Source organism: Flavobacterium sp. CG_9.1 (assembly GCF_015751645.1).
Lineage (GTDB): Bacteria > Bacteroidota > Bacteroidia > Flavobacteriales > Flavobacteriaceae > Flavobacterium > Flavobacterium xanthum.
The window spans coordinates 1-57,595 of the sequence record NZ_JADOVC010000023.1 but is presented as its reverse complement, the minus strand read 5'-3'; the positions used below and the strand labels follow the sequence as shown (position 1 = coordinate 57,595).

Here is a 57,595-nt window from a genome sequence, read left to right as displayed (position 1 = left end):
TCAATAAAAAAATGTAAATTTGAACAGAAATTAGCTCATTATTTTGTGGCACATCATGACCGGAATTAGTGGCACATCATGACTGGAATATACAATGAAAACTCAAGTACTCTTTAAAGAAGACTTCTCCTCTACTACTAGCTTCTTCAATAGATATTTGATTAAAAATACTATTTGCTAAATCAGTATCGAAAATTGTATTCAAATTCGAAATTACTGGAATCTGAGATTTTTTCATCAAATATAAAGCATCAAATTTTGAAATATAAATTCCAATATCTAAAGCGGTATTTTTCTCTATTATTGTCATTAAGTCAACTTTTAATTTGTTTTGGATTTCCTGATGTGGAATAATATTTAAATCAGTTTCAACACCAACCATTTCTGACAGTATTAAGAACAATTGTTGAGCAATTACTCTATTATTTATTAATCTATTTAAAACTTTTAATTCCCTCTCATATTTTAATATAATACGTTGTGCTACTGCGTTTTGATTTTTTAAATTAAACGTAGATCCACTAAGAGTTACCCTCTTTATAACACTACTATAAAGAGGGTCACCACTAACTCGTTTACGTGGTTTACGTTGATATCCTGTAACCAATAAATTAAATGTCCTAATCATGCTGTAAACAATAGTGTTATTAATTCTTTTACCTACAATTTCAATTTCATCCAAATAACCATAATCATTATTTCTAATGCGTTCTTCTAACAAATAAAAAAAGTCTTTCAAATTATTCATTGCATTTACAGTCCTTTCTGCCTCATTTCTTGCTGCAAGAAACTCAATTTTCTTTTTGAATATTAGATGTTTGGTAATCCCATAATTACGTTCTTTATAAAAAATATGTTTTGAATAAAACTGGAACTTTACAGCTCTAGAATATAGTGCTCTTACATTAAAAACATATTGACTATTTGCTCTAATAAATTTTAAAATACTATATAGATCATTAGATTTTGTAGCCTTACTGTTCAAATACCATAATCTGCTTAACATTTCTTCTAAACGAAGACATAAAGTATCATAGTTAATAGTGTAATCGTTTAAATTAAAATTAGCATTTAGATATTTGTATTTCTCTTTATAAAAAATAAATCCATTGGCTTGACCTTTAATTCCAGATTTAACGCCTTCATATTTTGAAACCATATTTAATCCTTGCGGAATACTAGAAATATAAGCATACGGCAAACGTTTATTAGATAGACCAAAACTTTCTAATAGTATAGGTCTATTAATTTCCGTGTATCCAAAGTCGCAATTTGGTGGCACTATTAAGATCTGAGGTTTTACACCACTGTCTATCAAATAAATTGCATCATGTAATCTAGTTCCACGATTTAAATCATTCATTACTATAAAATATTGAATTGCCAAACTCTCATGTTCTGTCATAAACGAATAAAACTTCGTTTTAGGATCATGAGTCATTTCAATAAGCTCGATACATTGTTTATTTGTGTAACCACATCCCAAAAAGAATTCTATTGTTTCTTCTTTACTTTTATACTGCCCACTGTTACAATATGTGTTATATAGAATTTTCGCCTCACCTCTTGTAATATTCTTTGAAACCATTAAATTATTATAAACATGATCTTTTAAACTTGATCCGACCTCAATATCTAAAAAAGTTGGAAAAGCACTCTTAATATCGCATTCAACGATTTTAAAAGGAGCTAAAATCCTTAATATTTTAGTGGTCTTTGTCCAAGGATTGAACTCTCTATTATCTTTGTCAACCACATTAAAATGAGTAATGGGAAGTTTAAGCTCTTTACATACCAAAAACAAAATACCATAGTACCAGTCCGAAACTAGTTTAAATTCATTAAGCGGAATGGAAGTATTTTTTTGTTTTTCTAATTCTTGATACTTTCCTTCTAAATGTATTTTATCAAATTTATAATTATCGATGGGCAGTTTATCGCCAGTCCTAATAAAATGATTGATATAATCAATATACTGATGGTGTCCAAAATACTCGGAATTAAAAAACCATGCTGATTGAATTATCAACCAACAATGTCTAAATAGAGGATCATCACAAAGCCTAAAAAACTCTACATCTATCTCATGAATTGCCGAGTAATTTGATTGATTATCTGCGTCTAGAAATCCCTTTACCATGTTTAAAGTAAAGTAGCGATCTAATATTTTATCCTTGAATATTTCCGAATAAAAATAAGCCATAGCCAAAAGTGTGATTTCTGAAAAAGATACACCGCCCCCATCCCTATTATCACCTTTTATGTGATTTAGAGCATTTATTAATTCAGTTTTAATTTTGGGTGATATACGATTTTGAATATCGCTTTTTAAATTAGAGTCATTGAAGAAATCTAACTTAATCCATTCAGGAATATACTTTTTGGCTACAGCTTTTTGGGCTGTAGAAACCAAAACCTATTAAAAGTTAATAGGTTTAACAGCTTCTAAAACTTGAGCTCTGGAATAAAAAACTCGATTGCCTATTCCTGAGCTATGTAATTTACCACTCTTAGTGTGTTTCCAAAGTGTAGAAAAATTAATGCTCAAAAGTTCGCAAACTTCCTTTCGAGTTAGGAGGTCATTTAGGGGTACTGGTTGTTCAACTTGTTTAAGCTGTAATAGTGGATAGAGTGCATCAACTAACTCTTGTAGTGTAATGCCGTTTAAATAAATCTGGTTCATTTGTAATTCTTTTAGAATGAATCACAATGATATCAAGTCATTAGGGTGGCAAAAAAGACAGCTAAAAGGGAAAAATTAGGGAAAAACTAGGGAAAATGTACCTAGTTAAACCATTTTCCGAAAATCCTGTTCAAAACTAAGTAAAAGTGGAGCTTCTTGATCTTCAAATTCAAATTCCGCAACCTTAAACGTTTTGAATTGAATTTCATAATTTGATGATATAAACAACTTGTAATGATCTATTGTATACTTAAACACATATACATTCTTATCAGTTTTATTCTTTAAGAAATAATAAATATTTATAAATTTCACCTTACCCTTCTTTTCATAATTGTCCACCAAAAAATTAAAAAGATTAAAACATTCTTGATTCCAATTGTTTCGATTAAAATTTGATTTTTCTATATCCTTTTTATCATCAATTCCGTTTCTTATTAATCCTGATTCAATATTGTCACCTAAGTATAAAATTTCATCTGTTTTTCTTTTATAAAATTCCTTTGCATCTTTTTTGAATCTATCAATAGACTCTGGTATTACTTTTGAAAACAATTTAATTTGCGATGGCAAAGAATACTGATCCATATATTGAACTGATTCTAAAAGATTTGTCATGCGTGCCATTCGTTCTGCATTGTTTATTTGCTCTACAGAATTTCCTTGATTTACAAAATCTTCCTTAATGATGTCATTCATTGACTTCTTTTCAATCATGGCTTTTATCGCCATTTTATATAGAAAGGGCTTCATCGGGAATTTATCGGACCCATCTACCTGAATTACCATTCCGCTTTTTAATTCGAGATCTTTCCCGTTCGATTTAATAGCCGATAATTTCAGATTTAAAATATTATTGCAATCCCAGCTAAACAATAAATCGGTATCAGAGAGTATTTCAGTAGACAATTCTAAGAATTCAAGATCCTTACTATTTTTAGCCCATTCATCTAATAAATCCATATTTATTAGAATTTCATACGTTAGATCAGTAACGTAGGTAGATTTCTGTTTTTTCATTATTTACGAATTAATTTGCTGATTTTTCGACAATATTTAAAACTGACTTTTTTGGTTTCGGTGGTAGTTTACTAAAATATTCCAACATCTGATATGCATTATCATACGAAGTCTTACCTATATAAGAGAGAAACATGCGCTCTGTTCCATGTGCAGTAATATTCATTAGAACAGGCGTTGGAATCCGACCATAAAAATTAGTTGCAAATGAGCGACGACAAACATGGGAACTTATAATTTCCCATTTAGGATAAACATCCTTCACAGTTGGTTCACCTTGTTTTAATTTTTTCCGACCTTTAGTAGGTTTAGTTAATTCAGCTGCCTGACAAATTTTCTTGATATATTCATTAAAACGAACTAACGATGTTTTATATGGTAGTCCATTCTGAACTATTTCAACTGCTTCAGGTAAAAGTGGGATTGCCACTAACTTGCCTGTTTTTTGTTGTTTTAGTTCAATTATTTTCATCCCGTTAAGGTCTTTTATGTTGTTCTCGGTGATGTTAAGCAAATCACCTCCTCGTTGCCCTATCAGACATCCTAACAACAACCATTTCCTTGCATTTATTAGCGCTAAACTAATCAACTTTGCATTTTTAATTGCTTCCTGCTCTTCTTCATTTAAGAATATAATGTCTTCGGGTTCTCTTTTTTCAGATAAACCTTTAATGTTTTTGATTTGCGATGATGTCTCTATATCATTCCTTGATGCATCCAGACAAATTGTTCTTATGTTAGCTATGTTTTTACCAACGTAATTAACAGAATAACCTTTACTGAATAACCACATTTTAAATCTTTCAACAAATTGTAAATTAATATCTTTTATTAAGATGCCTTTGTTTTTGAGAGCATCTGTTTCATAACGTAAAACAGTTGTTTTAAATAATTTCAAATTCTGAATACGACCATTACTTAGTCCAAGCTCTTTTTTTGCATTTTGTTTGTATGGAGATTCATCAATGTATTTTTGAATATATGTTGTTAGAACATCTAAATCAACATTAGGAGTTTTGTTATTAAACAAATCAATTTGAAGTTGCAGCCAATCTCCAGTAAATTCAATTCCTGAACTTATCGTGTGATTATGAGACTCAGTTATAAAAGTTGCTAATTTCTCTAATTTTGATTTCAGAGCCTTTAAATCTTCTCTTCCGATTTTAGGAAAAGAGCGATCTCCACTCCAGTCTTTAAAGTCTATTAGAAAACCTGTTTTCCGTTTTAAAACAATATTCCTATTAATAGAATACCGAACATAAATATTGGAATTGTCTTTTTTACTCTGAAGCAAAAACTTTATTGTGGCCATTTTTTGAATTTTTTGGATAATTCAAATGTAGGAAAAAATTTTAATCTAGTCAACCGTTAGTCAACCGACATCATATTTAATCATATTTAGTCATATTTAAATAGATTACAAAAAACATAACTACTTGAATAACACTGTATTTAAGTGTTTGTAGAAATATGCAAATAGGTGGGTAATGTCTCCACCGTGGTCACGAATAAATAGAAATGCTCATAAAATAATCAAGCTTGCTTGAAATTATTTTATGAGCATTTCTATTTTCAAAGCGGAGCTTTGTGGGAAAGACGTAGTCAATCCCAATTGTGTTCCCTGAACAAAAACAATTCAAAAAAATAATCCAGCTTGCTTGAAATTATTTTATGAGCATTTCTATTTTCAAAGCGGAGCTTTATGGGAAAGACGTAGTCAATTCCAATTGTGTTCCCTGAACAAAAACAATTCAAAAAAATAATCCAGCTTGCTTGAAATTATTTTATGAGCATTTCTATTTTCAAAGCGGAGCTTTGTGAGAAAGATGCATTCAATCCCAAAACACTATTCTTAAAGCCAAGTAATCTACAAAATAGTTATAAACCTGAAATAAATAAAAAACCAGTTTCAAAGAAACTGGCTTTTATACTAATCCACTATTATTTCCAACCTCCTCCAAGGTCACGATACACATGAACTACAGCATTAAGCTGGGCTTTTTTAGTTTCAATCAATTCGAGTTTCGACTCTAATGCGTCGCGCTGGGTCATTAAAACCTCAAAATAATCTACTCTTGCGGATTTAAACAAATCGCCTGCCACATCAATCGAACGGTTTAACGCAGCCACTTGTTGTGACTTTAGATCATAGCTCTTTTCTAAATTATTAATTTTAGAAAGTTGGCTAGAAACTTCTAAATACGCATTCAAGATGGTGCGTTCATAATTGTATAAGGCTTGGATTTGTCTGGCATTGGCTGAACTATATTCTGCCTTAAGCGCATTCCTGTTAATTAATGGCGCTACGAGATCTCCAGCTAACGAATACAACAAGGATTCCGGCATTCTAAACAAATAATTAGGTTTGAACGCATTTATTCCTACTGCCGCTGTAATAGCTAACGAGGGATAAAACTCTGCACGAGCTGTTTTTACATCAAGTTTAGCGGCCTCTAATTCTAATTCAGCTTGTTTGATGTCAGGACGATTGGCTAATAGTTGTGCGGGAACTCCAGATTGAACTATTGCTGGCAACAAAGCATCAAAAACAACACTGTCACGCTTGATCTCTTGCGGATATTGTCCTAGCAAAAAGTTTATAGTATTCTCTGTTTCTTTAATACTTTGGAGAATCGTAAATTCCATACTTTTTGAGGCCATGACCTCGGCTTGGAACTTTTGAACTGCTAACTCTGTGCTTCGAGCTGCTTGTTTCTGAAATTTTACAATTTCTAACGCATTCGATTGTAAAGCAATCGTCTGTTTTACAATAGCCAATTGATTGTCTAGTGCAACTAATTCATAATACGAATCAGCTACCTCAGCAATTAAGCTAGTGATTACAAAATTTTTACCTTCAACAGTAGCTAAATAGCGACTTACGGCTGCTTTTCTTGAATTGCGCAGTTTCTTCCAAATATCAACTTCCCAATGCGCATAAGCTGCTACTTTTAAATCACCAAGCGGATCTGGCATTTCCTTTCCAGGACTAATTTCAGTAGAAGCATCACCGGCACCTTGGCTGGTGTATCTTCCTACTTTTTCAATTCCTGCTCCTGCTCCCACGCTCACTTGCGGCAGCAAGGCTCCTTTCCGAACCCGAATATCATTTTTAGCAATCTCAATTTCTTGTAATGTAATCTGTAATTCCTGATTGTTTTTCAAGGCCGTGTCGATTAATTGTATCAAGTTTGGATCTTTAAAGTACGTTCTCCAAGGCGTTTCGGCTATTGTATTGGTATCAATACTCTTTTCAAAAGATTGCGGAATCATTTTGTTCGCTGCCAATGGCGCTAATGTTGGCGTACAACTCACCACCGCCAAGCACATGCCTAGCGGGATAAGATATTTATAAGGCTTAATTTTAAGCATGATTGTTATCAATTTCTTCAGTTAATGGATTTTCTTTTTCGTTTTTTACTAGTTTGTACTTTTCGGCAATTCGACCAAAAACATAGTACAATCCTGGGATAATAAACACCCCACATATGGTTCCTAACAGCATTCCTCCTGCTGCGGCTGTACCAATAGTTCGGTTACCAATTTTTCCTGGGCCACTAGCAAAAACTAGCGGAAGCAATCCTGCAATAAAAGCAAAAGACGTCATCAAAATAGGTCGGAATCTTGCTTTTGCACCTTCCATTGCAGATTCTAGTACTGTTTTACCAGCGGCGTGCCTTTGTATAGCAAATTCAACAATCAAAACCGCATTTTTACCCAGCAAACCAATCAGCATTACCATGGCTACTTGCGCATAAATGTTGTTCTCTAAACCCGTAAACTTGAGTAAAAGGAATGCCCCAAAAATACCTGCTGGCAATGATAAAATTACTGACAGCGGCAAAATGAAACTTTCGTATTGCGCTGCCAAGACCAAATACACAAAACCCAAACAAATTAGGAAAACCCAAATGGCTTGATTGCCCTGCGCCACCTCATCGGCAGAGATACCCGCCCAATCAATACCAAAACCGCGAGGCAATTTGGTTTCTGCCACTTCCTGAATTGCTTTAATAGCAGCACCACTACTATAGCCTGGCGCTGCTGATCCGCTAATTTCAGAAGAGTTATACATATTATGTCTTGTGATTTCTGAAAGCCCATACACCTTCTCTAATTTCATAAAAGCAGAATAGGGCACCATTTCATCCTTATTGTTTTTGACATATAATTTCAGAATATCCTCTGGTAAAGCACGGTATTCCGGAGCGGCTTGCACGATTACTTTATAATTGAAACCGTATTTGATAAAACTGATTTCGTAGTTACTTCCTACCAATGTAGATAATGTATTCATAGCATTTTCAATAGAAACTCCTTTTTGTTGCGCCAAATCATTATCGACTTTCAACATAAACTGCGGAAAACTAGCACTGTAAAAACTAAACACAGAGGCTAATTCGGGACGTTTGTTCAACTCCTTTACGAAATCATTATTGACCGTTTCCATTTTTTTATAATCGCCTGAACCTGCTTTGTCTAGTAAGCGAAGTTCAAACCCGCCTGCAGCTCCATAACCAGGTACTGCCGGTGGTTGAAAAAATTCAATATTGGCTCCGGGAATGTCTTTCGTTTTTTCTTCTAATTCGGTCATTATCTCTTGCACAGAATGTTTTCGCTCACTCCAGTCCTTTAAATTAATCAAACAGGTTCCTGCATTAGCACCGGTTCCTTCGGTCAGAATTTCATATCCTGCCAAAGCAGATACGGATTGCACTCCTTCGACCGTTTCAGCAATTTTCTGAAGCTTTTCAGCAACATTATCCGTTCTTTCTAGCGATGAACCCGGAGGTGTTTGGATAATGGCGTAGAACATCCCCTGATCCTCATTTGGAATAAAACCTGAAGGAACAGTGCTACTCACTAACCAAGTACCCAAACAAAAACCAATAAGTGCAATAAAAGTGATTACTCTCCTATTTACAATGCGGTTTAAAATCTTTTGATACTTCTCAGCTGTGTTGTTGAACGTAGCGTTAAAGCCATCTAGAAAGCGGTTTATAGGCGTTCTCTTTTTAGCTTTTCCGTGATTATTTTTTAACATAATAGCACAAAGTGCCGGTGTCAATGTTAAAGCTACAATTCCTGAAAGTATAATTGCAGTAGCCATCGTGATCGAAAACTGACGGTAAAAAATACCAACAGGCCCTGACATGAAAGCCACTGGAATAAATACCGCTGCCATCAAAAACGTGATGGCGATAATAGCTCCTGCAATCTCATGCATGGCTTTTTTGGTGGCCTTTAGCGGCGAAAGATGTTCTTCCTCCATTTTGGCGTGTACGGCTTCGATGACGACAATGGCATCATCGACGACGACTCCAATAGCTAATACCAAAGCAAAAAGAGTAATTAAGTTTAAGGTAATCCCAAACAACTGCATAAACATAAAAGTCCCAATAAGCGAAACTGGCACAGCAATGGCTGGAATGATCGTAGATCTCCAATCCCCAAGAAAAAGGAATACGACCAATCCTACTAGAATAAAGGCTTCGACTAGCGTATGAATTACTTTTTCTATCGAGGCATCCAAGAATTTAGAAACGTCATAACTGATTTCGTACTCCATTCCTTTTGGAAAAGAATTTTTCTTTATCTCAGCTAATTTCAATTTCACATCTTTAATTACCTGGCTGGCGTTACTTCCGTAGGACTGTTTCAGTACGATAGCCGCAGAAGGCTTACCGTTCAAATTAGAATAAATGTCATACATTGAACTACCAAATTCTACATTAGCCACATCTTTCAATCGTAAAATTTCGCCGTCAGAATTGGATCTTAAAATGACATTTCCATACTGCTCTTTGGTGGTAAATCGTCCTGAATATTTTAGTACATATTCAAAAGCTTGCGATCTTTTACCAGAGCTCTCTCCTGTTTTACCTGGTGAAGCTTCCAAACTTTGACTGGCCAAGGCTTCCATAATTTCATCTGTCGAAATTTTATACGCTAGCATTCTGTCGGGTTTCAGCCAAATTCGCATCGCATATTCACGAGTTCCCAAAACATCAGCAAATCCTACTCCATTTACCCTTTTCAACTCGGATAAAATATTAATTTCAGCGAAGTTGTACAAGAATTTTTGATCTGTATTTTTATCGGTGCTGTACAAGTTCACATACATCAACATACTAGATTCCTCACGCGTAATCTTCACTCCTTCTCGAACTACTAAGGGTGGTAATTTATTAACTACAGAGGCCACTCTATTCTGTACATTTATGGCTGCCTGATTGGGATCAGTACCTAAATTAAATACGACTTGAATACTCGCTTCTCCATCATTTCCAGCATCTGAAGTCATGTATTTCATTCCTGGAACACCATTCAAAGCTTTCTCTAGTGGAATAATTACTGATTTGATCATTAGTTCCCCATTTGAACCCGGAAAATCAGCGGTAACATTTACCCTTGGTGGCGAAATAGAGGGAAATTGAGTCACTGGCAAATTAGTTAAAGCCAATACTCCCAAAAAGACAATTATGAGCGATATCACTATCGACAACACGGGTCTTTGAATAAATTTATTAAACATTATCGGTATATTTTAATGATGAAACAATATTGGAAATTGTTCTGAATCGGTTAACATTTTCAGTTCATTATCAGCTAAGTACTGACGCAAAACTGTACTTATATTGAAACGAATCATCTGAACTTATTCTGCTTTTAAGCGCAAATGACTAATAACTTCTTTAGGCGATACATAGTCAAACTTGATCTTTTCATCGTCTTTTACCTTCTGAACACCTTCTAATAAAATTTTATCATTTTCAGTAATACCACTCGCAATCACATATAAATCTGGAATTTCTCCCGTAACTGTAATTTCTTTAGATTCTAATACATTCTTTTTATTGACCACAAAAACATATTTTTTATCTTGAATTTCATACGTTGCTTTTTGCGGAATAACGATTGCATTTTTAAGAGGAACTAGCATTTGTACGGAACCTGTTTCACCATGTTTTAATAATTTACTAGCATTAGGGAATCGGGCGCGAAAGGCAATATTCCCTGTTTCATTATTGAATTCACTTTCAATAACCTCTACATTTCCTTTGGATTCATAGAGCTCGTTATTGGCCAAGAGCAAACTAACATTAGTATTGGCGCGGTCTTTTACATTTGTTTGATAGTCTAAATATTCTGGTTCAGACACATTAAAATAGGCAAACATTTGACTGTTATCAGAAAGACTCGTCAACAATTCTCCTTCTTCAATCAAACTACCTAATTTTTTAGGAATACGATCAATTGTTCCGTCAAACGGCGCTCGGATTTCAGTAAATGATAAATGAAGTTGCGCCAATGCTACTTCGGCTCTGGCTTGTTCTAATTTGGCTTGCGCCAAAGCTTGTTCGTTTTTTGAAACGATATTCTTATCCGCTAACATTTTAGCGTTTTGCAGCTCAATTTCAGCGCCTTTCGCCTCTGCTTTTGCTTTGAGCAATTCCGCTTGATACATACCGGGCATAATTTTAAACAAAAGTTGTCCTTTCTTCACAAACTGCCCTTCATCTACGTAGATATTTTGTAGAAAACCTTTTTCTTGCGCTCTGATTTCAATGTTCCGCACGGATCGAATCTGAGAAACATATTGTTTGGTAAACGAAGTATCAATTTTTATTGGATTGGTAACAATAAAAGTATCGGCTTCTTCTTTTTCTTCTTTTTTTGAGGTACAGCTGGTAAGGCATATAACGGCAATTAAGCCCGTAAGTACGAGTAATTTATTCATGATGTAAGTTGGTAATTGAGCGATTAAATACTTGGAATCAAAAATTCCTAGGGACGTAAAAAGTCATCCGTTCCCACAATATTTTATATAGAATACCATTAATAAAAGCTTTACGCTTTTACATAAGTGGAATTCATCAAAAAATGGTAACGAACTATAGTATGAATCAAATTCTCAATACCTGCTGAACAATATAAATAGGATTGGACTGGCCACAAGATGGCGCGAAGATTTTAAAATTCTTAGAATAATGGTTTAAAATAGATTGGCAAGAAAAAGTGAGATACCAAACCTCTGACAAATGGTATTTCCCTGCAGCAATGGTAGCAGTTGTACTTTTGAAACTCTCGCTGCTCGATCCTTCTTCTTCAAGATCAAATTCAGCTGAAGTTATCGATAGGCTACCCGGAACACTCTGTAGTAATTTAACTTGATCCTTATTTAAAACAAAAGATTTTGGTACACTAGCAGTACCATTGTCATGCGAAGCCGCGTGAACAACATTTCCTCCGCCAAGCAGATGGAAAAATAGGTACAGAAAAAAAATAGTTACTCTCATTTCGAGGCCAAAAGTAATCAAAGTAGCGAGAGAAAAAAACAATTTAAATTTTGTTTAACAAGTATAAAGTATCGAAATCGTTTGCAATGTGATAACAAGGAAAATGAATTTCACATTTTACCTGCCTTAAGACGATCCATTACAGTGCGATTTTTTACTAAATTTAAAAATGGTTCTTTGGCACCTATTACGTTTTTTTTTTAAAACATTCATAATCAATGGATTTGTAAAAATAGGCAAGCGAAAATAAAAATGCTACCGAAGCAACCAAAACCCTTTTTTTGGCCAATACTTTGCTGAAGCAAACAACACATAAGATGAAATTGAGTTGAAAGAATCCTCAAAATAATGTTTATATCATTTGAAAAGATTTTTCAAGAATATTTGAAAGTAACAAAAATATCAAAACCCCAATAGAAACCGTTATCACCACCAATACAAAAGTGCCAATATATAAAAATGTTTTGTTGGTTCTCTCTACAAATTGTTCAACATTTTGTCCTTCTTGCGCTATATTTTTCATCTTTGCATCTGTATTAAAATGACGAATATTAAAATCTTATTTTTAGCAAAATTACAAGTATAAAAAAGCTTCCACAATACCAACTTTTAGTGATTTTTACTATTTGGACCACCTAATTTAAAATAAATTCTATTTCTGTTCGTTAAATAACTAGCTAAAAAAAAGATTGTACCTTTATCTAATGTTTAGCCCATTAATAATTAAAGAAATTACCCCAATATCAAACCTTAAATTTTATGAAGAAATTAGTCCTACTCGTATTATTATTAAGTTCCTTGGCTGGATGGAGTCAAAGTCCAATCGCTTATGATCTATTTGACAAAGCAATAAAAAAAGCAGAAGGCGGTAACACCAAAGGCGCTATCGACGACTACAGCAAAGCTATTCGGATTGATCCTTTATTTGCCTCAGCTTATTTAAACAGAGCGCTTTTGAAACAAAAATTAGGTGATATTAAAGGTGCTTTAAATGACGTTAACACCACAATAAAAATAGAACCTAAAAGAAGTGATGCTTACACCACAAGAGCTGATTTGAACTATAAAGCGAAGGATTACAAGAGCACTATTGAAGATTGCACCATGTCTATTAGTTTAAACGAAAAGGATTATATCGCGTATAACCTGAGAGGACTTTCTAATTTTCATGCACAAAACAAAAAAAATGCTTGTGCCGATTTTACCAAAGCAATTCAGTTAGGCAGTCAAAGTGCTGTTAAAAACAAAAAAATGTTTTGTAAATAATTCATTTTAAAAATACTAGAATTTACCAAAAAAAAAAGCGTCTTGAACTTAATCAAGACGCTTTACTTTTTGAACTAATAATTTATTTACTCATTAATTGTTGCAGCGGTTTCAGTTGCTCCAAATCAATATTAGATTGTTGCAACACCGTCATCATGGTCATCACACTAGTAGGGTTCATATCTTTACCTAAAATACGCACTACTGCAAAACCATTTTCTTTCTTATTGGCATAAAAAACAAATTCCTCAATATGTTCATCCGTTCCCACGAAACTTACTGAAGCACCTTCCTTTCCAGAACCAAATTTCATCAATTGCTGGTATTTTTTATCCTTCAAAATCAAGTCCACTTTGGCACGTTCCATTTCGAATTCCGCTTTGTTTTCATCATTTAATTTGAAAGCCAAAACATTCATTTTATCAAAAGATTTTAAAGCATCATTTTGAGCTGCAGATAATTTTGTTTTATCGACATTCAAAATATCAGGAGACACATCCAAAGCAATAAAATTTTTGTTCTCTGTATTTTCTACAAAATATTTTTGCAATGTGGGTTCTGAGTTGCAGCTGATCAAGAATAAACTGAACAACAGCGCCATTCCATACGTAGCTTTCATCTTATCTTTTACCTTTAGTTGCTTTTTTCAAATCATCACCTCCAGGAATTCTCATCTTATCAGTAAGAATCGAAATTTCATTTAAATCAAAGTTACCAGTCAAAGACATTAAAACGGTATCCTCATTTTTAGCGCCTTCAATAAACATCAACAACTCTCTGATTTGAGAATCTGTTGACCCTGATTTTACCAATATTTTGATGTTTCTGCCATTTTCATTTACGCGCATTAACTCTTCTAATCCGGCTGATTTGATATACTTTTCAGCCACTACTTTCATTTCACCTTCTACACGAGTACTTTTTGTGGTGAATACTTTTAAATTATCCAGCTTTTTGATCAACGCTAAATATTGTTGGGTTTCTTTATCTGAAGCGTCAACTTTTACTTTACTCATTAAGTCAAACATTTTTTTGTTGACAATAATAGAAGTTACGTCATCTTGTCCGTCAAATTTATCAAAAGCCGCTTGCGCAAAAATTGGACTCGCAATAAAAACTAACATTACGGTGATTAAAAACTTTTTAGCTGTACTTAAACGGCTTTTCTTTAGCATCTGATTTACTGGTGTGCAAAAACTTGAATTGGGATTGATTGATTTCATTTTTTTTAATTTATTTAGCATTATTTTAATTGATTGTAGCGTTTACGCCGTGATTATTGTTTTCTAAAAGCAATTAAATACCTCTAGATTTATTTTTAGTTTTGCGGAATACTTTATTTTTTGCTATTTGATATTCTTCAACATACTTTACACTTTCTATGCCAACATTTACATTTTTTGACAATAGTGAAAGCGCTTTTTGAGTTTCTTTAAAAGCTACTTCGGGATCATCATACGTTCCTAAATCTTTGCTGTTATTTACCGGTTCCGAATGATAGAAAACATACGTACCAATTCCCATCAAAACAACAACCGAAGCTGCGATGGACATCCATCCTAAATTCCGTTTTTTATTCCTATTTTCTTCCTTTTGAATTTCAAACATCGGCATTTCTTGTTCAAACTGTTGTTCTTTTGCCACAGCAAAATGATTAAATAATGCGGCATACTTTTCTAAATGTGGCGCAACCTGTTGAGTCGCAAAATAATCCTGTAATTCTTTCTCTTCCGCAATAGAAGTTTCACCTTCAAAGTATTTTTCAAGTACCCTTTCTACTTTATATAATTCCATAATTATGTGTTTTTGTCATGTATTCTCGTATCGTTTTTCGTGCTCTGGAAAGGGCTACTCTAATTGCACTCTCGGTCATATCAAGCATTTTGGCTATTTCTTCAAACTCATATTGTTCTATATCACGGAGCTGAATGATGATTCGCTGTTGTTCTGGCAATAAACTGATACTTCTTTCAACCCAATTCAAACTATCGCAATCTTCGAGTTTTTTATCTAATGTGGGTGCTGAATCTGTATAATTGGTATGAACAATTTTGAGATTTCCTGATCTCTTGGACTTTAACTGGTCTAAACAATAATTTTTTGTCATCGTCATGGCAAAAGCTTCAATGCTACTATAGCCCGCCAATGCTGTATTTTTGCTCCATAATTTCACCAAAACTTCCTGCGTGGCGTCTTCGGCTTCCTCTGTACTGACTAGCAAGCGCTTTGCTAATCTAAAGACTTTGTCTTTGAATGGAGCCACCATTAACACAAACTCATTTTGGTTCATAACAACTTCGATATTAAACGGGTTATACAATTAAGACGATTCAAAATTATTTTTGCTACATTAAACTTAAAATAAAACTAAAGTTAGTATTTTTACGTTACTATAGTATTAAACCAAATTTATGAGAACCTACTTCAAACTTACGCTTTTATTGTTCATTACGGCTTTTACTTTTCAAAGTTGCCAAGACAACGATGACATTCCGCCTCCCCCTAGTTTAGAAATCCAAGATTTTATATGGAAAGGAATGAATCAATATTATTTATGGCAAGCCGACGTGCCTAATTTAGCAGATGATCGTTTTGCTGACCAAACCGCATTAAATACTTTCTTAAGTGGCTACCCCGTTCCAGAAGATTTATTTGGAGCATTAAGAGTGAGTCCATCAATAGATAAATTCAGTTGGATTGTAGATGATTATTTAGAACTAGAAGGTAGTCTTCAAGGTACTACTAAAAACAACGGTGTCGATTTTGGATTAAGTTACAAACCAGGAAGTTCAACTGAACTATTTGGTTATGTACGTTATATTATTGCCAATTCAGATGCATCTACTAAAAACATTAAACGTGGGGATTTCTTTACAGCCGTAAATGGGACACCACTTACCCTAAGCAATTACCAATCGTTGTTATTTGGTTCCAATGAAAATTACACACTAAATCTTGCAGATTACAACGGAACTACTATTGTTGGAAATGGCAAATCAGTAGACTTAGCAAAAACAGTATTAACTGAAAATCCAATTTTAATCAATAAAGTAATCACCTCTGGTTCTCATAAAATTGGGTATTTAATGTACAATGGTTTTTATGCCAATTTTGATACTCAGTTAAACGAGGCTTTTGCGTCTCTAAAATCCCAGGGAGCTACCGAACTAGTTTTAGACTTACGGTATAATGGAGGAGGTTCTGTTCAAACTGCCACTCGATTGGCCAGTATGATTACTGGACAGTTCACCGGAAAAGTATTTGCTAAGCAACAATGGAATAAGAAAATCAATGATTACTTCGAAGCCGAAAGCCCAGAAGCTTTGTACAATTACTTTACAGATAAAATAGGAGCTACAGCAATTAATAGTTTAAACTTAACCAAAGTTTACATTCTTACCAGTGCTAGTTCCGCATCAGCCAGCGAACTTGTAATCAACGGGCTTGAACCACACATCAATGTAATCCAAATTGGGGATGTTACTGTTGGAAAAAATGTTGGATCTGTTACGTTATATGATTCCCCAACATTTGGATCCGAAAATAGAAATCCAAAACACCGATATGCCATGCAACCTATTGTGTTAAAAATTGTGAATTCTGTTGGTTTTGGCGATTATTTCAATGGATTGCAACCTGATTTTTTAGTAAAAGAAACATTGAGTACTTTAGGCGTTCTTGGAGATCCTTCAGAACCATTATTAAGTACCGCGATTGCAAAAATCACAGGAGCATCCCGAATGATGAGACAAAGTCCGGGTAAAGAATTTGACTTTTTTACCGATTCAAAATCCATATTAGGAATACAAAACCAAATGTATCTTGAGAAAGCTCCAGAAGGACTTTTGAGAGCTCTGGAATAATAGAACAACTATTTTCCATCTTACAGAACCATAGAACTGCAAGATTAATTATTGGAATACAGTACGAGTTTGCCACATTTTTGAAGAGTACCATCTTTGAATCTGTGGCAATCTTTTTTAATGATGGCCCTTTTTTGAACCTAAATTTTTATTATTACACGCTAAAAAATAAAAAAATTGAGACAATAAATATCTTTTTTGTAAGTTTATAGGGAATAACTTCCCAAACTGAAAACCCTATGAAAAAATCAATTCCGTTATTTTTAGCCTGTGCAGCTCTAGTTTCTTTTGCATTTGCAAAACCTGATACAAAAACAACCAAGCAAATCAATGTGGTTATTGATGCAGGGCACGGTGGCAGTGACTTTGGTGCGACATCAAGTTCTGGTATCGAAAAGCTAATTGTAGAAAAAATTACCAGTAAAATAAAATTCTTAAATAAAGATGAAAATGTAGTCGTTCATCTTACCAGAAAAGAAGACAGCTTCCTATCCTTATCCGATCGTGCTGCTATTATTAATACAATCAAACCAGACTTAGTTTTATCCTTACACGTCAATCAAAGTATTAATGTGGCTAAATCAGGAATGGAATTTTATGTTGCCAATGAATCTGCGGCTAGCGAAAAATCCATTTTGATTGCAAATGCCCTTCGTACTAAATTCACTCAAAACAATACGATCAAATCATCTGAAGTAAGAAAAGCGCCTTTTTTCATCTTAAAAAAATCAGTAGCACCTGCAGTATTGGTTGAATTGGGCTATCTTTCTAATTTATCTGATAGAGCCTATTTAATTGATGGCAAAGAACAAGATAAAATTGCAGCTACGATTATCTCGTTTATTTCAGAATTAAAATAATTTTCAATAGTATATTAAAAAAGGCGTTTTCAATGTTAGAAAACGCCTTTAGTATTTAATAACTACTAATTCTTAGTCATTGAAATAAAAACCGTTTGGTCCAACTCCAACAGCTAATTCTTTTTGAAGTGTTCCTGTCAATGAATAAACATACGCTTTGCCATTTGATGCGAAATCACCACCATCAGCAATATAAATTTTATCATTCTCCACGGCAAAACCATACATAACTCCATATTGAGAAGTTGAAGTGTATTTAAAAATAGGAGTTTCTGAAGGTTGAGTAGCCGTTACATCCATATTATATACTCCTGTACCTTTCGTAAAGTAAATTTTAGAGCCATAAATATCTAAATTTCCTGCACCTTTCAGGGCAACTGGGAATAAAACTTCAGTTACGGATTTATCAGATAATTTTACTTTTATAATTTTACTTGCGCCCCCATAAGGTGAAGCTAAAACATATAAAACACCATTTTTCACTTCCATAGTATTGGCACTTGAACCTACATTAATAGGTGTTTCTAACGTTTTTGTAATCGTATTTACAACTAAAACTTTTTCGCTATCGTAAGGCTCAGAAATATACAATTTATCTCCATCCATAACAATACGATTTGCTGTAGCATTCAAATTTATTTTTGACTCCACTTTATTGGTTGCTAAATCAATAACTGCTACAAAATCATCCGTATTTCCTGTTGCAGGATTAGCATAAGAATACGTATTTGCATTAGTCACATAAGCTTTACCATTTCTTGCCACTCCGTATCTTGGGGTGATTAAACCGGTTTCAATTTTGGCAATCAACTTGAATGTATACCGATTCACGACATTAATTACGTTAGATCCCCCCGCAATAATATACGCTTTGTCTCCGTCAAAAAAGATGTTTTGCATGTATTTTCCAAGAACATCGCCTGGATTTTCTGCTCCATATACATCCTGTTTGAAGGTAACCATATCATCACCTAAAAAAGAAACAGATCCTCCTGAAGAATTTCCTTCATTCAAAACAAACACTCCATTATCATAACTCCCCTTGGAAGCATTTTCGTTGTCATCATTAGTACATGACGACAAAAAAGCAATTGATAACGCTACAAATAAAACTCTAGTTAACTTCATTATATTAAAATTTAAAAATTAGATACAGGTTGTAATTTCGTCCAGGCATAATTCTATTTTCCAGACTTTCATATTTTTCACCCCAAAGATTAAGCACTTGAGCGCCAATTTTAGAATGAGCAAAAAAGGGAATATCATAATCAATACCTAAATGACCAACTAAGTAAGAAGGAACAACAGCGGTAGGATCATTATCTAACTGCGTGTAGACAAAACCATTAAAAAGCATTTGGTAATTAGCACTCCATTTTTTATAGGAAAGAGCCACGGCACTGGTTATTTTGTGAAAAGGCACAAAAAACAATTGCTTTCCGGTTGCCTCGTTTTTTGAAATCGTGTACGCATACGTACCGTTAACTTCGACAATACTTTTTCCCATTTCCCTTTTCCAAGAAAGCAAGGTTTCCGCTCCGTATGCCGCTACTCTATCCGTATTTTGAGGAGACCAAATACCACTATTTCCAGGCACCCAACGCAATAAATCTTTAATTTTATTGAAATAAGCGGTTTGGGTTAGTGTAACATTTTTATACTTGAAAACATTAGCTATTTCTGCCTGATAAGAACTTTCTGGTTTTAAATCTGGATTTCCGCCTTCTTCCCAATACAAATCATTATAGGTGGGAATTCTAAAGTTGTGAGAGGCATTGATTTTCAATTCATATCCTTTTGTAAGCTGTAGCGCACTTCCTAGCGAAAAAAGTAATGGCGATTTGTAGTTAGTAGTAAACTCTTTGCGAATCCCTAATTCATTTTGCCATTTTGACGATACCTCTTGCTTAATTAAAAGTGCCAAGCCAGTAATTTCCCGCTCATGATAGCCAAAACCAGAGCCTTCACCCGTTGTCTTATTATATTCCAAAATTGTATTAAACAAAAAAGCTTTGTTGGCTTGAAAACTCACATCTGCTTTGGACATCAGCATTTTTGTGCCGCCGTAACTAAATTGATTCACTGCATTATCTGGGAAATATTGGTAATTTTCAGTAATAAATGCCGTTTTAAAATTGGCTACCCACACTCCAAGTACATTATTGTACTCTAAAAGGGTACGGCTAAAATCATTCTTGTACTTTGTTCTGGACTCTGATGGCGAAAGCAGAGAAATATTTCTATCGGTGTTAGATGATTGGCTGTACAACTTCAATAATTGGTGGTCATCGATTTTAAATCCCACGTTGGCATTAAGTGTAACGACTTTGTATTCTCCATTTTCGTTAAACCGTTGCTTGCCTTTCCAATCAAAAGCACCCGGATAATCATAATCATTATCTGAATAGTTTCGTGAAAAGCCAATTTGAGCTGACCATTTTTTATCAGAAAAATGACTTTTATAACTAATACCCTGCGTATTAAAACTACCATAATCCAATCGCAATTGATTTGAAAAAGAAGTATCAAATTTCAAATCATTGTTCAAGTGCACAGTTCCTCCAATGGCGCCACTACCGTAAATAACACTTCCTCCACCGCCTTTTACTGCAATATTGCTGTAATCCATTCCCGAAAGGGTATTAAAATCGGTACTTCCATTCATTTGAGAATTAATGTTAATGCCATTCCAAATCACAGCCGTTTGCGAAGCAGTCGTACCGCGAAAAGCAACCGTAGAGAGCATTCCACGTCCGTATTCTTTGAAATAAATAACTGTATTGTAGTTAAGAAGATTGGTCAGCAAAGCACTATTTTTTGACAAAATAGAGTCGTTCAAAAGATGAATCGTTTGTGAACTGGAAAATTTGCGCAACTTAACATCAGATACAATTACTTCGTTCAAACGAGTAATAGTATCCTTCTTTTGAGCCAACAGGAATTGGCTTGCGAATAGGCAAAAACAAAAAAAATGTTTAAAATAAGTCATAATGTCCTGAACCTTTTTTCCCGAAAGTTCGATATTCGTTAATAAAAAAAGGCAGGTCTCCTGGCTTGCGTCTTGTTGTTTACCTTCTCATTCGCCGCGACGAACAATGGTTTTGTAGATAACAACAAGCTTGATAGCTTACAGTTGCGGGTACAGCTCAGGATTTTTGATTTAAGATTTAGGATTGTTGATTTAGGATTTAAACCCTGAAATCTGACAGCTAAAACTTGAAATCTATCACCTGATTCCCTTTTAATGCGATTTAAAAAAAATTAAACCACAACCTCAATACGGCGGCAAAGATAGAATTATATTAAGTTAATAAACAAAACAATTGCGAATTTTATAATTCAATTTTAATTACAGCTCCAAAATCTACTTTATTCTGAAAAGCATCCTTTAAGGGTAAATCCGAGATTTTACATAAAAAGCTGCGAATTACTCCAGCATGTGCGACAATGATTATCGGTTTGGAGTGAATGGTTTGAAGTTCATTTTGCACAAAATCACTTACGCGCAAGTGTAAGTCTGTAAATGATTCGCCATTTGGAACGCGAACATTTACAAAATCAGACATCCAAGGATTTAGGTCCTCAGGTTCAATTACATCCCAATTTTTCATTTCCCAATCTCCAAAATTCATTTCCAACAGACGGGAATCTTGATGCATAGTATCAATTTCTAAATTATCTTTGATATACCTAGCCAAAGCAACGCAACGGCGTAAAGGACTCGAATACAACTTGGCATCTTTTGGCAATTGATTCAAAACAGACTGGAAAACAGTGTCATAAGGCTCTAATATTTCCACATCCGATTGCCCATAACAAATTCCTTTTTCACAAACTGTTTCTGTGTGACGAACTAAATAAACTTCCATATTGCAATACTTGAGATATAAAAAACGACTTCACAAACTTGTTGGGTAGCACCTAAACAATCGCCGGTATAGCCGTCAATCCATTTCTGGAAGTATCTTGCTAAAAAAAATCGAGCGGTAAAAACTGGCAATATGACTAAGAGCAATTGCCATTCAAAACAAGACAAAACAAGTAGCGGAAGTAATCCAAAAAAGAAGGCGCCCAACACTTCTCGCCAAGAGTAACTTTGCGCAATGGGTTTGCTTTTACTGGAAGCATCCTCCCGAGAATATTCATGCGTGAAAACTATCGAAATTGCAGCTAACCTACTAAGGGAATGGCCAGTAACAAATAGCAAAAAAAGGAATAAATAGGAATTAGTAACTATGTCAATTAGCTGTGTTAGCCCCTGAAATTTGAGTAACAATAACAATATTAAACCAATTGCGCCATACGCACCGATAGCACTATCTTTCATGATGATTAGGATTTTTTCTTTGGTCCAACCGCCACCAAAACCATCACAAACATCCGCAAAACCATCTTCGTGAAAAGCACCTGTTAGTAAAACTGAAGCAATCATTGAAAGGATTATTGCAATCTCAGGGGCTACTAGAAAATTAAAAAGATAGAAGACTACAAAAGCAATTCCGCCTACAATCCATCCGATTAAGGGGAAATAACGAGAGGCTTTATTCAGATAATCCGGATTATGATCAATGGTTGCAGGACAGGGAATCCTAGTGTAAAACATCAAAGCAGTAAAAAAAATATGAAGTTCTTTTTTCATTTTTATAATTTTTTGGCCAAAGCCAATTGAATCGTATTCGTTGCGCTAAAATTAGATTTCCTTGGTATTTACTCCGGCACTTTCAAAACTTGCCATATCGTTCAAGAATGCCACAGCAGACTGAATTATCGGAAAAGCAATTGCGCATCCCGTACCTTCGCCCAAGCGTAAATCGAGTTGTAATACCGAACGAACGTCAAGATAATCAAGTATTTTTTGATGTCCTTGCTCCGCAGAAGAATGACAAAAAATAGCATTTTTAAGAATGAAAGGGTTCTTTTTGAAGGCAATTAAAAAAGCTACACTACCTATAAAACCGTCCACAAGAATAAGCATACTTTGCTCTTTCGCTTGAAGCATTCCGCCTACCATTTGCATGATTTCAAACCCTCCGAAGTAGGCCAACTTACTATCTAAATCAGCTGCACCTTCATAATTATCAAGACATCTATTGAGAATATTGATTTTTTGAATGAGTTTTTCGTCATCAATACCAGTGCCTCTACCTACGCAATCTTCAATAGGCAATGCTAAAATAATACTCATTAATACCGAAGCAGTTGCGGTATTCCCAATTCCCATTTCACCAAAACCAATACAATTACTGCCTGTTTTTGCGATGCTAGCAACAATTTTGCTTCCTTTGCTATAACACAATTGCAATTCGGTTCTGCTCATCGCAGCGCTGTATAAAAAAGATTGCGTTCCTTTCCCTATTTTGGCCGAAATCAAATTCGTATTCGTAGGAAAATCGTAATTCACGCCTGCATCTATAATTAAAAGTTGGATGGAATGTTGCTTGCAAAACACGTTTATTGCTGCACCACCATCGAGAAAGTTAGTAACCATCTGCCTAGTAACATCCTGTGGATAGGCACTTACGCAATGATTTGCAATTCCGTGATCAGCAGCAAAGACAACAATATGTGGTTGCACTATTTTTGGTTCCAACTTTTGAAACACTATACCAATTTGTTTAGCAAGTAGTTCTAAGACTCCTAAGGAACCTGTTGGCTTGGTTTTTTGATCGATTTTGTGTTGTAATGCTTTTGCAAAAAGAGCACTCTCAACTTCATTTTTAACCTTAAAAGTGGTAGTTTTAACCCTACTTTGATGAAAAACGGTAATTTCCTCTACCACTGGATTTTCTTGTTTTTGTTTCCAATTAAGTTGCTGCAACATGGGCTGCTTATCATAATCGGTTGCTGGTTTGCCTACGCAGAAATAACCCAATGGCTCTATGTTTTCAGGCAATCCTAACAATTGCTTAAACTGATAATAATTTAAAATAGAAACCCATCCCATTGAATATCCTTGCTCTGTTAAGGAAAGCCAAATGTTTTGTGCCGCACAAACGGAACTGAACTTGATCGCTTCAGAACTCCCAACGGTACCAATAGTAAAATTATCCAAAACAGAACGATCGTAACAAATGACTAATCCCAGAGGCGCTTCCTCAATTGCTTCTAGTTTCAGCGCCTTGTAGTCTCGTTTTTGCTGCTGATTATCTGTCAAGGCAATTGCTTTTTCATCATAGTCCAAGAATAAATTCTTGATGGCTTTTTTCAGCACCGCTGATTTGATAGTATAATATTTAGTAGCATCAGTCAGCCCAACAGAAGGCGCCCAATGTCCCGCTTGAAGTGCTTTTTCAAGAACTTCATCAGGTACGACATCCTGGGTAAAATGACGTGTGTCCCGACGGGATTTTAAAATATCATCTAAATTAGTCATGCGTTAGCTTTTGATTTTCACTGGAATTCCGGAAACCATTAATACGACGGTATCGGCTTTCTGAGCAATGTATTGATTCATCCAACCTTGAAGCGCTGTAAATTTTCTTCCAATTGCAGTATCAGCATGAAGTCCCATTCCAATTTCATTGGTAACAATGATTATTATCGCATTCTCTTGATTGGCAATTGCATCAATTTCGGCTTTCGCTTGTTCCAAGCATAAAGGAACGTTGTTTTTAGTATCAACAAAAAAATTAGTCAACCAGAGTGTAACACAATCCACAACGGCCACTTTAGCCATGAAATCAATTTCGCTTAAATGCTTTTCTTTTTCTATGTTAATCCAGCTTTCGTCTCGATCGCTTTGATGGCGGTCAATTCTCTTTTGGAATTCAGCATCCCATTTTCTGGCAGTCGCCACATACATGGGTTTATCTGATAATTCTTTTGCTAAATTCTCGGCATAACTACTTTTGCCTGAGCGTTCTCCTCCAGTAATTAAATGTATCATTGTAATTGTTGCGTTTTATAAGGACAATGTCGGCATCCATTCGTGCAGCAATATCCTCTTTTTAAATGAAACCAAGCCTTGAAAACATAATTTCCATTCTCGATATAATAGTCAATTCCTTCTATGAGTTGCTTGGTTTTAGGTAAATCTTTAGCTATGCTATTTAGCGCTGTTTCAGCAGTAACCGTTGCAACATATTCCTTAATTTTAGTTGAGCAAACCGTTGTAAAGCAAGAGGAGCAAAGACAGTCTATCACTTTAGAGGGTTTAAAAATAGGCGGGAAATTGTTGCACCAGCATTTATTTCCGTCCGCAGTATCTCCGCAATTAAAAGGAGTTCCGCAAGCAGAACATTTTTTTTCTTGAATAGTAGTAAGATGGGAATTAGACATTATTTTACTTTCTCATTAGTATGAAAAGAAAGGTATTTATGTTCTAATTTCATTGGGATTTCAAATAAATCGGGATGAAACAATGCGGCAAGTAACTCAATTCCGTCTACAACAGTTGTACTGGGTTCCGTAAATAAATCGGCATCAGCCAGAAAAACTGCATTATTCTGAACTGCCTTTAGGGTATCCCAACCTTCTAATTTTGTCAATGCCTCTAATTCCTGACTGGATCGACTTATATCGAAGCCACAAGGTGCAACCACCAATACTTCAGGATTATATAACAATATTCGTTCCCATGCGGTAACAATAGAATATCCAGAAGGATTCCCAAGCATGTCTACACCGCCAGCTTGTGCGATTTGGTATGGGATCCAATGTCCACAGTTGTATATGGGATCGAGCCATTCCAAAACCATCACTCGTTTAAGCGGAGCGTTATTTTTACGGAGCGTATCCAGAATAAAATCAATTCTTTTTTTGAGTTTTGCTAATAATTCGTAGGCGCGTTCTTCTTTATTAAAAGCTTTGGCAATAGTAATTACATTTTGATAAATATCGTCTAAATTTCTTGGAATAAGCGGAATCAATTCTGGCTCTTTGGATAATTTATAAACGGAACGAGCCACATGACTCGTATCTATCTGGCAAACATCACATACATCTTGAGTAAAAATAATATCGGGAGATAGAGATTCTAACAAAGCGTCGTCTATGTAGTATAAACTTTTACCTTGCGCTTTAGATTGAGATACAATCTGGTCGATTTCATTACTTGAGTGATGAGTTCCTTCAAGGTAGGAACGTACCACTTTCGGTTTGTCAGAATGGCATTCAAAAGTAACACCAACCAATTGATTTTCTAATCCCATGTCGTAAATCATAGAAGTGGCTGCGGGTAAGAAAGAGCAAATTTTAATCATCTTAAAAGTATTTAAATCCTGGTGTTAATGTAAAATAGTTTTTCAATAAAAATGAGGAGAACGTGATAAACAATCATTTTACAAAATCAGCGAAAACTACATTCTTTTAGTTAGCTTCTATCGGTTTTTATTTTAAACAAAACAGACAAGAATCTAAATACAAATATAACCGTATGAATGTAACTATTGGTAAAAATCGTGTTTTATGTTTTGGGTCGGATCCTACGCTACCAAATAATTTAAAAAATTTGTCACTGATTATGAAAAATTTATAATTTATATTTGCCTTTAAATTCGTAAAAAAATTATGAACCTAAATTGTATTAAATTTTCTTTTCTTGTTTTGCTTTTACTGCTAATCGGATGTAAAAAAAGCGAACAATCAACCAATAAGATTTCTGATGTTACTGGAAATACGATACTTTACGCTAAAAGTTTAGCTGTTTTTAAATATGCAGGCTATTCCATTGTAAAGGTTTCAAATCCTTGGCCTGAAGCCAATAAAAACTTCACTTATGTATTGAAAGAAAAAAACGGTAGCGTTCCTGATAGTCTAAAAAAATATACTATAATTCAAGTTCCTTTGCAGTCGATTGTTGTTACCTCAACCACAAATATTCCTTTTTTGGAAATGTTACGAGTTGAAAAATTATTAGTGGGATTTCCTCATACGGACTACGTTTCATCTGAAAAAACCCGCAAACTAATTGATGCTGGCGCTGTAAAAAACATAGGACAAAACGAAAAATTAAACACGGAACAACTCATTGACTTGGCGCCTGATTTAATAATAGCTTATGGAGTTGACAACAACAATCCAATGATTGATAATTTACAAAAAAGTGGTCTTAAAGTGCTTATTCAAGCAGATTGGATGGAGCAAACGCCACTAGGCAAAGCCGAATGGATAAAGCTTTACGGTGCTTTGTTTAGAAAAGAAAAAGAAGCTAAAATACTTTTTGAAACAATCGTTAAAAATTACAATGACGCTTTAGCATTAGTTGCAAGCCAAAAACCAACAGCCACCGTTTTATACGGATCTATGTATCAGGATCAATGGTATGTGGCAAAAGGAAACAGCTGGGTAGCCCAATTTATGAAAGATGCCAAATCTAATTATTTGTGGGCAGATGTTGAAGGAACCGGAAGTCTTGGTTTATCTTTTGAAAAAATACTGGATAAGGCAAAAACGGCAAATTATTGGATCGCAACAGGTTCTTTTAAAAATAGTGCTGAATTTAAAAATAGCAATCCACATTACAGTCAGTTCGATGCTTTAAAAAACAACAATGTATATACTTTTGAAAGTAAGTTAGGCAGTACAGGAGGAACCATTTATTATGAATTAGCTCCAAGCCGACCAGACTTAGTCTTAAAAGATTACATTAAAATTTTCCATCCTGAAGTGCTTCCAAACTATACTTTTACTTTTGCACAAAAACTAAACTAAATCTGCTCCGCTCCCGAAGCGTCGGGATGCTCCAAAAAAGAAGGAGCCAAAACTGGATTAGAAGTTATTTAAAAATTAAATATAATATTACATTGGACAAACAAACGACAATTGAATAATCAAAAACGAAATACGGTTCTGTTTTTCTTACTTACTTTAGGGCTTATTGTTTTGTTTTTTGTAAACATTAGTTTTGGTTCCATTGCAATCCCTTTTAAAGAAATTTACACTAGTTTAACCGGTGGTCAAGCGAGCAAATCTACCTGGGAATACATCATCATTAATTATCGTTTACCCAAAGCAATTACGGCAGTTCTTGTAGGAATGGGGCTATCGATAAGTGGTTTACTGATGCAAACTTTATTTAGAAATCCCCTAGCAGGACCTTATGTTTTAGGACTAAGTTCTGGCGCCAGTTTAGGAGTTGCCTTTGTATTTTTAGGAGCAAGTTTACTGCCGCCTTTTTTAAGCACTGTTTTATTATCGTCCTATGGAGTGGTTTTAGCATCAACTGTAGGAAGTTCAATTGTATTATTAGCTGTTTTAGCTGTTTCCCATCGATTGCGCGATACCATGGCTATCCTAATTGTAGGATTAATGTTTGGCAGTTTTACCAGTGCCATAGTCGGGGTGCTTACTTATTTTAGTTCAGCTGAACAATTACAAAAATTCACTTTTTGGTCTATGGGAAGCTTAGGCAATTTATCTTGGTCATCTATTGTAATTTTAACGGTTTGTGTATCGATAGGATTGTTATTGAGTGTCTTTAGCATCAAACCACTAAATGCCTTATTGCTGGGCGAAAATTACGCTCGCAGTTTAGGTTTAAATTTCAAAAAAACACGATTAATAATTATTTTTGCTACTAGTATTCTGGCAGGAAGTATCACCGCTTATGCAGGCCCAATAGCTTTTATAGGATTAGCGGTACCTCATATCGCAAAATTAGTATTTCAAACCAGTAACCATTCGGTTTTGTACTGGAGTACCTTGCTTTTAGGAGCATCGATTATGCTTATTTGTGATATTATTTCAGAATTGCCAGGATTGGGAATTACTTTACCAATTAATGCCGTAACATCAATAATTGGCGCCCCAGTGGTGATTTGGTTACTAGTCAGAAAACGAAAAATGATTGCCTAATGGAACATAAAATAATCTTAGAATCTTCAAAAATTAGCATTGGCTATTTTCGTAAAAAAGAGCATATCGTAGTGGCTTCGGCTATTTCTATAAATTTAAAAAAGGGAAAACTGATTGCTTTAGTAGGCGCTAACGGCATTGGAAAATCGACACTTTTAAAGACGATAACAGGTATCCAGAAACCGCTGCAAGGTGCTGTATTTTTAAATGAAAGGAAAATTAGTTCCTATGAACCTTTAGAGTTAGCACAAAACCTGAGCATAGTTTTAACAGAAAAGTTACCGCCAAGTAATTTAACCGTCTTTGAACTCATCGCACTGGGAAGACAACCGTACACCAACTGGATTGGAACTTTATCTGAGGTCGATATATCGAAAGTAAACGAAGCCATGGAATTGACACAAATTAGTTCTTTAGCTGCAAAAAAACATTATGAAATTAGTGATGGTCAGTTACAAAAAGTATTGATTGCAAGAGCTTTGGCACAAGACACCCCATTAATAATTTTAGACGAACCTACCACCCATCTCGATTTATTACATAAAGTGGCTTTGTTTAAACTTTTGAAAAAACTTACGCAAGAGACTGGAAAGTGTATTCTATTTTCTACCCATGACATTGATATGGCGATACAATTGAGTGACGAAATGATTATCATGACTCCTGAAACTGTCTTGCAAGACGAACCTTGTAATTTCATTTCGAAAGGAAGTTTTAATACACTATTTAAAGATGAGCATATTGTTTTTGACAATGAAAAAGGAAAGTTTACGATTGTTTAAATTTTTAAACTAATTTGGCGGTTTGCTTCTCCAATAACAAAAGCGACCGAATTAGCGATATTAAAACTTCTAATTAGCGGTGACATAGGAATTGTCAAATGATTTTCAAATTGGTTCAAAACAGCTTCACTTAATCCTTTACTTTCTTTGCCAAAAACCAACCAATCTCCGTCCTGAAAATCAATCTCGAAATATGATTTTTTAGCATGAGAACTCATAAGAAAAACCCGAGATAAGTCAGGAATGCTTGCTTTCCATGATGCAACATCCTGATATTCTGTCACATCAAGATGAACCCAATAATCGAGACCGGAACGTTTTAGGTTTTTATCATTAATAACAAACCCAAAAGGATGAATCAAATGCAAACGACTGTGCGTGCCTACGCACAAGCGCCCTATATTCCCCGTATTGTTTGCTATTTCGGGCTCCACTAAAACGATATTTAACATGTAGTATAGATTAATTGGTTATTTGGTTATTTGAAAATCTTCCACTTTTAAAACTTCTCCAGTCTGTAAATCATGAAGATGAACCGTTCCTATTCGGACACGAACCAATCTCAAAGTTGGGAAACCAACAGCAGCAGTCATTTTTCGCACTTGACGAAATTTTCCTTCATTGACCGTTATTGAAGCCCAAGAGGTAGGGCCGTGACGTTCATCCCGAATTTTTTTTCCTCTCGCTCCAAAAGCAGGAAGCTCCTGTATTAAGGAAGCTTTACAGGGTTTAGTAACGTATTTAGTTCCACTAAAACCGATTTCAACCCCTTTTTGCAATCGCTCGATGGCTTCTTGATTAATGATTCCATCTACTTGGACGTAATATTCTTTATCGACTCTTTTACTGCGAATGATTTCGCTCATCATGCCATCCGTTGTCAGCAACAATAATCCTTCGGAATCCTCATCAAGGCGCCCGATAGCCATTGTTCCTGTTGGAAAATCATATAATTCTCCTAGCAGTTTCTTTTTTCTTTTTAATTCATAAACAAACTGACTCAAATACCCGTACGGTTTATGAATGATAAAATGAGAATGAGGCATTGTGTTGATTTATTAGTGCATGCAAAGATAGTTTTGTTTTTGTTGGATTTAAAAGTGACTGGCTACATTTATTGCGATAAACCAAAAGCAATGTTAAATAGTTCAAACATCTCATATTAATGACGTACTATTATAAACAATAAGATTAATAACTAAACAGAAAGATCATGGAAAATAATGATTTAGGTTCAAAAAAGACCAATAATAAGCAGCCTATAAACGACCAAATTGGTAGCGAAAAGATGCTTAACGAAAACAATACAAACGCGCCAAAACTGAAAGATGAAATAGAAATTGATGCTAATGGAAATGAAAAAGTTGTTCAAAGAGCGCGTAATGTTGATGGGTCTAATGCTGCTATTCCCGAAGCCGAAGAGAGAACATGGAACGAAAACGAAAGTTTAAGCCGGGGCGTTTCCTCAGAAAAAGAAGCGATGAAAACGGTTGAAAATGAAGACCTCAACTCAGACATTACTGCCCACAGATACCCTGCTTCTCATCCAGATAATAAGGAAGACCGAGGAAATATAAAACTGGACGAATAAGTATTTATTTCGTATTTTAAAAGCCAATAAGGACACCTTCCTTATTGGCTTTTTTTGCTGCAATTAATAGTCAATCCACCAAAAAAATCTATTTAACTACCAAATAAATTACCTCGGAGCAGAGCCCCAGAGGTATTAGCGAAATAACAGCCACAGATTCACAGATTTTCAATAATCTTTTTTAATCTGTGAATCTGTGAATCTGTGGCTAAAAAAATCGAAGCAAAGCTTCGAGGAATTAAACCAAAAGAGATTAAAAGATTTTATTTACAATCTAAAATAGCTCAATTTATAATATTCTCTTAACGTTGGAAATATTATTTTTGCTGCTTAATCCAATTGTAAACCTATGAAACACAATTACCATTTACGCCATTTAATGGCTTTTTTAAGTTTTTTTTATTGCCTATCAACAACCGTTTTTGCCCAAGGAACGGCACCCATAGCGCAAGAGTTGCCTTTCACTCAAAATTTCACCACTCTTGATGCAGCATCTACCACTTATCCCTCAGGATTTCAGGGCTGGACCGCCAGCACAGCTCCGGGAAGTTCATTCAATACAACAGCTACATTAGTTGCAGATAGAGCTTTAGTTGCCAGTAGTACAGCTGCGACAACGAGTGGAAACATCCACAATTATAACGGAAAAATTGGTTTTCTGAATACCGGTTCCTTAGATTTAACAATTGGGTTTGCATTCAAAACACTTGGTAAATCCGGAATTGCAGTAGAATATGATGCGATGGTGATTCGGAATCCTTATAATGGCACATCGAATTCTCGTATCAACGAATTAGTACTGCAATATCGAGTTGGTACAGCCGATGCATTTATTACTTTATTACCAACGGTCTATGCCAGCGGAACAACAGCACAAACATCTGGAACAGCAGAAGTGAATAGCCAAAAAATAAAAGTAGTTTTACCATCGGAGTGTGATAATAAAGAGGTAATTCAAATCCGTTGGATTTCAAGACAAGTATCTGGAGGCGGTTCGCGTCCCTCTTTTGCCATTGATAACATAAGTGTCTTTAATGATGTAACACCACCTGTAAATGCAGACGGATTCCCAAAAATTACCAACATCTTATCTGATGGATTTGATTTTTCGTCCAAATTAAATGAGACTGGAAAAACATATTTCGTGATCTTGCCATCAGGAAGTGCTGCTCCAAGCGCTGCTCAGATAAAAGCAGGAACAAACGCCTCAGATGCAGCGGCATTAAAAGCAGCGGTACTTGAAATTTCGGATGCTACTGTTGTGTATTCAAAAAACAGTACAGGATTAGCTCTAGGAACTGATTATGTTGTCTATTCCATATCTGAAGATGCCATTGGCAACATTCAAGCTGAAAGTAATAAACTAGACGTCACTACTTCTAGCGTTGTCGTTCCTTCCCTGTCAACTACTAAAACTGCCTTAGATTTTAGTTTTATAGAGCAAAACTTCAGCTCAATTGCATTAAGTTACCAACTTCAGGCACTTAATCTAAGTGGAGCAGTTACGCTTTCCGCATCCCAAAACTTTACCATTTCTAAAAATGAGACTTCTGGCTTTCAATCAACATTGGTTTTTGCTGCAGAAGATTTCAATACGGGAACCACACCTTTGGTTTATGTCAAATTTACACCTACTGCAACCGGCCTTTTTTCAGGACAAATCACTCATGAATCAAACGGAGCTTCTACTAAAACAGTGGCGGTATCAGGAACAGGAATTAATCCTTACATCCAAGATTTTAATGATGCAAATGTTCTAACAAACAGTGGTTGGACGGAATATAGCGTAGCCGGTGACAAGATTAAGTGGGTGAGCACCACGACACGTTTTAACAGTTCACCTGCAGCAGTTCAAATAAATGGATATTCTGAAACAGGAGCTAGCAAAGATTGGTTAATTTCTCCTAATTTACGTTTAGATACATTTGACAAATTCCCTTTGTTATCTTTCTATTCTCGCAAATTTTTCTCTGGAACACCGCTAAAACTAATGATCTCTGTAGATTATGATGGTAAAAGCAACCCAGAAACAGCAACTTGGACTCCCTTAGAAGGCGATTTTCCTACCACTACAGGAACCTTTAAACAGTCGCAATACATCAATTTGGAAGCTTATAAATCTGATCATACTTTTATAGCCTGGGTTTACGAAACTCTAAATTCTGGTGGGACAGATACTGCCGAATGGACCCTTGATGATGTAAAAATCACGAACGAAACAACATTTCTAGCCTCAAATCCTACTTTGAATTTTGGAGAAGTAGCGCCAAATACAGCGTCAGCAAGCCAGTCTTTTATTTTCATGGCAGGCGGTTACGGCGATATCACTGTAACGGCTCCTGCTGACTACCAATTATCTGTTGACAACAGTAATTTTCAATCCAATTTAGTGATTTCAGCTACTGATGGAGTTGCAGGTAAAATAATTTATGCTCGTTTTTTCCCTTCTTCCAAAGCATTGAGTATTTCGGGTCCTTTGACAGTTGTTGGAACAGGATTGAACCAAGAAATAGGTTTATTAAATGGATCTTCATTACCTAAAACAGAAACCTTTGATATTGTTACGTACAATTTAGAATTTTTTGGAAGCAATGTAATTGGTTCAACAGGAACTGAGTTTGGTCCAACAGACGACGCATTGCAGATTGAAAACGCAGCGAAAGTCATGAACACTTTAAATGCTGACGTTTATGCCGTTCAAGAGGTTTCAGACGATGCCGCACTGGATCTTTTAATCCAAAAAATAAGCATTAACGGAAAAACTTTTGACAAAGTAATTTCTCCATCCTGGTCCTACTCCTTTAATGCTCCTGAAGCTGACTTCCCCGCTCAAAAATTAGTTGTAATTTATAACACGCAAACAACAACAGTAAAAAAGTCAAGAGTGATGTTCAGTAAACTTTTTGATGAAATTCGTGCCGGAAGCAAAACTTTAACCAATTATCCTGGCGGTGTGAGCGCGAGCTTCTTTTCTTCAGGCCGTTTACCATATATGGTCGAAATGGAAGCAAATATAGGTGGAGTAAAGAAAGATCTAAAAATTATTGACATCCATGCTAGAGCCAACAGCGGTAGTGACATAGCGCGGTACAACATGAGAAAATATGATGTTGAACTATTGAAAGACAGTTTAGATGTCAATTACCCAGATGCCAATTTGATAATTTTAGGCGATTACAATGATGATGTTGATGAATCCGTTATTGCAGGAAACCCTTCTTCGTACCAGAAAATGGTGGAAGACAATGTACGCTACAATCCTCTAACTTTAGAAATTAGTAAAGCAGGAGCTTTTACTTACTTGTCCTCTGGAGGTTTCTTAGATCATATTATCATATCAAACGAGTTAACTAAGGATTATGTGCCCAATTCAACTTTAGTTTATGACCCTCGTTTAGACGTAGCAAACTATGTCAATACTACTTCTGATCATGGTCCAGTTATCGCACGATTTGAGTTAAAAGCAGATGCAACTTTAGCTATCAATGACTTGATTGCAACAAAAGGACTGTCTGTAATGGTCTATCCAAATCCCGCTTCAGAATCATTCAATATTGTTATTAATTCAGAAAACGGACAAGACTTAAGTCTAAACATTTATGACATTCTTGGAAGAGCAATGGGAGCTCCAACGCAATTAAAAGGCTCAATTGGTGAAAACACTACAAAAATAAATAGTACTAAATTACCTGTAGGGATTTATATATATACCCTTTCCAATGGAGACAAGGTTGTATTTAAAGGAAAAATAGTAAAAAAATAAAATCCCTTTTTCTACATTCCAAAAGCCAGATTTCTTCATTGAAATCTGGCTTTTTTTTCTAAAATAGTTTAAGACAACTCCCTGCTGAAATAAAAAAAACTACTAAATCGCTAGCAAAAAAGGAGACTATTACGTATAAAACTACCCTAGAGAATCCTATTTTTTCAAAATATAAACCCTTCAAAAACTTATACTAGTATTTTGATTTCTCAAAAGAAACTAAAAATCTTTTGTTTATTTTTACATTGTTACAAAAAAAAATTTATGTCAAATACGCTTCCCTTTTTACTGATTTTCATCGTTGCTCTTGGTATTGGAGTTTATATTGGAAAACTTCTATTTGTTACCAGATTCCAGTTGGAAAAAAGTAGCTTGGAAGAGAAATTAATCACTTTAAATTCTCAATTCGCCCAACAGAGAGAGCAATTAATGATTGATAAAATGGGTTTTGAAAAACAATTAGAAGCCCAAATCGTTGCTAAAGAAGGTATCCGAACTGAAAAAGACAGTTTAGCAATTCAGCTTACTAAAAAAGAAGTAGATTTCGAAAATCTCTGGGAGCGCAACAAAGAACAAAAAGAAGAAGTCGAAAAACTACAGGAAAAATTCACCCTGGAATTTGAGAACTTAGCCAACAAAATATTGGAGGAAAAATCGAATAAATTTACCGAACAGAACAAAGAAAACATGAAAAATATCTTGACTCCATTGCAAGATAAAATTCAATTGTTTGAAAAAAAGGTCGAAGACACCCACAAAGAAAGCATCGATTATCATGCCGCTTTACGCCAACAAATTTTGGGATTACGAGAAATGAATATCCAAATGAGTAAAGAAACCATCAACTTGACCAAAGCGCTCAAAGGCGACAGTAAAATGCAGGGAAATTGGGGCGAACTGGTATTAGAACGCGTTTTAGAGAAATCAGGATTGGAAAAAGGCCGTGAATACCAAGTGCAACAAGCCTTCACTACCGAAGACGGAAATCGCGTATTTCCGGATGTTGTCATTAATCTGCCGGATGGCAAAAAAATGATTGTCGATTCAAAAGTTTCTTTGACCGCTTATGAAAAATACATCAATGAAGAAGATGATACTTTGAAAATTAGCTATCTAAAAGAACATGTCAATTCCATCAAACGCCATGTTGAGCAATTAGGAAATAAAAATTATCATGATTTGTACCAAATAGAAAGCCCTGATTTTGTATTGTTATTCATCCCTATTGAACCCGCATTTGCCATGGCCCTAAATGAAGATACTAGTTTATACAATAAAGCATTCGAAAAAAATATTGTTATTGTAACTCCCGCCACATTATTAGCTACCTTACGAACGATTGATAGCATGTGGACGAATCAAAAACAGCAGGAAAACGCATTAGAAATAGCACGTCAAGCAGGAGCACTGTATGATAAATTTGAAGGTTTTGTAGGTGACTTGATCAAAATTGGCAAAAAAATAGACGAGAGTAAAACAGAGTACAGCAGCGCCATGAACAAACTTGTGGAAGGAAAAGGAAACCTAATTGTAAGTGTCGAAAAATTAAAAAAAATGGGAGCAAAAGCAAAAAAAGCACTTCCCGAAAACATAGTAAACTTAGCCGAAAAAGACGAAAATCAATTTCTAAATTAATAAAAAATGAGAAAATTTTTAATGATTACCACTGCAATACTAGTACTGTTTATTGTAGGTTATTTTACTTTTTTATACAATGCAACCTACAGTGAAGGCTTTCGTTCAGGCGAATTAATCAAAGTCAGCAACAAAGGAGTTGCTTTCAAAACATGGGAAGGAGAAATTAGTCAAGGAATTTCTGGCGCACAAATATTTTCTTTTTCAGTAATGGATAGCGAAGAAAAAGTAATCTTAGATTTAAAAGAAATGGAGGGTCAATATGTTCAAGTAAAATATGTAGAACGGTACCGAACATTTCCGTGGTGGGGCGACACGCGCTATTTTATTACAGACGTCAAAAAAGTAAATTCTCCTTTTAAAATAAAATAGATGAATCGGACCTTTAAAACTGTGGCCTCCTCAGACATTAGTATTTCAGAATTGATGTTGCCCAATTACACCAACTTTAGTGGTAAGATTCATGGAGGATATATTTTATCTTTAATGGATCAAATTGCATTTGCCTGTGCTTCAAAATTCTCAGGAAATTATTGCGTTACCGCCTCGGTAGATACTGTCAATTTCCTAAAACCGATTGAAGTGGGCGAACTCGTGAAGATGAAAGCCAGCGTAAACTATGTGGGTAAAAGCTCGATGATTATAGGAATTCGTGTAGAAGCCGAAAACATCCAAACCGGAAAAATCAAACATTGTAATTCCTCTTATTTTACAATGGTTGCCAAAGACAGCACAGGCAAGAGCGCATTAGTACCCGGTTTAATCCTTTCGAACAACAATGATGTACGCCGTTTTTATAACTGCATTAAACAAATATCCTTAAAGAAAGAAAAAGACCTAAATGAGGAAGAATTCGATTATACTTCTAAAGAATCACTAGAAAATTTAAAAAACTACAATATACAGTTGGAATTCTAAAACTGTAATAGGTTAGCTATCATTAGTAAAACTGAAAAATAGGAGTGTTTATAATTTCCTCAAGTGGTTACAACTTTTCAATATGCAACAGTTTTTGTGCTTACTCGAGCCAATAATTTTTTTTGATGCCAATTCATCTAGGGTTACTACGGCCCTATAACTGGACGCTCCACTAGTTTCGGGTAGTGACTACTTGAACAAATTCAGGCGCCGAAACTCCAAATAGATAATTTATAGCGCATTCCCTACTTACTTGCTAATCAAAACAACTACCAAAATCTTTTTAAAAGTATAACCTACCGCAATTTCTGATTAAAAAGCTGCTGAAAAATTAACTGATGTTACTATTTTTCAAGGATTAAAAACTTTTATATATTCTATTTTTTTCATAACTTTAAGTACTTCAATTAATAGTAAGATTATGTCTAAAATATATAGTATCAAACCGATATGGTAAAAAATAGTATCTCCCGCATGCGTTAGGGCGAATGTATTCAAAAAAGAGTCGGTATAATTTAATTCATAAAGTGTTATGGAAAAAATTACCTCAATAGCGCTACTCTTTATTGCTCTTGCAATTAACGCCCAGGAAAAATTGGTTTCATACGCAGGCATCACAAATTTTGAGGCTTCAATACCTTTGTTTGAGGAGGTGAAAGCAACGAACGAAAAAACTACCTGTATTTTGATCACTAAAACAGGCGATATTGCGTGTTGGATTAACATCAAAGATTTTAAATTCAAAAGAAATTTGATGGAAGAGCATTTTAACAAAAATTACATGGAAAGCAACCGGTATCCAAGAGCCTTCTTTAAAGGTACTATTGAAAAATTTGATTTAAACAACCTTACCTCAGAATTTCGCCCCTATCAAATCAACGGCAAAATAACCATACGGGGTCGTACTAAAAAAATGACAATCAAAGGAACACTAAAAAGGGTCGATAATGGAGTCGAGATCCAATCCGAATTCCCCTTAAACACGGATGATTTTAGGATCGAAATTCCTTTTATCGTACGCAGCAAAATAGCGAAAAACGTAAATACTCAAATTGTTTGTGTACTAAAATAATGCTATTTTGTTAAACAGTCTCGCAATGCTTCTTCTAAATTTTTAAACTTAAATTTAAAACCCGTTTGTTCTATTTTATCAGAGGAAATTCTTCTTCCTGTCAATACAATTACGGCCATTTCCCCCATCACAAACTTCAGAACAAACGCAGGCACATTGGGCAACCAGATCGAATAGCCAAAAATACGAGCCAATGTTTTAGAAAATACGGCATTTGTAGTATTGTCGTTAATGGCAGCGTTATAAGGCCCAACCATTTCAGTATTTTCAATCGCTTCTAAATACATGGTACACAAATCATCAACATGAATCCATGGCATATATTGGTTGCCTGAACCCAATGCTGAACCCAATCTGTATTTGAAAAGCGGAATAAGTTTCTTCAAAAAACCGTCGTTTTTGCCTAAGACCAAACCCGTTCGGATTTTAACAGTACGGATATTTAAATTTTCAATAAAATCAATAGACTCTTCCCATTTTTGACAGGTGTATCCTAAAAAATCATTGGCTGGAACGGTCTCTTCTGTGCAGATTTCTTTCCCGTTTACTGCTCCATAAATCCCAACCGCTGAGGCAGAAACAAATGCGTCAAGCTTTTTGTAATGCTTTTTTAGAACTGAATATAATAGTTGAGATGATTTTTCCCTACTATCAATGATGGCCGCTTTTCGTTTAGCGCTCCATCTTTTCTCTGCAATATTTTCGCCTGCCAGATGAATGATGTAATCTGCTTTTAAAACTGCTTCCTCCTCAATTGTGCCGTTTGCAACATCCCACTTATAGTAGAAAATATCTCCCTTATTTTTCTTTTCAGTTCTACTCAAGATAGAAACTGAATATCCTTTGGTAAGCAACAGCGCCGTTAAATGTCTACCGATAAATCCCGAACCGCCGCTTATTAAAACATTTTTTTTCATAATAGTGTAAAGCTAATGATTTATAACGATATAAAATTATATTAAATTTTGTTTAACTTTATTAATATATCGTTAAACATTCACTACCTTTATACTCTAATTTGAAACACAGAAAAAATGGCTACTAAAAAAACAGTAATAACTAAGGACAAAATAGTTTCAATGTACATGAACTACGTACTTGAATACAGTGAGAAACCAAAATCAGTATATCATTTTACAAAAATAAATGATTTTTCGGAAACAGAATTTTATGCCTTTTTTGGTACTATAGAAAGTATTGAGAAAGAAATCTTTAAAATGTTCTTAGAAAAAACAGTTGAATTGCTAAATAAAAACAAAGACTACGAAACCTATGACATGAAAAGTAAGTTACTGAGTTTTTACTTCACTTTCTTTGAAATACTAACCGCCAACAGAAGTTATGTTGTGATGACCTTGAAAGAAAACAACAATCAATTGAAAAAATTGATGCAACTTTCTGGACTTAGAAACAGTTTTAAAAACTATTTGACTGAAATTATCTCTGATGACTTTAGAACTCAGCAAGAAAAACTTCAAAATTTCCAAGAAAAAACATTTCAAGAAACCTCTTGGATACAGCTTTTATTAGCTTTAAAGTTCTGGATAGATGATTCGTCTCCTGCTTTTGAGAAAACAGATATTTACATCGAAAAATCAGTAAAAGCAACTTTCGAACTAATGAACATTGCGCCTTTAGACAGCTTAATCGACTTTGGAAAATTTATTTTCAAAGAAAAAATATACAACAAATAATGAAAACCATAGACTACATACCTACTTCAAAAATTGAAAGAGCAACAAAACTTGTGCAAACAGGTGCCAAAGTTGGTGTTAACTATTTAAAATATTATGGAGAAAAAATGGTCAATTCAGATTTGACTCGTGATAAATTAAATGAAGACAATGCAGAGGATATTTACGATGGCCTGAAAAGTCTGAAAGGAAGTGCTTTGAAAGTTGCCCAAATGCTAAGTATGGACAAAAGTTTTCTACCACAAGCCTATGTCGAAAAATTTTCTCTTTCCCAATTTTCTGTTCCGCCACTTTCAGCTCCTTTAGTGTTAAAAACGTTCAAGGCAAATTTTGGAAAAACACCATTTGAAATATTTGATGAATTCAACTCCACCTCTCTTAACGCAGCTAGTATTGGACAAGTGCACGTTGCCTTTAAAGACGGTAAAAAATTAGCAGTGAAAATTCAATATCCTGGAGTTGCCAACAGTATTTCATCTGATTTAGCGATGGTAAAACCCATTGCTATCAGAATGTTTAACCTTCAAGGCAAGGATTCCGATAAATATTTCAAAGAAGTAGAAGACAAATTGATTGAGGAAACCAATTATCTCTTGGAATTAAAACAAAGCCAAGAAGTAGTTGCCGCTTGTAAAAAAATTGAAAACTTAGTCTTTCCAGAGTATTATCCAAAATTTTCATCAGAGAAAATTATCACCATGGACTGGATGACAGGGATTCACCTTTCTGAGTTTACAAAGAAAAATACGGACCAAAAAGTGGCTGACAAAGTGGGTCAGGCCTTATGGGATTTCTACATGTACCAAATTCATATTCTGAGAAAAGTACACGCTGATCCACATCCTGGTAACTTCTTAGTGAACGATAAAAACGAATTAGTGGCATTGGATTTTGGGTGTATGAAACAGATTCCAACGGACTTTTACACTCCGTATTTTGAGTTGATTGATAAAAAAGTTATCAACGACCCTAAAATATTCAATGCTAAATTATTTGATTTAGAAATTTTACGAGCAGACGATTCCAAAGAAGAGGTAGCCTATTTCACCGAATTGTTCCATGATTTATTATCCTTATTTACGAAGCCTTTTCAAGCAAAAACATTCGACTTCTCGGATGAAACTTTTTTTGAAAGTATCGCGCAATTGGGAGAACGATTTTCAAAAGACACGAATCTTAGAAAAATGAATGGAAACAGAGGCTCTAAGCACTTTATTTACATGAATAGAACCTTTTTTGGCCTATACAATTTGATGTTTGATTTGAAAGCCAAAATTGTTGTCAATGAATATGAAAAATACAACTAGTGAAAAAGGAAAATCTGCCTTCCAAAATGTGCTTGGTATGCAACCGGCCTTTTAACTGGCGGAAAAAATGGGAGAAAGTATGGGACGAAGTCAAATATTGTAGCGAAAAATGCAAAAAAAACAAAAAGGGTTAGTCTGGTTTAGAAATGATTTAAGAGTTACTGATAATGAGTCTTTAACTACTGCCATTGCCGAAAATAAAGTTGTCATTGCGGTGTATTGTTTTGATCCAAGACATTTTATGGAGGCCAATTACGGTATTAAAAAAACAGAAAAATTCCGAGCTAAATTTTTAATTGAATCAGTGACCGAATTAAGGATAAATTTAAAAAAACTGAACATACCGCTTTTAGTTTATTACCAAAAGCCAGAAGATGCAGTTCCAGAGTTTTGTAGTAAAAACGAAATTAATTCTGTTTATTTCCAAGAAGAATGGACGAGTGAGGAAGCGGACATTTTAGCAAAAATAAAAGTAAAAATTTCAAATTTTGTAGCGTTTAAGGGCACTTATAATCAATTTTTATTTCATCCTGAAGATGTTCCCTTTGAGATACAATTGATTCCAAATGTTTTTACTCAATTCAGAAATCAATGCGAAAAATGGGCGAAAGTCAAAACGGAATTTGTTGTGAAGCCAATGCCAAAGGAAAATTGGAAAGCCAATGAAACTGAAATCCCTTCAATGGAAACATTAGGTTTTAGTGATTTTAATTTAGATAGCAGATCCGCTTTTCCTTTTCGAGGAGGAGAAGAAGAAGCGTCAAAAAGGTTGCAGTATTATTTTTGGGAAACAAAAAAAATTAGTGTCTATAAATTGACCCGCAACGGATTAATTGGGACAGATTTTAGTTCGAAATTTTCACCTTGGCTGGCAAATGGCTGTATCTCTGCCAAAACAATCTATTGGGAGATTGTTAACTATGAACAACAAATAGGAAAAAATGACTCGACTTATTGGTTAATTTTCGAATTGATATGGAGGGACTACTTTAAATATATTTCATTAAAAAATGGGAATTCTATTTTTAAAATTGGAGGAATTTTAAACAAAAGTTACGATTGGAAAAAAAATACGGCAGACATTGAGAATTGGATAAATGGAACTACTGCAGCTCCCTTTGTAAATGCAAATATGATCGAATTAAAGCAAACAGGCTGGATGAGCAATCGTGGAAGACAAAATGTAGCTTCTTATTTCGCTAAAGAGCTTCTGCTAGACTGGCGTATCGGTGCCACGTATTTTGAATCGATGCTTATAGATTACGATGTTCACAGCAACTACGGCAATTGGATGTATGTATCAGGAGTGGGCAACGATCCTAGAAACCGAAAATTCAATGTTGATTTACAAGCTAGCAATTACGATGGACAATCAAAATTCCAGAACTTATGGTTGCAACAACAATTATTTTAGAAAAATAAAATGAACACAAGTAAAAAAATAATCAATGTGGTTTGGTTTAAAAGAGACCTTCGTTTACAAGATAACGAGGCACTTTTTAATGCGATAAGCACAGGCAAGCCAACATTACTACTTTACGTATTCGAAAAATCTTTAGAAAATGATTTGCATTACAGTTCGCGACACTGGAATTTCATCAAGCAATCCATAGTAGATTTAAATAAACAACTGAAACCTTCCAACACGCACATTTTAGCAGTCTCTTCAGAAGTGCTTCATGTTTTCAATATCTTAGAGGAACTTTACAAGATAGATACTGTGTTTTCACATCAGGAAACAGGATTGAAAGTCACCTATGAAAGAGACAAAACATTCAAAAGATTTTGTAAAAACAACCAAATAAACTGGGTTGAAAACACGAATAACGGAATTTTTAGAGCTTTAAGAAACAGAACCAATTGGGTATCTCAGTGGGAAGAATATATGAATCAACCCCAATATATTTTTGATGCTAACCCAACAAATTACCTGTCGTCTGAAGCTATCGAAGAACTTGAAAAAACATTAGAGAAAACAAATCTAGAGACTATTCCAGATAGCATCTTCCAAAAAGGAGGCGCTACCATGGCTGGCAAATATTTACAAACTTTCTTTGATGAACGCTACCATAATTACAGCTCACATATTTCAAAACCTTTACTAGCTAGAAAAAGTTGCAGCAGATTATCACCCTACATTGCTTGGGGAAATTTATCCTCAAGACAAGTATTGCAAAAAGCGGCTGCTTTTAGACTGGTTTGCAAGGACAAAAAACAAATTGATTCGTTTGTATCCCGACTCACATGGCAAGCACATTTCATTCAAAAATTTGAAATGGAAGAAATCATGGAGTTTGAAAGCGTAAATAAAGGATTTCATTCCTTGAAAAAGAAAATCAATGAGAATTATATTCAAGCATGGAAAACAGGCCAAACTGGATTCCCATTAGTTGACGCTTGCATGCGCTGCTTGAACGAAACAGGTTATCTAAATTTTAGGATGCGTGCCATGCTCGTTTCGTTTTTTACCCATAATTTATGGCAGCCATGGCAGGAAGCTACGCAACACTTGTCCCAGATGTTTTTAGATTTTGAACCCGGAATACATTTTCCGCAGTTGCAAATGCAGGCTGGTGAAACCGGTATCAACATGTTACGCATATACAATCCAATCAAGAACAGCTACGAGCACGATGCTGACGGTGAATTTATAAAAAAATGGGTTCCAGAATTACGAGATTTACCTCGCGCTTTTGTACATGAACCTTTTAAAATGACTTATTTAGACCAAAAATTTAATAATTTTGAAGTGGGTGTCAATTACCCAAAACCAATTGTGAACATGGAAAGAACCAGAAAATTTGCCAGTGATTTTTTATGGCAAATGAAAAAAAATCCTCTGGTAAAAGAGGAAAGTTCAAGAATTTTAAAACTTCATACCATGGCTGACATTGGCGACAGCGAATAATACCGATAGAATCTAGCAATTAACCTCAACATTAAAAAATAAAATACCGTGACTATTAAAAAAGAACTCACTGATTTAGAAAAAGATAGAATTATAGAAATGGCTTGGGAGGATCGAACTACGTTTGATGCTATTTTACTGCAATTTGGCTTAAAAGAACAAGAAGTAATTGAGTTAATGCGCACCGAAATGAAACCTTCCAGTTTTAGAATGTGGCGCGAAAGAGTACAAGGTCGTAAAACAAAACATGAAAAGCGAAGAGACTTTAGGGAAGGACGTTTTAAGTGCACGATGCAGCGACAAATTAACAACAATAAGATTTCTAAAAGATAACTTCGGAAAGCAATAAGAAAATACCGAATAGAATTAAATAACTAATTGAACAATATATGAAAAACATAGTAATCATTGGTGGTAGTAAAGGAATTGGTAATACCATTTTATTGCAACAATTGGAGAACAACATAGTCTACAACATCAGCAGAAATGCGCCAGAAATTACACATGCCAATCTGAAACATTTTACCGTGGATGTTTTACAAGATGCGCTACCAGAAATAGAAGCCATAGATACGCTGATCTATTGTCCGGGTTCTATAAATTTAAAACCTATAGGAAGTCTGAGTATTGAGGACTTTAGAAATGATTTTGAAATAAATGTCATTGGAGCTGTAAAAGCCATTCAGAAATACTTACCAGTTTTAAAGAAAGGAACAAATCCATCTATTATTCTATTCAGCACCGTAGCCGCTAAATTAGGAATGCCTTTTCATGCTAGTATTGCTACTGCAAAAGCGGGAGTCGAAGGATTAGTAAAATCGTTAGGTGCCGAGTTAGCTTCAGTAGTGCGGATCAATGCCATTGCTCCAACTATTACTGAAACTTCACTTTCGGCTAATATCTTGAGAAACGATCGCATGAAAGAAAACATGATTGAGCGCCACCCCATGAAAGGGTATTTGAAACCGGAAGAAGTAGCCAATATGGCAAACTTCTTGATTTCGGAAAATGCAAAATCAATTTCAGGTCAAGTGTTCGAGATGGATTACGGAATAGTGACTTTTAAAATATAATAAAACAGAATTTTCTACCAGTAAGAAATTAAGACTAGTACGTTAACGCGCTTACTTATTGTTAATCATCGAATGGTTTAAATAAAAAAATGCTGTAGAACGCATTTAAAAAAAATAAAATAATTAGCCCAATATATAATTGAAATATAGAATACGATGATAAAAGAACTAAAAAGCTACGAGAAAATTGAGCAGTACGACGCGGAAATAACAGCATCACTAGCAGATAATTATAAAATTATAATTGACAATCTAGGTGAAGATGTCACTCGTGAAGGTCTAGAAAAAACTCCTGAAAGAGTAGCAAAAGCCATGCAATATTTAACACATGGTTACGGATTAGATCCTCTAGAAATACTTCAATCGGCTATGTTTACTGAAGACCACAAACAAATGATTGTGGTGAAAGATATTGAAGTGTATTCGATGTGCGAACACCATATGCTTCCATTTTTTGGTAAGGCACATGTAGCCTATATTCCAAATGGAAAGATTGTAGGTTTAAGCAAAATCCCAAGAATTGTGGATGCTTTTGCCAGAAGAATGCAAGTACAAGAACGCTTGACGGACCAAATTAAAGACTGTATTCAAGAGGCATTAAATCCACTTGGGGTTGCCGTTGTAATTGAAGCACAACACATGTGTATGCAAATGCGCGGTATTCAAAAACAAAACTCAGTTACAACAACCTCTTCTTTTACAGGAGCATTTGAAAAAGACAAGACTAGAAAAGAATTTATCAGTTTAATTTCTAATAAATTCAGTTAATTTGGAACTCAAAAAATTTGGTACACTAAAAAAGGCTGAAAAAAAGCCGTAAAATAGTTCGTCATTTGTGACTAAATTATTGCTAAGTTTACAATGTATCGACAAAAAACAAAATCATGAAAATTCTCTTAACAGGCGCAACAGGTTATATTGGAAAGCGACTTCTACCTTTATTGATAGGTGAAGGACACAACGTAATTTGTTGCGTAAGAGACAAAAACAGGTTTAATTGCCCAATTGAATTTCAAGACAAAGTTTCGGTCATTGAAGTGGATTTTCTACAGCAAGATACATTAGCTGCCATTCCAGAACAAATCGATGCTGCTTATTATCTTATTCATTCCATGTCAGGATCTGCTACAAATTTTGATGAATTAGAAAGTATTTCAGCTCGGAATTTTGTGCAACGACTGAATCAAACCCAAGCCAAACAAGTTATTTATTTGAGTGGAATTGTCAACGATAAATCATTATCCAAACATTTATCATCCAGAAAAAAAGTAGAAGAGATTTTAAACACGGGTACTTATGCTACTACAACACTACGAGCTGGAATTATTGTAGGATCAGGAAGTGCATCGTTTGAGATCATTCGGGATTTAGTCAATAAATTGCCCATCATGATTACCCCAAAATGGCTCAATACTAAATGTCAACCTATTGCTATTCCAGATGTTCTAGATTTTTTATCTAAATCATTACTTAATCCAGTAACCTACAATCAAAGTTTTGACATTGGAGGACCTGATATTTTAACGTACAAAGAAATGCTTTTAGGATTTGCAGAAGCAAAAAAATTAAAGCGATGGATTTTTACCGTTCCTGTAATGACGCCAAAATTATCCTCCTACTGGTTGTATTTTGTAACCTCAACTTCCTATAGACTGGCCTCAGCATTAGTCAGCAGCATGAAAGTAGAAGTAGTCTGCAGTGATAACCGAATCAATGAGTTATTGCATGTAACACCAATGACCTACAAACAGGCACTTTCCCGTGCTCTGATAAAAGTAGACGAAGACAAAGTAGCTTCGAGCTGGAAAGACTCCTTAATTAGCGGACGTTTTAGTAGCAATATGTCGGAATATTTAAAAGTTCCAAAAAAGGATTGCTTCATTGACCGTCGCAAAATGGAAATTATAGATCGCGATTTTACTATACAAAGAATTTGGTCCATTGGTGGCGATACCGGTTGGTATTACGGCGATTGGTTGTGGGATTTACGTGGCTTTATTGATAAATTATATGGTGGAGTAGGATCTCGAAGAGGAAGAACGAATAGACATGATATTCATTCTGGGGATGCTTTAGACTTTTGGCGCGTTTTGTATGCCAATAAAGAAGAAGGAAAATTAATCCTATTTGCCGAAATGAAACTGCCTGGTGAAGCTTGGCTAGAATTCAAAATTATCGGAAATACGTTGTATCAAGCAGCGACTTTTAGACCCAGAGGGATTTGGGGAAAATTATACTGGTATTCTGTTTTGCCGTTTCATGGATTTATTTTCGAAGGAATGCTGAAGAAACTAATTAAATAATATTTATAAACATATAAGTCATGTAAGTTAAAAAAAATCAAAGTAGATAATTCTTTTTAAAACATATAAGGAATAGAAACTCAAAAAATTCCGAGTACCTTTTAAAAAAACTTACATGACGTATATGTTAAATAAATTACTTCAGAATTCCGGCTTTGTAAGTGGCAATCGCTCTATCTCTGGCCATAGCGTGCTCTACCAAAGGTTTCCCATATCCTAAATCAAATTCTTTGATCCATTTCCGAATATAGATTCCTTTTTCATCGAACTTTTTCTGTTGAATTTCTGGATTAAAAACACGGAAATAAGGCGCTGCATCACAACCGGTTCCTGCTGCCCATTGCCAGTTTCCAACATTGGCAGACATATCATAATCCAATAATTTTTCAGCAAAATAAGCTTCACCCCATTGCCATTGAATCATCAAATGTTTGATAAGAAAACTCGCAACCACCATGCGAACCCTATTGTGCATGTATCCGGTTTCATTGAGTTGACGCATTCCGGCATCAACCATTGGATAGCCTGTTGTTCCAGAACACCAACGCTTAAAATCTTCCTCATTATTACGCCATTGAATCCCATCATACGCTGCTTTGAAATTTTGGGTAACGACTTTTGGAAAACTGAATAATATTTGCATAAAGAATTCTCTCCAAATCAATTCACTCAAAAAGACATCATTTTTATGAAAAGCCCAATTAACTAATTTTCGCGTACTTACGGTCCCAAAACGCAAATGCGGAGAAAGATAAGAGGTTTTGTCCATAGCTGGAAAATCTCTTATGTCTTGATAATTAGCAACAAAAGTAAGATTGTGCGGTTTGACTTTTATCGTACTTTCTTCAAACCCTATTTGTTCTAGCGTGGGAAAAGCAAAACGATTTCTGTGAAAGTTAGAAAAATGCGCTGCGGTATCGTATTCTTGAACCGGAGCCATTGATTTGTATTTTTCCAGCCACTTATTTTTAAAAGGCGTGTAAACTGTATAAGGCAATCCGTCCGCTTTTGTGATTTCTTTTTCTTCGAAAATGACTTGGTCTTTAAAAGAATAAGCAATGGTTTTATTGGTTTCTAAAAGTTCACAAATTACGGTGTCACGTTGTATCGCATACGGTTCATAATCTTTATTGAAGAAAACTTCCTTGACCTCAAACTCTTCAATAAGCGCTTTCCAAACATCAATAGTTTTTCCTTTTTTTACTAAAAGTGAACTACCAATTTCTTGTAATTGTATATTTATTTTCGAAAGTGATTCATGGATAAAACCTACACGAGCATCATTTTTTGGTAAACTGTCTAAAATGGCATCATCAAAAATAAATAAAGGAATCACTGGAAATTTAGACTGCAGCGCTTGATATAAGCCTACGTTATCCTCCAGACGCAAGTCGCGTCTAAACCAAAAAACAGAAACTTCTTGCTTGCTCATTATTTTGAATTAAACATTTCATCCACTTTAGTAACACGGTATTCGAAAATGGATTTCAATTTATTTTTAACGACCAATGTGTTCATGATTCGGCCTAAAAAGCCAAGTGGCAATCCGTAATGTACCACATCTGTCATTTTGGTTCCGGTGGGAGTGGCTTCAAAGAAATGCTTATGGTGCCAAAAACTGTAGGGACCAAATTTTTGCTCGTCTATGAAATAACTATTTTCCTTTACTTGAGTAATTAGCGTCATCCAAGATAAAGTTATTCCAAAAAGTGGGGTTACTTTATACTGAATGATTTGTCTAGGATACATCGATTTTTGATCAAAATCCGTGATTTGAAAACCCATTCCTTCTGGTGTAATTTTTTGAAGATTTTTTGGATTTGAAAAAAAAGCCCAGCATTCTTCAACAGTTGCATTTACGTGTTGCACTGTTTCTTGTTTGTATATTTTCATGATTGGTGTTTTAGAGATAATTTGTTTCTAGCAATAGGCCTGCGTGAGGGACAGCAGTGGAGCTCTTTATTATACAGCCTGTCAAAGCAGTATAAAAAAAGCGGGAACGGATTGCCCGACCCCGCTGTAACGCTAGTGAAAGTGGGGTCACGCCCCAATTAAACTTAAATTTTATAATATTTAAAAGGTACAAATAACATTCCGAAACATTCTCCGTGGGCTTTACCCAAATGTTTGTGGTGTACTTTGTGTGCTTTACGCAAGCCGATTAAATACTTATTATTCGTGTGTTTGAACCACTTGAAACGTTGGTGAATTAATACATCGTGAATCATGAAATAGCAGAAGCCATAAAACATAATTCCTAGCCCGATGAAGAATTTATAATTCAATCCCCCTTCGACTCCATAATAAAAAAGCGCAATACTCGGCGCTGCAAAAATCACAAAAAAGATATCATTTCGTTCGAAAATATTTGCGTATTTAGGTTGGTGGTGATCGGCATGGAAATACCACATAGAGCCGTGCATTACGTATTTATGAGTGCACCAAGTAACACATTCCATTATTAAAAAAGTTCCTAGAAAAATCAAAAAAAATATCATTTTATTCTATATTTAAGTATAACAATCCTTTAAAATAAGTTGCAAATTAAACTAACTTTAATTTATAAGAAACAAAAGACTTAGCTAATAAGCCCGCTTTTGTGTAATTAGAAACTCGGATTCTGGCATTTCCTATTTCGTGGCAAGGCGTGTTTTCTAACTTTTTTAATAGTTTTTTGTAGTACACAAAAGCGGTGTACACGCCAAACTTAGCTTCGATAGGAAGTTTTACAATTCCTTCATAAGCGACTCTGAAATCTTCTTCGATTTCATTGATGATTGCGGTTTTTGCATTTTCATCGAATGAATTCAAATCGACACCTGGAAAATAATTACGGTTCAAAACCAAATTATCATCCTTTAAATCACGAAGGAAATTCACTTTCTGGAACGCAGAACCCAATCGCATGGCTTCATCTTTCAGTTGCTCATAACGTTTATTATCACCCGCTACAAAAACCTTAAGACACATTAAACCAACTACATCCGCAGAGCCATAAATATACGCATCATACTCGGCTTTACTATGATAATCCGATTTTATCAAATCCAATTTCATGCTCTTTAAAAAAGCTTGAATCAAATCATCAGTGATATTATATTCTTTCACTGTTTGTTGAAATGAATTCAGGATTGGATTTAAACTAATTCCTCTATCAAACGCTCGGTAATAATCCTCTTCAAACTCTGTAATTAAACTCTCTTTATCGAAACCATGGAAGCTATCCACAATTTCATCCGCAAAACGAACAAAACCATAGATGCTATAAATGGCATCTCTAATACTTGGTGACAACATATACACCGCCAGAGAAAAAGAGGTACTATAGCTTTTTGTAACTAACTTGCTACACTTAAAAGACACATCATCAAATAATTCCTTCATACTATTGTTATGAAAATTGCTTATTAATTAATTCCGACACTAATTTTCCAGAAATTAATGCTGGAGGAACTCCGGGTCCAGGAACGGTCAATTGACCAGTAAAATATAAATTCTTAACCTTTTTGCTCTTTAGCTTTGGTCTTAAAAATGCAGTTTGTAATAAAGTGTTTGCCATGCCATAAGCATTCCCTTTGTACGAATTATATTCAGACACAAAATCATTTTTACAAAACGATTCCTTAAATATAATATTATTTTTTACGCTTTGCTGTGTTAAAGTTTCAAAACGATCTATTATTTTATCAAAATATTCTTCTCGTAATGCTTCAGTATCATTGATTCCAGGAGCTAAAGGCACTAGAAAAAAACCAGATTCCATACCTTCAGGAGCGGCAGTTTTATCTGTCAATGAAGGGAAGTTCGCATAAAACAAAGGTTCTTTTGGCCATTGCGGTTCATCGTAAATATCTTTGGCATGTTGATAAAAATCAACATCAAAAAACAAAGCGTGATGCGAAATATTTTCTATTTTCTTGTCAAAACCTACATAAAATAATAATGAAGAAGGGGCAAAAACGCGGCTATCCCAATATTTTTCAGAATATGCTCTATGTTCTTGATCCAATAACGTCTCCGTGTGATGGTAATCAGCACCGCTTAATATCAAATCTGATTTTACAATTGCGCCATTGACTTGAATGGCTACAGCGGTTTTATTTTCAACAATTATCTTTTCAATATTGGCATTGGTTTCAAAGGTAACACCCAATTCTAGCGCTAAACTTTCCATAGCGCGCACTAAATCAAACATTCCTGTTTTTGGGTGCCAAGTTCCAAGACCAAAGTCGGCATAATTCATAAAACTATAAAACGACGGGGTGTCAGAAGGTTTAGCTCCAAGAAACAATACGGGAAATTCCAGAATTTGAATCAGTCTTTCATTTTTGAATTTTTTTCGAACATCTCTACTAATGTTACTAAAAAATTCCCCTACTTTCAAAGCTGTTTTTGGTGTAATTAGTTCTAGTGGCGAAACGCCTGGACGGTACACTAAATCTTTGATAGCAATATCATAATTACTTTTGGCCCGAGCCATAAAATCTTGTAATAAAGCACCGCTCCCTTTTTCGATGGCTTCAAAGGCTGCAATAATCTCCGTTAAATTGTCTGCGATAGTTATAAAATCATCTATTCCGTAATACACTCGGTATGCAGGAGATAATTTTATGAGTTCATAATAATCTGTTGTTTTCTTGTCAAAATCAGCAAAAAAACGATCAAATACATCGGGCATCCAGTACCAACTCGGACCCATATCAAACGTAAAACCCTCTTTTTTTAGTTGTCTCGCTCTGCCTCCTATTGTTGCATTCTTCTCATAGACAGTAACATTGTGACCACTCTTTGCTAAATAACAAGATGCTGCCAAAGCTGAGAATCCAGAACCTATTATTGTAATCTTTTTTATTTTTTCCATTTGTTTAGCAAATATACTAATTGTTTAAACAAAACAATTATATCCAATCAACTAATTCAGTGATTGAATTAAAAGTTGTGATTCGTTCCGGCAGTTCTTCTTTTTTTATAAACTCAACCATGCGTCCAATGTACCATAATTCAGTGGTTTCATCTAATAATTCCTCAGACATTTTTTGAAGGTATCCATCCAGCATATCGCGCTCTGGCTGCACGGTTAGATACGAGACAAAAATTATAGAATCAAAATGATTTTTTAAATCCTTTAGATTTTCAATTGGCATACTTTCCCCTAAATAAATGGTTTTATAACCATGTAACAAAATCTCATAATTCAGGTACATAAGACCTAATTCGTGAATTTCATTCATAGGAAGAGACAAAACGAAGACTTTATCAAGTTTTGTTTGTTTTAAAATTTGAAGCTTTTCCGTATTAATTAATAGCTTTTGTTTAATTAAGTAGCTAATAAAATGTTCATGCGCTGGTGTTATTGTATCTGATTGCCACAGTAACCCTAATTCATTCATTAAGGGTATAAAAACTTGATGAAAAATTTCCTTAAAAGACTTTTCGGCTATTAACCAATTGTAGGTATTGAAGAAAAGCTCTTGATCAAAGTTCATCATTGCCATTTTAAACTCACTAATAGCGTGACTTTTGGCTGTTTTACTCGAAATAATTTCGCGTACTAAAGACGGTATTTTATCTTGAGGATAGGTTGCTATTTTTGATATTTTGTAGCCATAATCATGTAATAGCGTAATATTTAAAAGTTTTTGTAAGCTAGCCAAATCGTACAAACGAATGTTAGTATCCGTGCGCATGGGCTGCAGAATATCATATCGTTTCTCCCATATTCGTATTGTATGCGCTTTTATACCTGAAAGGTTTTCAAGATCTTTAATACTGAATACATTTTTTACATTGTTCATCGTTTCTTGGAATTTAATAAACAAATGTAAAATAAATTTAATTATAAACTCGTATCATCGTACTTAAACTTTTGTCCTACATGAAATATTTTTACAAATGCTTGTAAGAGATGACTTTTAAATATAATGACTTCACAACCTTTAAATGGTGCTTAATTAGAAAATACCAACTAATTTTCTCTTTTATTACCAGCAAGCAAGCACGTTACTTTGACCTCCAATTTAACCAAAACAAATTTTTTATTTTATAAATTATTAATTAACAACTGTTTAACTTCAATTCAAAAGCGATTCACAATTAAAACATGCCATCCTAAAAAAATATTTTATGATACAACTCATTTTAGGAAATCCACCAAAAAATAGTACCTAAAAAAAGTGGCAATCGGATTTTCGAAACTTTTAATAAAAAAAAACAGATAAGTAAAAGCCTATACTTTTACTTATCTGTTCTCAAAAATATTTAATACTCGTTTTTAATTTATTTTTTTATAACTTTTTTACTGGTAAAACCGTCTTCATTGTACACCCTTATAAAATAAACACCTTGAGAGTAGGCACTCAAATCCAGATTGAGATTTTCTGAACTTGTTTTAATTTCTTGCATTAAAGCACCTAAAATACTGTATATTTTAACTCCAGTCATAGGTTTATCAGCCTGAATGGTTACGCTATTTGAAACAGGATTAGGATAGATCATGAATGCTGATGAAGCTAGAAATGATTGATTAGATAAAGCATCGCTAGTTGAAGCGACCCAGCTTGAAGCTAAGTTATTGTCTAATGTCGTGCTAATTAAGTCCAGATAGCTACCGCCACCGTCAGGTGTGGTTGGCCAAGGTGCTGAATCAAAATATTCTACGGAATCAATTATATTTCCATCTGCATCAGCCAGAACAATTTTTTGTGATTTATTAGATAGATTTCTTGTGAACTGACCAAAAGGAACTGCACCATATTTACTTTGAAAAGTAGCCGTATTGCTTGTTAAAAAAATGGTTTCATTTGCTCCAATAGTTGAATTGTAAGGAAACTGAAAGGTGAGTCCTAACTGTCTAAAATATGCACCAGAAAGATTGACAGATCGATCACTTATATTCTTTAAGGCTACAAATTCTAAATCATTACTGACTAGAAAACCTGTTGACGTTTTCGGATTGTAGTTAATTTTAGTAATTACTATCGGCGGCAAGGTAACATTGGCACAATTTGAAAATGAGCCTATATTATTTGTGATCCAAGTCGTTCTATCGTTAATAAAGGTTTTAATTCTATTTACATCCGTAACATGATCGTTTATAGCTCCCCATCTTTGACTCTCACGAGGAATAGCTTCACTTATGTAGCTGAAAGCAGTATCAACATAGGCAATCAGAACGTCTTTATTCAAAGGCTGACAAGACGCTTTTACTTCGTTCCAACGTTTAGCAAGCTGACAACTGAATTCTCCGTTGTCAAATAAGTAACTCCAGAAAGGGGGCCCAATTCTATTTCCGTTATTAAATTGCCATTTATCGACATGGATACTGTTTGTAAAAGTACTTCCAAAACTTTGATTGAAATCCCATACTGGTCCTGCCCGTAGTTTTCCTTGACGGCCTTTATGAAAAAACGTACTAGACTGATACACATCTGCATTAGAAGCCAACTCATTGACCAACATAAAATCAACGAAAGAAGGGACATCAATAATAGTTCGATATCCGTCTATTAAGTCATCATCATAAGCATGGTCTTGCAGTCTATTGAATTCTGCTTCAATATATTGTGTTTGCTCTGGTGTTGCATTTTCAGGCTTAGGCAAATCATGAACAAATTTAGTTTCATCCATCCAGAAAGCGACAGGATCTCCACCAGTTGTTTTATCCGCTTTTGTGATATATCCTCCCGTTATATTTGGCAAAGTATTGTCCGTAACTTCAATTTTCAGCACGTTAACCCTATTCTCATTGGATTTAATTTTTTCCTAAAAAACATAAAGCCCTTTGTAGTCCCCGTTGATAACGACTTCACAAAATTCTGTCTTAGAGGCATAATTCCCCATTTGTCTTGACATATAGTAGCATAAATAATCCCTAACTAAGAAAGGATCAAAACCTAACCCATTCAATATCCAATCGTTCTCACTTGGCATCCCAAAAATACTCACGTTATTTTTAGACGTATTATCCGACTTCAAAGTAGTTAAACTATATTGTTTTTTGGGTAGCGTTTGAGTAGAGGAACCTCTTATTTCGATGCCAATACGACCGCTATAATTTAAAAATGAAGTCGTATTTTGATCCGTAAGGAATTTTCTAGTACCATCTGGTCTTTTGATAATTTTCATAGTTGCCAAAATTTTTGGATCATCCAGAATTTCAAGAGGCAAATTAGTAGTGGGGTCATTATCTGTCGCAATAATGACAATAGGTAGATTACTATCAGTAAAAGTTTGAGCCATCACAGAATTAGAAGTAATCAATACAATCAACAAAATGATTGTTGAAATTGCATGCAGCCGAGTAATGTACAATTTTTTCATACTATTATTTCTTGTTAAATTAAAATATAAATTTAATAAAAAATGTAATACAAAACACTGATAATCAATTATTTATGAAAATTATTGACTACTAAAATTAAATTAATATTTCTGATATTCGGATTTGACTTCAAGTGCCTTTAGAAAGGTTGTTTTCACTACAAAACAAGTAAGTATGAATCTCAATTTTAGATTTTGAGAATAATAGTTGGATAGGAATAGGTAAACTTTTAACTGACCTATTTTGATTTACCATAAAATACAAACACTACACGCGCTACAATAATATAGCTAATAAACTACGTGGTCCCCATTTATAAACTAAATATAACTGTTTTTACAAGACTATAAATATAAGCTATATGATTGAAAATCAGTATATTTACATACTTAATTATTTTTAATTTTTTAAAAATATACTTATGGAAAACGAACTATTTAAAGACAGATTAGAAGCGGGTCTACTACTCTCCCAGAAATTAAATAAATACAAACATACAAATACCATAATCCTTGCCGTTCCTAGAGGAGGAGTCCCCGTGGGAAACAGCCTTGCAAAAAACTTGCATCTTCCCTTAGATATTATACTCTCAAAAAAGATTGGGCATCCCTACAATAAAGAATTTGCAATTGGTGCAGTTTCCCAAGATTCAATCATTATCGACCATGATGACAAAATTCCTCAAAAATACATTGATGCTGAAATCATCAGACTCCAAGAGTTCCTACGAGGAAAATATGAATATTATAGAGGCGCTCAACAACCACTGGACATTGAGAACAAAAATATAATTTTGGTAGATGACGGGATTGCTACCGGAAATACATTATTAGCCAGTATTGCGATGCTGCGAAAAAAAATCCAGCAAAATTAATTGTTGCCGTTCCCGTTTTGCCCTATGAAATGGTACCGGTCTTTAAAAAAAATGCAGATGAATTGGTTTATATAATCGCTTCCAATGATTTTTCAGGAGTTGGCAGTTTTTATGAACTGTTCAATCAAGTAGAAGATGAGGAAGTAATCCAAATATTGAGCACAGGCACTCCAACTGTATAATGCAAGCTAACGGTCGTGAATAGTACTCAATAGAAAACACCACCATTATGCTAAACAGGAACGCTGAAAGGAGGGGTACTTTTCTACCCAAAATACGACAGAATTTTTATTTTAAACCATTATTTGGCGACAGCCGATGAAGTAGCAACCAAAAAACCATAGCAGCACCGATACGATAAAACAGAAGATTTGATAGCAGACTTAACAGCCAGAGTGATCTATTATTTGCCTGTTAGCCAAATGAGTACAACCATAAATACAAAGGACTTCTACATTTTTTTATATTTGACAGTATGAAATATCCATGATTTAGCAAACGCAAACACCGATGAGTTTTTCGTAACTTAGATGTCCTAAAAAACGACATTATGAAAACAGTTGAATTCG

General features: G+C 34.7%; 53 protein-coding genes, 1 pseudogene and 1 riboswitch. Of the genes and pseudogenes, 22 read left to right on the top strand and 32 right to left on the bottom strand.

All coding sequences use genetic code 11. From position 1 onward, the window contains the following. Nucleotides 1-76: 76 nt before the first annotated feature. The 9 genes from IWX83_RS12600 to IWX83_RS12560 all read right to left on the bottom strand — a co-directional run bounded on the left by IWX83_RS12600 (nt 77) and on the right by IWX83_RS12560 (nt 12,526). Nucleotides 77-2,413, bottom strand: coding sequence for a hypothetical protein (locus tag IWX83_RS12600; RefSeq protein WP_196830090.1), 2,337 nt, complete (start codon nt 2,411-2,413; stop codon nt 77-79). A 6-nt stretch (nt 2,414-2,419) separates the two neighbouring features. Further along, the gene (locus tag IWX83_RS12595) at nt 2,420-2,683 is read right to left on the bottom strand and encodes a helix-turn-helix domain-containing protein (RefSeq protein WP_196830088.1); all 264 of its coding nucleotides are present in this window, start codon (nt 2,681-2,683) and stop codon (nt 2,420-2,422) included. Between the two features lie 105 nt (nt 2,684-2,788). Further along, nucleotides 2,789-3,703 (bottom strand): hypothetical protein, encoded by a 915-nt coding sequence (locus IWX83_RS12590; RefSeq protein WP_196830086.1) that lies wholly within the window; start codon nt 3,701-3,703, stop codon nt 2,789-2,791. A 10-nt stretch (nt 3,704-3,713) separates the two neighbouring features. Beyond that, nucleotides 3,714-5,015, bottom strand: coding sequence for a phage integrase SAM-like domain-containing protein (locus IWX83_RS12585; protein WP_196830085.1), 1,302 nt, complete (start codon nt 5,013-5,015; stop codon nt 3,714-3,716). Nucleotides 5,016-5,644: 629 nt separating this feature from the next. After that, entirely contained in the window at nt 5,645-7,075 is a 1,431-nt protein-coding gene (locus IWX83_RS12580) for a TolC family protein (protein WP_073350931.1), read from the bottom strand. Next, nucleotides 7,068-10,238 (bottom strand): efflux RND transporter permease subunit, encoded by a 3,171-nt coding sequence (locus IWX83_RS12575; RefSeq protein ID WP_196830083.1) that lies wholly within the window; start codon nt 10,236-10,238, stop codon nt 7,068-7,070. Before IWX83_RS12575 ends, IWX83_RS12580 begins: the two co-directional genes overlap by 8 nt. Before the next feature lie 123 nt (nt 10,239-10,361). After that, entirely contained in the window at nt 10,362-11,444 is a 1,083-nt protein-coding gene (locus tag IWX83_RS12570) for an efflux RND transporter periplasmic adaptor subunit (RefSeq protein WP_196830081.1), read from the bottom strand. 166 nt (nt 11,445-11,610) lie between these two features. Beyond that, nucleotides 11,611-12,045, bottom strand: coding sequence for a hypothetical protein (locus IWX83_RS12565; protein ID WP_196830079.1), 435 nt, complete (start codon nt 12,043-12,045; stop codon nt 11,611-11,613). 310 nt (nt 12,046-12,355) lie between these two features. Continuing rightward, a complete protein-coding gene (locus IWX83_RS12560; protein ID WP_175547716.1) occupies nt 12,356-12,526 on the bottom strand; it encodes a hypothetical protein in 171 nt (56 codons plus the stop codon). A gap of 236 nt (nt 12,527-12,762) precedes the next feature. Between IWX83_RS12560 and IWX83_RS12555 the strand changes: the two genes are divergently transcribed. Further along, nucleotides 12,763-13,269: a tetratricopeptide repeat protein gene (locus tag IWX83_RS12555; RefSeq protein ID WP_073350919.1), complete on the top strand. Its 507-nt coding sequence runs from the start codon at nt 12,763-12,765 to the stop codon at nt 13,267-13,269. An 82-nt stretch (nt 13,270-13,351) separates the two neighbouring features. Here IWX83_RS12555 and IWX83_RS12550 read toward each other — a convergent pair whose 3' ends face one another. The 4 genes from IWX83_RS12550 to IWX83_RS12535 all read right to left on the bottom strand — a co-directional run bounded on the left by IWX83_RS12550 (nt 13,352) and on the right by IWX83_RS12535 (nt 15,559). Beyond that, nucleotides 13,352-13,888: a DUF4252 domain-containing protein gene (locus tag IWX83_RS12550; protein ID WP_196830077.1), complete on the bottom strand. Its 537-nt coding sequence runs from the start codon at nt 13,886-13,888 to the stop codon at nt 13,352-13,354. Between the two features lies 1 nt (nt 13,889). Then, entirely contained in the window at nt 13,890-14,444 is a 555-nt protein-coding gene (locus IWX83_RS12545) for a DUF4252 domain-containing protein (protein ID WP_196830092.1), read from the bottom strand. 121 nt (nt 14,445-14,565) lie between these two features. After that, the gene (locus tag IWX83_RS12540; protein ID WP_196830075.1) at nt 14,566-15,063 is read right to left on the bottom strand and encodes a hypothetical protein; all 498 of its coding nucleotides are present in this window, start codon (nt 15,061-15,063) and stop codon (nt 14,566-14,568) included. Then, a complete protein-coding gene (locus IWX83_RS12535; protein WP_196830074.1) occupies nt 15,050-15,559 on the bottom strand; it encodes an RNA polymerase sigma factor in 510 nt (169 codons plus the stop codon). Before IWX83_RS12535 ends, IWX83_RS12540 begins: the two co-directional genes overlap by 14 nt. Before the next feature lie 121 nt (nt 15,560-15,680). Here IWX83_RS12535 and IWX83_RS12530 point away from each other — a divergent pair, with 121 nt between their 5' ends. Both IWX83_RS12530 and IWX83_RS12525 read left to right on the top strand, forming a co-directional pair. Beyond that, a complete protein-coding gene (locus tag IWX83_RS12530; protein ID WP_196830072.1) occupies nt 15,681-17,132 on the top strand; it encodes a S41 family peptidase in 1,452 nt (483 codons plus the stop codon). Between the two features lie 239 nt (nt 17,133-17,371). Further along, nucleotides 17,372-17,992 carry an N-acetylmuramoyl-L-alanine amidase gene (locus IWX83_RS12525; RefSeq protein ID WP_196830070.1) on the top strand — a complete coding sequence of 207 codons (621 nt, stop codon included), beginning with the start codon at nt 17,372-17,374 and terminating at the stop codon, nt 17,990-17,992. Between the two features lie 72 nt (nt 17,993-18,064). Here the strand turns inward: IWX83_RS12525 and IWX83_RS12520 are convergent, their stop codons facing one another. The 8 genes from IWX83_RS12520 to IWX83_RS12485 all read right to left on the bottom strand — a co-directional run bounded on the left by IWX83_RS12520 (nt 18,065) and on the right by IWX83_RS12485 (nt 26,193). Beyond that, complete coding sequence (locus tag IWX83_RS12520; RefSeq protein WP_196830068.1) at nt 18,065-19,120, bottom strand: YncE family protein; 1,056 nt, start codon at nt 19,118-19,120, stop codon at nt 18,065-18,067. Nucleotides 19,121-19,124: 4 nt separating this feature from the next. Next, the gene (locus tag IWX83_RS12515; protein ID WP_231379992.1) at nt 19,125-20,927 is read right to left on the bottom strand and encodes a TonB-dependent siderophore receptor; all 1,803 of its coding nucleotides are present in this window, start codon (nt 20,925-20,927) and stop codon (nt 19,125-19,127) included. Nucleotides 20,928-21,013: 86 nt separating this feature from the next. Further along, nucleotides 21,014-21,284: riboswitch (cobalamin riboswitch) on the bottom strand. Between the two features lie 40 nt (nt 21,285-21,324). Beyond that, entirely contained in the window at nt 21,325-21,861 is a 537-nt protein-coding gene (gene cobC, locus IWX83_RS12510; protein ID WP_196830064.1) for an alpha-ribazole phosphatase, read from the bottom strand. Beyond that, nucleotides 21,846-22,631, bottom strand: a complete 786-nt coding sequence (locus IWX83_RS12505) for an adenosylcobinamide-GDP ribazoletransferase (RefSeq protein WP_196830062.1) — start codon at nt 22,629-22,631, stop codon at nt 21,846-21,848. The genes cobC and IWX83_RS12505 overlap by 16 nt, the downstream gene beginning before the upstream one ends. A 51-nt stretch (nt 22,632-22,682) precedes the next feature. After that, on the bottom strand, nt 22,683-24,365 hold the full coding sequence (gene cobT / locus IWX83_RS12500) for a nicotinate-nucleotide--dimethylbenzimidazole phosphoribosyltransferase (RefSeq protein WP_196830060.1): 1,683 nt from the start codon (nt 24,363-24,365) through the stop codon (nt 22,683-22,685). 3 nt (nt 24,366-24,368) lie between these two features. Beyond that, nucleotides 24,369-24,878, bottom strand: coding sequence for a bifunctional adenosylcobinamide kinase/adenosylcobinamide-phosphate guanylyltransferase (gene cobU, locus IWX83_RS12495; protein WP_196830058.1), 510 nt, complete (start codon nt 24,876-24,878; stop codon nt 24,369-24,371). Further along, nucleotides 24,875-25,270, bottom strand: a complete 396-nt coding sequence (locus tag IWX83_RS12490; RefSeq protein ID WP_196830056.1) for a DUF5522 domain-containing protein — start codon at nt 25,268-25,270, stop codon at nt 24,875-24,877. Before IWX83_RS12490 ends, cobU begins: the two co-directional genes overlap by 4 nt. After that, nucleotides 25,270-26,193, bottom strand: coding sequence for an ABC transporter substrate-binding protein (locus IWX83_RS12485; RefSeq protein ID WP_196830054.1), 924 nt, complete (start codon nt 26,191-26,193; stop codon nt 25,270-25,272). The genes IWX83_RS12490 and IWX83_RS12485 overlap by 1 nt, the downstream gene beginning before the upstream one ends. Nucleotides 26,194-26,500: 307 nt before the next feature. On the opposite strand from IWX83_RS12485, the gene IWX83_RS12480 reads away from it, so the two are divergent. The 3 genes from IWX83_RS12480 (at nt 26,501) to IWX83_RS12470 (ending at nt 29,568) form a co-directional block, all read left to right on the top strand. Beyond that, nucleotides 26,501-27,643, top strand: coding sequence for an ABC transporter substrate-binding protein (locus IWX83_RS12480; protein WP_196830052.1), 1,143 nt, complete (start codon nt 26,501-26,503; stop codon nt 27,641-27,643). Nucleotides 27,644-27,754: 111 nt separating this feature from the next. Next, complete coding sequence (locus IWX83_RS12475; protein ID WP_196830050.1) at nt 27,755-28,786, top strand: iron ABC transporter permease; 1,032 nt, start codon at nt 27,755-27,757, stop codon at nt 28,784-28,786. Next, nucleotides 28,786-29,568, top strand: coding sequence for an ABC transporter ATP-binding protein (locus IWX83_RS12470; protein ID WP_196830048.1), 783 nt, complete (start codon nt 28,786-28,788; stop codon nt 29,566-29,568). Before IWX83_RS12475 ends, IWX83_RS12470 begins: the two co-directional genes overlap by 1 nt. Here IWX83_RS12470 and IWX83_RS12465 read toward each other — a convergent pair. Together IWX83_RS12465 and IWX83_RS12460 are read right to left on the bottom strand one after the other, a co-directional pair. Next, nucleotides 29,565-30,020, bottom strand: a complete 456-nt coding sequence (locus IWX83_RS12465) for a tRNA (cytidine(34)-2'-O)-methyltransferase (protein WP_073350881.1) — start codon at nt 30,018-30,020, stop codon at nt 29,565-29,567. The genes IWX83_RS12470 and IWX83_RS12465 overlap by 4 nt on opposite strands. 18 nt (nt 30,021-30,038) lie before the next feature. After that, entirely contained in the window at nt 30,039-30,614 is a 576-nt protein-coding gene (locus IWX83_RS12460; protein WP_196830046.1) for a pseudouridine synthase, read from the bottom strand. A gap of 167 nt (nt 30,615-30,781) precedes the next feature. Here IWX83_RS12460 and IWX83_RS12455 point away from each other — a divergent pair, with 167 nt between their 5' ends. The 6 genes from IWX83_RS12455 to IWX83_RS12430 all read left to right on the top strand — a co-directional run bounded on the left by IWX83_RS12455 (nt 30,782) and on the right by IWX83_RS12430 (nt 38,547). After that, nucleotides 30,782-31,159, top strand: a complete 378-nt coding sequence (locus IWX83_RS12455; protein WP_196830044.1) for a hypothetical protein — start codon at nt 30,782-30,784, stop codon at nt 31,157-31,159. A gap of 349 nt (nt 31,160-31,508) precedes the next feature. Next, nucleotides 31,509-34,922: a T9SS-dependent choice-of-anchor J family protein gene (locus IWX83_RS12450; protein ID WP_196830043.1), complete on the top strand. Its 3,414-nt coding sequence runs from the start codon at nt 31,509-31,511 to the stop codon at nt 34,920-34,922. Between the two features lie 264 nt (nt 34,923-35,186). Further along, complete coding sequence (locus tag IWX83_RS12445; protein ID WP_196830041.1) at nt 35,187-36,557, top strand: DNA recombination protein RmuC; 1,371 nt, start codon at nt 35,187-35,189, stop codon at nt 36,555-36,557. 6 nt (nt 36,558-36,563) lie between these two features. Beyond that, nucleotides 36,564-36,929, top strand: coding sequence for a 6-phosphogluconate dehydrogenase (locus IWX83_RS12440; protein WP_073350873.1), 366 nt, complete (start codon nt 36,564-36,566; stop codon nt 36,927-36,929). After that, nucleotides 36,930-37,475: an acyl-CoA thioesterase gene (locus tag IWX83_RS12435; RefSeq protein ID WP_196830039.1), complete on the top strand. Its 546-nt coding sequence runs from the start codon at nt 36,930-36,932 to the stop codon at nt 37,473-37,475. A gap of 532 nt (nt 37,476-38,007) precedes the next feature. Next, nucleotides 38,008-38,547, top strand: coding sequence for a YceI family protein (locus IWX83_RS12430; RefSeq protein WP_073350870.1), 540 nt, complete (start codon nt 38,008-38,010; stop codon nt 38,545-38,547). 2 nt (nt 38,548-38,549) lie between these two features. On the opposite strand, the gene IWX83_RS12425 is transcribed toward IWX83_RS12430, so the two are convergent. After that, entirely contained in the window at nt 38,550-39,464 is a 915-nt protein-coding gene (locus IWX83_RS12425) for a TIGR01777 family oxidoreductase (protein WP_196830037.1), read from the bottom strand. Nucleotides 39,465-39,581: 117 nt separating this feature from the next. On the opposite strand from IWX83_RS12425, the gene IWX83_RS12420 reads away from it, so the two are divergent. The 9 genes from IWX83_RS12420 (at nt 39,582) to IWX83_RS12380 (ending at nt 47,832) form a co-directional block, all read left to right on the top strand. Beyond that, entirely contained in the window at nt 39,582-40,241 is a 660-nt protein-coding gene (locus IWX83_RS12420; RefSeq protein ID WP_196830035.1) for a TetR family transcriptional regulator C-terminal domain-containing protein, read from the top strand. Continuing rightward, entirely contained in the window at nt 40,241-41,548 is a 1,308-nt protein-coding gene (locus IWX83_RS12415; RefSeq protein WP_073350865.1) for an AarF/ABC1/UbiB kinase family protein, read from the top strand. The genes IWX83_RS12420 and IWX83_RS12415 overlap by 1 nt, the downstream gene beginning before the upstream one ends. Next, entirely contained in the window at nt 41,548-41,682 is a 135-nt protein-coding gene (locus tag IWX83_RS12410; protein ID WP_165930074.1) for a DUF2256 domain-containing protein, read from the top strand. Before IWX83_RS12415 ends, IWX83_RS12410 begins: the two co-directional genes overlap by 1 nt. Further along, entirely contained in the window at nt 41,658-42,962 is a 1,305-nt protein-coding gene (locus tag IWX83_RS12405) for a DASH family cryptochrome (protein WP_196830033.1), read from the top strand. Before IWX83_RS12410 ends, IWX83_RS12405 begins: the two co-directional genes overlap by 25 nt. 9 nt (nt 42,963-42,971) lie before the next feature. After that, nucleotides 42,972-44,456, top strand: coding sequence for a cryptochrome/deoxyribodipyrimidine photo-lyase family protein (locus IWX83_RS12400; protein ID WP_196830031.1), 1,485 nt, complete (start codon nt 42,972-42,974; stop codon nt 44,454-44,456). Nucleotides 44,457-44,504: 48 nt separating this feature from the next. Next, complete coding sequence (locus IWX83_RS12395; protein WP_262487731.1) at nt 44,505-44,789, top strand: TIGR03643 family protein; 285 nt, start codon at nt 44,505-44,507, stop codon at nt 44,787-44,789. Between the two features lie 56 nt (nt 44,790-44,845). After that, a complete protein-coding gene (locus tag IWX83_RS12390) occupies nt 44,846-45,529 on the top strand; it encodes an SDR family NAD(P)-dependent oxidoreductase (protein WP_196830029.1) in 684 nt (227 codons plus the stop codon). 156 nt (nt 45,530-45,685) lie between these two features. Further along, entirely contained in the window at nt 45,686-46,297 is a 612-nt protein-coding gene (gene folE, locus IWX83_RS12385; protein WP_196830027.1) for a GTP cyclohydrolase I FolE, read from the top strand. A gap of 116 nt (nt 46,298-46,413) precedes the next feature. Further along, complete coding sequence (locus IWX83_RS12380) at nt 46,414-47,832, top strand: SDR family oxidoreductase (RefSeq protein WP_196830025.1); 1,419 nt, start codon at nt 46,414-46,416, stop codon at nt 47,830-47,832. 136 nt (nt 47,833-47,968) lie between these two features. Here the strand turns inward: IWX83_RS12380 and IWX83_RS12375 are convergent, their stop codons facing one another. The 8 genes and pseudogenes from IWX83_RS12375 to IWX83_RS12345 all read right to left on the bottom strand — a co-directional run. Beyond that, nucleotides 47,969-49,264: a deoxyribodipyrimidine photo-lyase gene (locus IWX83_RS12375; RefSeq protein WP_196830023.1), complete on the bottom strand. Its 1,296-nt coding sequence runs from the start codon at nt 49,262-49,264 to the stop codon at nt 47,969-47,971. Next, on the bottom strand, nt 49,264-49,725 hold the full coding sequence (locus IWX83_RS12370; protein ID WP_196830021.1) for an SRPBCC family protein: 462 nt from the start codon (nt 49,723-49,725) through the stop codon (nt 49,264-49,266). The genes IWX83_RS12375 and IWX83_RS12370 overlap by 1 nt, the downstream gene beginning before the upstream one ends. A gap of 164 nt (nt 49,726-49,889) precedes the next feature. Next, entirely contained in the window at nt 49,890-50,330 is a 441-nt protein-coding gene (locus IWX83_RS12365) for a sterol desaturase family protein (protein WP_196830019.1), read from the bottom strand. Nucleotides 50,331-50,376: 46 nt separating this feature from the next. Then, the gene (locus tag IWX83_RS12360) at nt 50,377-51,216 is read right to left on the bottom strand and encodes a phytoene/squalene synthase family protein (protein WP_196830017.1); all 840 of its coding nucleotides are present in this window, start codon (nt 51,214-51,216) and stop codon (nt 50,377-50,379) included. 7 nt (nt 51,217-51,223) lie between these two features. Continuing rightward, nucleotides 51,224-52,693: an NAD(P)/FAD-dependent oxidoreductase gene (locus IWX83_RS12355; protein WP_196830015.1), complete on the bottom strand. Its 1,470-nt coding sequence runs from the start codon at nt 52,691-52,693 to the stop codon at nt 51,224-51,226. Nucleotides 52,694-52,730: 37 nt separating this feature from the next. Beyond that, the gene (locus IWX83_RS12350) at nt 52,731-53,627 is read right to left on the bottom strand and encodes a MerR family transcriptional regulator (RefSeq protein WP_196830013.1); all 897 of its coding nucleotides are present in this window, start codon (nt 53,625-53,627) and stop codon (nt 52,731-52,733) included. Between the two features lie 481 nt (nt 53,628-54,108). Next, nucleotides 54,109-54,327 (bottom strand): T9SS type A sorting domain-containing protein, encoded by a 219-nt coding sequence (locus tag IWX83_RS17265; protein WP_255546610.1) that lies wholly within the window; start codon nt 54,325-54,327, stop codon nt 54,109-54,111. 165 nt (nt 54,328-54,492) lie between these two features. Continuing rightward, nucleotides 54,493-55,956 (bottom strand): annotated as a pseudogene (locus IWX83_RS12345) (CotH kinase family protein); the annotation flags it as partial. Nucleotides 55,957-56,573: 617 nt separating this feature from the next. Between IWX83_RS12345 and IWX83_RS12335 the strand changes: the two are divergent. Beyond that, a complete protein-coding gene (locus IWX83_RS12335) occupies nt 56,574-57,026 on the top strand; it encodes a phosphoribosyltransferase (RefSeq protein WP_231379985.1) in 453 nt (150 codons plus the stop codon). Nucleotides 57,027-57,595 lie beyond the last annotated feature (569 nt).

Bases quoted from the DNA above. Each gene is read 5' to 3' on its own strand.
- IWX83_RS12375 (WP_196830023.1), bottom strand. From the start codon at position 49,264: ATGAGCAAGCAAGAAGTTTCTGTTTTTTGGTTTAGACGCGACTTGCGT.
- folE (WP_196830027.1), top strand. From the start codon at position 45,686: ATGATAAAAGAACTAAAAAGCTACGAGAAAATTGAGCAGTACGACGCG.
- IWX83_RS12480 (WP_196830052.1), top strand. From the start codon at position 26,501: ATGAACCTAAATTGTATTAAATTTTCTTTTCTTGTTTTGCTTTTACTG.
- IWX83_RS12560 (WP_175547716.1), bottom strand. From the start codon at position 12,526: ATGAAAAATATAGCGCAAGAAGGACAAAATGTTGAACAATTTGTAGAG.
- IWX83_RS12530 (WP_196830072.1), top strand. From the start codon at position 15,681: ATGAGAACCTACTTCAAACTTACGCTTTTATTGTTCATTACGGCTTTT.
- IWX83_RS12360 (WP_196830017.1), bottom strand. From the start codon at position 51,216: ATGAAGGAATTATTTGATGATGTGTCTTTTAAGTGTAGCAAGTTAGTT.
- IWX83_RS12580 (WP_073350931.1), bottom strand. From the start codon at position 7,075: ATGCTTAAAATTAAGCCTTATAAATATCTTATCCCGCTAGGCATGTGC.
- IWX83_RS12535 (WP_196830074.1), bottom strand. From the start codon at position 15,559: ATGAACCAAAATGAGTTTGTGTTAATGGTGGCTCCATTCAAAGACAAA.
- IWX83_RS12550 (WP_196830077.1), bottom strand. From the start codon at position 13,888: ATGAAAGCTACGTATGGAATGGCGCTGTTGTTCAGTTTATTCTTGATC.
- IWX83_RS12485 (WP_196830054.1), bottom strand. From the start codon at position 26,193: ATGATTAAAATTTGCTCTTTCTTACCCGCAGCCACTTCTATGATTTAC.
- IWX83_RS12445 (WP_196830041.1), top strand. From the start codon at position 35,187: ATGTCAAATACGCTTCCCTTTTTACTGATTTTCATCGTTGCTCTTGGT.
- IWX83_RS12570 (WP_196830081.1), bottom strand. From the start codon at position 11,444: ATGAATAAATTACTCGTACTTACGGGCTTAATTGCCGTTATATGCCTT.
- IWX83_RS12460 (WP_196830046.1), bottom strand. From the start codon at position 30,614: ATGCCTCATTCTCATTTTATCATTCATAAACCGTACGGGTATTTGAGT.
- cobC (WP_196830064.1), bottom strand. From the start codon at position 21,861: ATGGAAGTTTATTTAGTTCGTCACACAGAAACAGTTTGTGAAAAAGGA.
- IWX83_RS12400 (WP_196830031.1), top strand. From the start codon at position 42,972: ATGAACACAAGTAAAAAAATAATCAATGTGGTTTGGTTTAAAAGAGAC.
- IWX83_RS12525 (WP_196830070.1), top strand. From the start codon at position 17,372: ATGAAAAAATCAATTCCGTTATTTTTAGCCTGTGCAGCTCTAGTTTCT.
- IWX83_RS12575 (WP_196830083.1), bottom strand. From the start codon at position 10,238: ATGTTTAATAAATTTATTCAAAGACCCGTGTTGTCGATAGTGATATCG.
- IWX83_RS12540 (WP_196830075.1), bottom strand. From the start codon at position 15,063: ATGGAATTATATAAAGTAGAAAGGGTACTTGAAAAATACTTTGAAGGT.
- IWX83_RS12380 (WP_196830025.1), top strand. From the start codon at position 46,414: ATGAAAATTCTCTTAACAGGCGCAACAGGTTATATTGGAAAGCGACTT.
- IWX83_RS12440 (WP_073350873.1), top strand. From the start codon at position 36,564: ATGAGAAAATTTTTAATGATTACCACTGCAATACTAGTACTGTTTATT.
- IWX83_RS12590 (WP_196830086.1), bottom strand. From the start codon at position 3,703: ATGAAAAAACAGAAATCTACCTACGTTACTGATCTAACGTATGAAATT.
- IWX83_RS12415 (WP_073350865.1), top strand. From the start codon at position 40,241: ATGAAAACCATAGACTACATACCTACTTCAAAAATTGAAAGAGCAACA.
- IWX83_RS12595 (WP_196830088.1), bottom strand. From the start codon at position 2,683: ATGAACCAGATTTATTTAAACGGCATTACACTACAAGAGTTAGTTGAT.
- IWX83_RS12450 (WP_196830043.1), top strand. From the start codon at position 31,509: ATGAAACACAATTACCATTTACGCCATTTAATGGCTTTTTTAAGTTTT.
- IWX83_RS12355 (WP_196830015.1), bottom strand. From the start codon at position 52,693: ATGGAAAAAATAAAAAAGATTACAATAATAGGTTCTGGATTCTCAGCT.
- IWX83_RS12420 (WP_196830035.1), top strand. From the start codon at position 39,582: ATGGCTACTAAAAAAACAGTAATAACTAAGGACAAAATAGTTTCAATG.
- IWX83_RS12490 (WP_196830056.1), bottom strand. From the start codon at position 25,270: ATGTCTAATTCCCATCTTACTACTATTCAAGAAAAAAAATGTTCTGCT.
- IWX83_RS12365 (WP_196830019.1), bottom strand. From the start codon at position 50,330: ATGATATTTTTTTTGATTTTTCTAGGAACTTTTTTAATAATGGAATGT.
- IWX83_RS12545 (WP_196830092.1), bottom strand. From the start codon at position 14,444: ATGCTAAAGAAAAGCCGTTTAAGTACAGCTAAAAAGTTTTTAATCACC.
- IWX83_RS12370 (WP_196830021.1), bottom strand. From the start codon at position 49,725: ATGAAAATATACAAACAAGAAACAGTGCAACACGTAAATGCAACTGTT.
- IWX83_RS12350 (WP_196830013.1), bottom strand. From the start codon at position 53,627: ATGAACAATGTAAAAAATGTATTCAGTATTAAAGATCTTGAAAACCTT.
- IWX83_RS12390 (WP_196830029.1), top strand. From the start codon at position 44,846: ATGAAAAACATAGTAATCATTGGTGGTAGTAAAGGAATTGGTAATACC.
- IWX83_RS17265 (WP_255546610.1), bottom strand. From the start codon at position 54,327: ATGATCTATCCTAATCCTGTTTCAAATAGCGTAACCATTCAGGCTGAT.
- IWX83_RS12505 (WP_196830062.1), bottom strand. From the start codon at position 22,631: ATGAAAAAAGAACTTCATATTTTTTTTACTGCTTTGATGTTTTACACT.
- IWX83_RS12455 (WP_196830044.1), top strand. From the start codon at position 30,782: ATGGAAAATAATGATTTAGGTTCAAAAAAGACCAATAATAAGCAGCCT.
- IWX83_RS12425 (WP_196830037.1), bottom strand. From the start codon at position 39,464: ATGAAAAAAAATGTTTTAATAAGCGGCGGTTCGGGATTTATCGGTAGA.
- cobT (WP_196830060.1), bottom strand. From the start codon at position 24,365: ATGACTAATTTAGATGATATTTTAAAATCCCGTCGGGACACACGTCAT.
- IWX83_RS12465 (WP_073350881.1), bottom strand. From the start codon at position 30,020: ATGTTAAATATCGTTTTAGTGGAGCCCGAAATAGCAAACAATACGGGG.
- IWX83_RS12405 (WP_196830033.1), top strand. From the start codon at position 41,658: ATGCAAAAAAAACAAAAAGGGTTAGTCTGGTTTAGAAATGATTTAAGA.
- IWX83_RS12520 (WP_196830068.1), bottom strand. From the start codon at position 19,120: ATGAAGTTAACTAGAGTTTTATTTGTAGCGTTATCAATTGCTTTTTTG.
- IWX83_RS12435 (WP_196830039.1), top strand. From the start codon at position 36,930: ATGAATCGGACCTTTAAAACTGTGGCCTCCTCAGACATTAGTATTTCA.
- cobU (WP_196830058.1), bottom strand. From the start codon at position 24,878: ATGATACATTTAATTACTGGAGGAGAACGCTCAGGCAAAAGTAGTTAT.
- IWX83_RS12430 (WP_073350870.1), top strand. From the start codon at position 38,008: ATGGAAAAAATTACCTCAATAGCGCTACTCTTTATTGCTCTTGCAATT.
- IWX83_RS12335 (WP_231379985.1), top strand. From the start codon at position 56,574: ATGGAAAACGAACTATTTAAAGACAGATTAGAAGCGGGTCTACTACTC.
- IWX83_RS12470 (WP_196830048.1), top strand. From the start codon at position 28,786: ATGGAACATAAAATAATCTTAGAATCTTCAAAAATTAGCATTGGCTAT.
- IWX83_RS12585 (WP_196830085.1), bottom strand. From the start codon at position 5,015: ATGGCCACAATAAAGTTTTTGCTTCAGAGTAAAAAAGACAATTCCAAT.
- IWX83_RS12555 (WP_073350919.1), top strand. From the start codon at position 12,763: ATGAAGAAATTAGTCCTACTCGTATTATTATTAAGTTCCTTGGCTGGA.